This is a genomic window from Mitsuaria chitosanitabida ATCC BAA-476 = NBRC 102408 (genome assembly GCF_001598255.1).
Classification (GTDB): domain Bacteria; phylum Pseudomonadota; class Gammaproteobacteria; order Burkholderiales; family Burkholderiaceae_C; genus Roseateles; species Roseateles chitosanitabidus.
In genome coordinates this window covers 1-57,246 of record NZ_BCYP01000006.1, presented here as the reverse complement: position 1 = coordinate 57,246, position 57,246 = coordinate 1, and the positions used below count along the sequence as shown (strand labels likewise).

The 57,246-nt window shown below is 70.1% G+C and carries 48 protein-coding genes (1 of these 48 only partly in view); 20 read left to right on the top strand and 28 right to left on the bottom strand.

Features of this window, described 5'->3' with window-relative positions:
• The 5 genes from thrS to MCHT01_RS03180 form a co-directional block, all read right to left on the bottom strand.
• On the bottom strand, positions 1-419 hold the beginning of the coding sequence (gene thrS, locus MCHT01_RS03200) for a threonine--tRNA ligase (protein ID WP_067062283.1). It extends 1,507 nt beyond the left edge of the window; the window shows 419 of its 1,926 coding nt (coding positions 1-419); it begins with the start codon at positions 417-419; the stop codon falls past the left edge of the window.
• 203 nt (positions 420-622) lie between these two features.
• On the bottom strand, positions 623-1,708 hold the full coding sequence (locus MCHT01_RS03195) for a patatin-like phospholipase family protein (protein WP_067062282.1): 1,086 nt from the start codon (positions 1,706-1,708) through the stop codon (positions 623-625).
• A gap of 49 nt (positions 1,709-1,757) precedes the next feature.
• Positions 1,758-3,935: a TonB-dependent receptor plug domain-containing protein gene (locus MCHT01_RS03190; RefSeq protein ID WP_067062281.1), complete on the bottom strand. Its 2,178-nt coding sequence runs from the start codon at positions 3,933-3,935 to the stop codon at positions 1,758-1,760.
• 272 nt (positions 3,936-4,207) lie between these two features.
• Positions 4,208-6,544 carry a Tex family protein gene (locus MCHT01_RS03185; protein ID WP_067062280.1) on the bottom strand — a complete coding sequence of 779 codons (2,337 nt, stop codon included), beginning with the start codon at positions 6,542-6,544 and terminating at the stop codon, positions 4,208-4,210.
• A gap of 54 nt (positions 6,545-6,598) precedes the next feature.
• Entirely contained in the window at positions 6,599-8,305 is a 1,707-nt protein-coding gene (locus MCHT01_RS03180) for an acyl-CoA dehydrogenase family protein (RefSeq protein WP_439956149.1), read from the bottom strand.
• A gap of 424 nt (positions 8,306-8,729) precedes the next feature.
• Between MCHT01_RS03180 and MCHT01_RS03175 the strand changes: the two genes are divergently transcribed.
• The 3 genes from MCHT01_RS03175 to MCHT01_RS03165 all read left to right on the top strand — a co-directional run bounded on the left by MCHT01_RS03175 (position 8,730) and on the right by MCHT01_RS03165 (position 12,910).
• Positions 8,730-10,559 (top strand): M4 family metallopeptidase, encoded by a 1,830-nt coding sequence (locus MCHT01_RS03175; RefSeq protein WP_084451745.1) that lies wholly within the window; start codon positions 8,730-8,732, stop codon positions 10,557-10,559.
• A gap of 193 nt (positions 10,560-10,752) precedes the next feature.
• Positions 10,753-12,351 carry a M20/M25/M40 family metallo-hydrolase gene (locus MCHT01_RS03170; RefSeq protein WP_067062273.1) on the top strand — a complete coding sequence of 533 codons (1,599 nt, stop codon included), beginning with the start codon at positions 10,753-10,755 and terminating at the stop codon, positions 12,349-12,351.
• A gap of 109 nt (positions 12,352-12,460) precedes the next feature.
• Positions 12,461-12,910 (top strand): hypothetical protein, encoded by a 450-nt coding sequence (locus tag MCHT01_RS03165; protein ID WP_067062271.1) that lies wholly within the window; start codon positions 12,461-12,463, stop codon positions 12,908-12,910.
• Positions 12,911-13,000: 90 nt separating this feature from the next.
• Here MCHT01_RS03165 and MCHT01_RS03160 read toward each other — a convergent pair whose 3' ends face one another.
• The 21 genes from MCHT01_RS03160 to MCHT01_RS03060 form a co-directional block, all read right to left on the bottom strand.
• Positions 13,001-13,210: a response regulator transcription factor gene (locus tag MCHT01_RS03160; protein ID WP_067062268.1), complete on the bottom strand. Its 210-nt coding sequence runs from the start codon at positions 13,208-13,210 to the stop codon at positions 13,001-13,003.
• Positions 13,211-13,240: 30 nt separating this feature from the next.
• Positions 13,241-13,672 carry a methyltransferase gene (locus tag MCHT01_RS03155; RefSeq protein ID WP_067062266.1) on the bottom strand — a complete coding sequence of 144 codons (432 nt, stop codon included), beginning with the start codon at positions 13,670-13,672 and terminating at the stop codon, positions 13,241-13,243.
• Between the two features lie 143 nt (positions 13,673-13,815).
• A complete protein-coding gene (locus tag MCHT01_RS03150) occupies positions 13,816-15,078 on the bottom strand; it encodes a TIGR03862 family flavoprotein (protein WP_067062263.1) in 1,263 nt (420 codons plus the stop codon).
• A 177-nt stretch (positions 15,079-15,255) separates the two neighbouring features.
• Positions 15,256-16,986, bottom strand: coding sequence for a sensor histidine kinase (locus MCHT01_RS03145; RefSeq protein WP_067062255.1), 1,731 nt, complete (start codon positions 16,984-16,986; stop codon positions 15,256-15,258).
• A gap of 377 nt (positions 16,987-17,363) precedes the next feature.
• Complete coding sequence (locus MCHT01_RS03140; protein WP_067062253.1) at positions 17,364-18,260, bottom strand: SDR family oxidoreductase; 897 nt, start codon at positions 18,258-18,260, stop codon at positions 17,364-17,366.
• 120 nt (positions 18,261-18,380) lie between these two features.
• Positions 18,381-19,391 carry a glutathione S-transferase family protein gene (locus MCHT01_RS03135; RefSeq protein WP_084451738.1) on the bottom strand — a complete coding sequence of 337 codons (1,011 nt, stop codon included), beginning with the start codon at positions 19,389-19,391 and terminating at the stop codon, positions 18,381-18,383.
• Positions 19,388-19,861 (bottom strand): GNAT family N-acetyltransferase, encoded by a 474-nt coding sequence (locus MCHT01_RS03130; RefSeq protein WP_067062250.1) that lies wholly within the window; start codon positions 19,859-19,861, stop codon positions 19,388-19,390. Before MCHT01_RS03130 ends, MCHT01_RS03135 begins: the two co-directional genes overlap by 4 nt.
• Positions 19,861-20,883, bottom strand: a complete 1,023-nt coding sequence (locus MCHT01_RS03125) for an NADP-dependent oxidoreductase (RefSeq protein ID WP_067062247.1) — start codon at positions 20,881-20,883, stop codon at positions 19,861-19,863. Before MCHT01_RS03125 ends, MCHT01_RS03130 begins: the two co-directional genes overlap by 1 nt.
• 183 nt (positions 20,884-21,066) lie before the next feature.
• Positions 21,067-21,513 carry a PaaI family thioesterase gene (locus MCHT01_RS03120; RefSeq protein WP_245643144.1) on the bottom strand — a complete coding sequence of 149 codons (447 nt, stop codon included), beginning with the start codon at positions 21,511-21,513 and terminating at the stop codon, positions 21,067-21,069.
• A gap of 32 nt (positions 21,514-21,545) precedes the next feature.
• Positions 21,546-22,337 (bottom strand): SDR family oxidoreductase, encoded by a 792-nt coding sequence (locus MCHT01_RS03115; protein WP_067062246.1) that lies wholly within the window; start codon positions 22,335-22,337, stop codon positions 21,546-21,548.
• 100 nt (positions 22,338-22,437) lie between these two features.
• The gene (locus MCHT01_RS03110; RefSeq protein ID WP_067062244.1) at positions 22,438-24,255 is read right to left on the bottom strand and encodes an acyl-CoA dehydrogenase; all 1,818 of its coding nucleotides are present in this window, start codon (positions 24,253-24,255) and stop codon (positions 22,438-22,440) included.
• Positions 24,256-24,359: 104 nt separating this feature from the next.
• Positions 24,360-25,175: an SEL1-like repeat protein gene (locus tag MCHT01_RS03105; protein ID WP_067062243.1), complete on the bottom strand. Its 816-nt coding sequence runs from the start codon at positions 25,173-25,175 to the stop codon at positions 24,360-24,362.
• Between the two features lie 74 nt (positions 25,176-25,249).
• The gene (locus MCHT01_RS03100) at positions 25,250-26,425 is read right to left on the bottom strand and encodes an acetyl-CoA C-acyltransferase (RefSeq protein ID WP_067062241.1); all 1,176 of its coding nucleotides are present in this window, start codon (positions 26,423-26,425) and stop codon (positions 25,250-25,252) included.
• Positions 26,426-26,442: 17 nt separating this feature from the next.
• Positions 26,443-28,539 (bottom strand): 3-hydroxyacyl-CoA dehydrogenase NAD-binding domain-containing protein, encoded by a 2,097-nt coding sequence (locus MCHT01_RS03095; RefSeq protein WP_067062236.1) that lies wholly within the window; start codon positions 28,537-28,539, stop codon positions 26,443-26,445.
• Positions 28,540-28,751: 212 nt separating this feature from the next.
• Positions 28,752-29,189 carry a hypothetical protein gene (locus MCHT01_RS03090; protein WP_067062233.1) on the bottom strand — a complete coding sequence of 146 codons (438 nt, stop codon included), beginning with the start codon at positions 29,187-29,189 and terminating at the stop codon, positions 28,752-28,754.
• A 163-nt stretch (positions 29,190-29,352) separates the two neighbouring features.
• Positions 29,353-30,096 (bottom strand): ABC transporter ATP-binding protein, encoded by a 744-nt coding sequence (locus MCHT01_RS03085; protein WP_067063029.1) that lies wholly within the window; start codon positions 30,094-30,096, stop codon positions 29,353-29,355.
• 32 nt (positions 30,097-30,128) lie between these two features.
• The gene (locus MCHT01_RS03080) at positions 30,129-30,911 is read right to left on the bottom strand and encodes an ABC transporter ATP-binding protein (protein ID WP_067062231.1); all 783 of its coding nucleotides are present in this window, start codon (positions 30,909-30,911) and stop codon (positions 30,129-30,131) included.
• Complete coding sequence (locus MCHT01_RS03075) at positions 30,908-32,350, bottom strand: branched-chain amino acid ABC transporter permease (RefSeq protein WP_084451729.1); 1,443 nt, start codon at positions 32,348-32,350, stop codon at positions 30,908-30,910. The genes MCHT01_RS03080 and MCHT01_RS03075 overlap by 4 nt, the downstream gene beginning before the upstream one ends.
• Before the next feature lie 3 nt (positions 32,351-32,353).
• On the bottom strand, positions 32,354-33,298 hold the full coding sequence (locus tag MCHT01_RS03070) for a branched-chain amino acid ABC transporter permease (protein ID WP_245643158.1): 945 nt from the start codon (positions 33,296-33,298) through the stop codon (positions 32,354-32,356).
• Positions 33,299-33,495: 197 nt separating this feature from the next.
• Complete coding sequence (locus MCHT01_RS03065; protein WP_067063024.1) at positions 33,496-34,686, bottom strand: branched-chain amino acid ABC transporter substrate-binding protein; 1,191 nt, start codon at positions 34,684-34,686, stop codon at positions 33,496-33,498.
• 311 nt (positions 34,687-34,997) lie between these two features.
• Entirely contained in the window at positions 34,998-36,668 is a 1,671-nt protein-coding gene (locus MCHT01_RS03060; RefSeq protein WP_067062226.1) for a 3-(methylthio)propionyl-CoA ligase, read from the bottom strand.
• 374 nt (positions 36,669-37,042) lie between these two features.
• On the opposite strand from MCHT01_RS03060, the gene MCHT01_RS27280 reads away from it, so the two are divergent.
• From MCHT01_RS27280 to MCHT01_RS03025, 7 genes are all read left to right on the top strand, one after another.
• Positions 37,043-38,584, top strand: coding sequence for a methyl-accepting chemotaxis protein (locus tag MCHT01_RS27280; protein WP_067062223.1), 1,542 nt, complete (start codon positions 37,043-37,045; stop codon positions 38,582-38,584).
• Positions 38,585-38,747: 163 nt separating this feature from the next.
• Entirely contained in the window at positions 38,748-40,337 is a 1,590-nt protein-coding gene (locus MCHT01_RS03050) for a protein adenylyltransferase SelO (protein ID WP_084451727.1), read from the top strand.
• Positions 40,334-40,807, top strand: coding sequence for a peptide-methionine (R)-S-oxide reductase MsrB (msrB, locus tag MCHT01_RS03045; protein ID WP_084451718.1), 474 nt, complete (start codon positions 40,334-40,336; stop codon positions 40,805-40,807). The genes MCHT01_RS03050 and msrB overlap by 4 nt, the downstream gene beginning before the upstream one ends.
• Before the next feature lie 34 nt (positions 40,808-40,841).
• Positions 40,842-41,483 carry a septation protein A gene (locus tag MCHT01_RS03040; protein WP_067062220.1) on the top strand — a complete coding sequence of 214 codons (642 nt, stop codon included), beginning with the start codon at positions 40,842-40,844 and terminating at the stop codon, positions 41,481-41,483.
• On the top strand, positions 41,480-41,803 hold the full coding sequence (locus tag MCHT01_RS03035) for a BolA family protein (RefSeq protein WP_084451716.1): 324 nt from the start codon (positions 41,480-41,482) through the stop codon (positions 41,801-41,803). The genes MCHT01_RS03040 and MCHT01_RS03035 overlap by 4 nt, the downstream gene beginning before the upstream one ends.
• Before the next feature lie 79 nt (positions 41,804-41,882).
• Positions 41,883-42,680, top strand: coding sequence for a peptidylprolyl isomerase (locus MCHT01_RS03030; RefSeq protein ID WP_067062217.1), 798 nt, complete (start codon positions 41,883-41,885; stop codon positions 42,678-42,680).
• Between the two features lie 111 nt (positions 42,681-42,791).
• Positions 42,792-43,352 carry a DUF2062 domain-containing protein gene (locus MCHT01_RS03025; RefSeq protein ID WP_067062214.1) on the top strand — a complete coding sequence of 187 codons (561 nt, stop codon included), beginning with the start codon at positions 42,792-42,794 and terminating at the stop codon, positions 43,350-43,352.
• Positions 43,353-43,440: 88 nt separating this feature from the next.
• On the opposite strand, the gene MCHT01_RS03020 is transcribed toward MCHT01_RS03025, so the two are convergent.
• Complete coding sequence (locus MCHT01_RS03020; protein WP_067062212.1) at positions 43,441-44,136, bottom strand: ABC transporter ATP-binding protein; 696 nt, start codon at positions 44,134-44,136, stop codon at positions 43,441-43,443.
• Between MCHT01_RS03020 and MCHT01_RS03015 the strand changes: the two genes are divergently transcribed.
• From MCHT01_RS03015 to MCHT01_RS27095, 5 genes are all read left to right on the top strand, one after another.
• A complete protein-coding gene (locus MCHT01_RS03015; RefSeq protein ID WP_245643143.1) occupies positions 44,135-44,821 on the top strand; it encodes an arylesterase in 687 nt (228 codons plus the stop codon). The two genes, MCHT01_RS03020 and MCHT01_RS03015, sit on opposite strands and share 2 nt — an antisense overlap.
• Positions 44,822-45,056: 235 nt before the next feature.
• Entirely contained in the window at positions 45,057-46,688 is a 1,632-nt protein-coding gene (locus MCHT01_RS03010) for a sulfatase-like hydrolase/transferase (protein WP_067062210.1), read from the top strand.
• A 140-nt stretch (positions 46,689-46,828) separates the two neighbouring features.
• The gene (locus tag MCHT01_RS03005) at positions 46,829-47,227 is read left to right on the top strand and encodes a class IIb bacteriocin, lactobin A/cerein 7B family (protein ID WP_067062208.1); all 399 of its coding nucleotides are present in this window, start codon (positions 46,829-46,831) and stop codon (positions 47,225-47,227) included.
• Positions 47,228-47,579: 352 nt separating this feature from the next.
• Positions 47,580-48,923, top strand: a complete 1,344-nt coding sequence (locus MCHT01_RS03000) for an NRAMP family divalent metal transporter (protein WP_245643142.1) — start codon at positions 47,580-47,582, stop codon at positions 48,921-48,923.
• A gap of 161 nt (positions 48,924-49,084) precedes the next feature.
• Positions 49,085-50,194, top strand: a complete 1,110-nt coding sequence (locus tag MCHT01_RS27095; protein WP_218017851.1) for a tetratricopeptide repeat protein — start codon at positions 49,085-49,087, stop codon at positions 50,192-50,194.
• Between the two features lie 22 nt (positions 50,195-50,216).
• On the opposite strand, the gene MCHT01_RS02990 is transcribed toward MCHT01_RS27095, so the two are convergent.
• Positions 50,217-51,065 carry an IclR family transcriptional regulator gene (locus MCHT01_RS02990; RefSeq protein ID WP_067062204.1) on the bottom strand — a complete coding sequence of 283 codons (849 nt, stop codon included), beginning with the start codon at positions 51,063-51,065 and terminating at the stop codon, positions 50,217-50,219.
• A gap of 168 nt (positions 51,066-51,233) precedes the next feature.
• Between MCHT01_RS02990 and MCHT01_RS02985 the strand changes: the two genes are divergently transcribed.
• The 5 genes from MCHT01_RS02985 (at position 51,234) to fahA (ending at position 57,081) form a co-directional block, all read left to right on the top strand.
• Entirely contained in the window at positions 51,234-52,196 is a 963-nt protein-coding gene (locus MCHT01_RS02985) for an MBL fold metallo-hydrolase (protein WP_067062202.1), read from the top strand.
• A 3-nt stretch (positions 52,197-52,199) separates the two neighbouring features.
• Entirely contained in the window at positions 52,200-53,864 is a 1,665-nt protein-coding gene (locus MCHT01_RS02980) for an FAD-dependent oxidoreductase (protein WP_067062199.1), read from the top strand.
• Entirely contained in the window at positions 53,855-54,172 is a 318-nt protein-coding gene (locus MCHT01_RS27925; RefSeq protein WP_084451712.1) for a DUF2783 domain-containing protein, read from the top strand. Before MCHT01_RS02980 ends, MCHT01_RS27925 begins: the two co-directional genes overlap by 10 nt.
• A complete protein-coding gene (hmgA, locus tag MCHT01_RS02970) occupies positions 54,169-55,521 on the top strand; it encodes a homogentisate 1,2-dioxygenase (protein ID WP_067062197.1) in 1,353 nt (450 codons plus the stop codon). Before MCHT01_RS27925 ends, hmgA begins: the two co-directional genes overlap by 4 nt.
• Positions 55,522-55,758: 237 nt before the next feature.
• Positions 55,759-57,081 carry a fumarylacetoacetase gene (fahA, locus tag MCHT01_RS02965; protein ID WP_174549032.1) on the top strand — a complete coding sequence of 441 codons (1,323 nt, stop codon included), beginning with the start codon at positions 55,759-55,761 and terminating at the stop codon, positions 57,079-57,081.
• Positions 57,082-57,246 lie beyond the last annotated feature (165 nt).

Below are 57,246 nucleotides of genomic sequence, written 5' to 3'. Positions count from 1 at the left end.
ACCTTCTCGTCCTTCTTCACCAGCTCCGCCATCTTGGCCTCGATGGCGGCCAGGTCCTCGGGCGTGAAGGGGCGCTTGTAGGAGAAGTCGTAGTAGAAGCCGTTCTCGATGACCGGGCCGATCGTGACCTGGGCGTCGGGGAAGAGCTCCTTGACCGCGTAGGCCAGCAAGTGGGCCGTCGAGTGGCGGATCACCTCCAGGCCGTCGGGATCCTTGTCCGTGATGATGGCCAGTTGCGTGTCCTGGTCGATCAGGAAGCTCGTGTCGACCAGCTTGGCGTTGTCGCCCGAGCCGACGCGGCCGGCCAGCGCGGCCTTGGCCAGGCCCGTGCCGATGGAGGCGGCCACCTCGGCGACCGTCACCGCTTGCGGGAACTCGCGCTTGGAACCGTCGGGCAGTTGAATAGAGATGTTGGACATGTGCGTGTGCTCCAGAAACCAAAAAGCGCGGCCACTAGCCGCGCTTCTTCTGGGGTGCTGACTTTTTCCGGACAGCGATGAAAAGACGTGACGAGCCGCGGCCGCTCAAACCTTGCAGAGGGAGGTCGTAGTCCGCGGTGTCATAACCATTCGCCTTTCCCGGTCCTTGTTGGAAAAAGAAAAAATGAGGCGTCGAGTGTAGCTCACAGCGTTTGAACGTCCAGTGACGGCCGGGCGCAGGCCTCGCGGAACTCGTCGCGCAGCCGCTCGCCCTCCTTGACCGCGCGCAGCCAGTCGCGGGCGCGGCCGGGCACGTCGTCGACGTAGCGCTGGAAGTCGTTGCGGTCGGGCAGCTTGCCGTTGGGCAGCGTCTTCACCCACTCGGGGTTGGGTGTCAGCAGCACGACGTTGTCCAGGAAGGCGCTGGCGCGATGGCGATGCTTGAGCGCCTTGTCCAGCCAGCCCGGCACGACGCTGGCCTGGAAGTGCGGATAGAGCGCGATCCCCTCGCCCACCATGGCCGCGTAGTTCAGGTGCAGGTGGTAGTCGGTGATGCCGCCGTCCCAGTAGGCGCCGGCGGGCGCGCCCTCGATGTCGTGCACGGCCTGCAGCCAGAACGGGATGGAGCAGCTCGCCAGGATGCTGGGCTTGAGGTTGGCGGCGTCCAGCGAGACCTGCCGGCTGCGATAGTCCCCCAGCGGCATGGGCAGCGGGGAACGCTGGTCGGAGAACACCACCCGTTCCAGCCACGCGCCCATGGCCCGGCGCGACACCGCGTTGGCGGCGAAGGCGCCGAGATAGCCCAGCGGCGTGCGCAGCCGCCCTTCCCTGCCCAGCACATGCCGGCCGCGCGAGGTGAACACATGCAGCCGGAACCGCGGATGCGACAGCACCTCGGCCTCTCGGCCGCCGAAGATCTCGCCCAGCTTGCCGGAGAAGGCGCGCGACACGACCGCCGCGCTGGGACGCTTGCCGGGCTGCTCGGACTCGTAGTCCTGCCAGGCGTAGTCGTGGGCCAGGCGCTGGAACTCGGCGTCGGCCTGGGCCGCGTCGCGCGTCAGGCAGGCGGTGGCCATGCGCCAGGCGCCGATGGAGGCGCCCAGCAGGTGGACCTCGTGCCCGCCGGACGGGAGGAACTCGCCGAACAGGTGCGCGTCCAGCGCGCTGAGGATCAGCCCCTTGGGGCCGCCGGCCGCGCCGGGCACGACGCGCACGTCGGCGGCGCGCAGGCCGTGGTCGCGCAGCCGCTGGCGCGCCTTGGGTCCGGCGAGGATCTGCAGGGCCTGCATCGGCGGAACGTCCTTTCGTGGGCGTCCGCCGAGCTAGGCGCGGACGCGGTCAGAGCTTCATGTCGAGGGCCAGACCCAGTTGCGTGCGGGAGCCGCGCGCCACGTAGGTGTAGTCGCCGCTGGTCACCGAGGTCAGTCGGGTGTTGTCCAGCGGGGCCAGATTATTGGCCGAGAAGCGCAGCGACGTCTTCGGGCTGAAGGTCCATTGTGCGAAGAGGTCGAGCTGACGCGAGCGCCACTGGTCCAGCGTCTGGCGCTCCGTCTGCTGGGTGGCGTAGCCCGGCGTGTAGACCAGCGTCGAGCCCACCGTCAGCGGCAGGCCGCTGAAGCGGTAGTCGAAGCCCACGCTGCCCGTCCAGGGCGGCTGCTGGTCCAGGCGCGCGTCCGGTCCGGACAGCGCCTTCACGCGGGAGCGGTAGACGCTGAGCGCGGTGCGCAGGTTCAGCGCGGTCTTCGCGTCGAACAGCGAAGGCAGCAGCTCGCCCGCGCGGCCCTTGAGCTCCATCTCGATGCCGCTGGTGGTGGCGCGCGAGATGTTGGTCGGTCGCATCACGTAGCGCGGCACCGGCACGATCGCGGTCGGCGCGTCCAGCGTGGTGACGTTGCGGATCAGGTCGTTGATGCTGCGATGGAAGAAGCCCAGGCTGAACATGCCGCCGCCGCTCATGTAGCGCTCGTAGGCGATGTCGATGCCGGTGGCCAGCTCGGGCTTGAGCATCGGGTTGCCCACGCGGTCGGCGTTGAGCTCGTCGTTGGTCTGCTTCTCGTCCGGGTAGTTGACGTTGAGCGCGTAGCGCCCCATCAGCTGGGTGATCTCGGGCGGCTTGTAGCTGCGGGTCACGCTGGCGCGCACCATCTCGCGGCCCTTGGGATCGAGTTTCCAGTTCAGGTGCACCAGCGGGCTCAGCACGCTGAAGCTGTTGCGGGCGTCGACGCCGATGCCCGAGCTGGTGGTGGCGATGCGCTCGCTGCGCAGGCCCAGCGAGGCCGACCACAGCGGGTTGATCTCCCACTCGTCCTGGAGGAAGAAGGCGCGGCGGTCGATGTTGGCGCGGAAGGCCTCGCCGTTGACGGCCGGCAGCTGGTCGACGCCGCCGACAGTGGTCGTGCGGGTCTCGTTGCGGCGGCGCCATTCCAGGTCCCAGCCGACGCTGACGGTGTGGTCATCGCCGACCAGCTGGCTGAACTTGCCCGCCTGCGTCAGGCCGCGGTCGGTGTTGCCGCCGACGTTGTGCACCGGGCGCGGTGTGTCGATGGTCAGGTTGTTCCAGGTCGCCTTGGCGTCCTGGACGCCGGCCTTGAGCTCGATCTTCTGGTTCTCGTTCAGGCGCTTGCTCCACTGCGCGTTGGCGCGCAGCAGCTGCCAGGTGCCCTCGTTGTCGGAGCTGTCGTCGAGCTTGGGCGCGAGGTAGACCGCGTCGTTGCGCACCGTGGTCTCGTTGTTCCACCAGCCCTTCTGCGCGAAGCCCTGCAGCGACACGGTCTCGTCGTCGCTGATCTTCCAGTTCAGGCGCGGCGCGCTGTTGAAGCCGTGGCCGTGGTTGCGCGTGACGGCCTCCTGCCGGGCCTCGACGGCCTGGCCGTTCTGGTCCAGACCGGGGCGGCGGATGTCCAGGTCCTGCCGGTTCAGCCACATGAAGGCCGACAGCGGCAGCGTGAAGGACACCGGCCCCATGCGCTCGCTGAGGGTGAAGGTGCCGGAGGGCCGCGGGCTCTCCACGTTGTAGCTGGCGCCCAGGCGCAGGTCGCGCTGCGACGAGCGCGGCGGTTCCTTGAGGATCACGTTGATCGCGCCGGCGACGGACTGGGCGCTCTGGTCGGCGGTCGCGCCCTTGGAGACCTCGATGCGCTCGATCTGCGACGGGTCCAGCTGGTCCAGCTTGAATCCGGGCGGCGCGGGATCGCCGTTGATCATCACCATCGTGTAGCCGTTGCCCAGGCCGCGCATGCGCACCGCGCCGTCGACCACGCTGATGCCGGGCAGGCGCTTGAGCACGTCGGCCACGTTGGTGTCGCCGTAGCGGTCCAGTTCCTCGCGGCCGTAGACCTGCTTGGAGACCGAGGCCTTGCGGCGCAGGTCGTTGTCGGACGGACGGCCGCCGGTGATCTCGACGCGGTCCAGGCGACGCGAGCCGCCCTCCCCGGGCGGCCCTTCCTGCGCGAAGGCGATCGATGCGACGGGCAGGCAGGCCAGCAGGCAAGCCCGGGCAATGGCGTGGGTCTTCAAAGGGGACTCCCGAATCTTCGTGTCGACACCATGAAGGCAGGTGTCGACGTTTATCTGGATGTGAACGGCGCGCAGCGTAGCGGCCGTCGCAGGACATCGTCACGACGACTGCGACCAGATGCGAAATTCGAGGGGCGAAGCGCGAATGCGCGGAGCGGCCCGTGCAGGGCCCGAGCGGGCATGCCCATGAGGCCCGCATGTTCCCGGGCCGAGGAGGATGTCGGCTCGGGTGGGCGATCAGCGCGCAAGCGCCGATCGCCGGTGCGCGAGGGTCAGCGCTTGAGCTTGGCGAAGGCCGCCGCCATCGCGCCGCCCGGAGCCGGCGCGTCGCGACCGCCCGCGGGGCGCTGGCCGCCCTGGCGTTCGTTGCGGCCGGCGGGGCGGAAGCTGTTGTCCGGCTTCGAGCCGCCGCGCGGCGCCTGCGCGTCCAGCTTCATCGTCAGCGAGATGCGCTTGCGGGCCATGTCGACCTCCAGCACCTTCACCTTGACGATGTCGCCGGTCTTCACGACCTCGCGGGCGTCGTTGACGAACTTGTTGGCCAGCTGGCTGACGTGGACCAGGCCGTCCTGGTGCACGCCCAGATCGACGAAGGCGCCGAACTGCGCGACGTTGGACACCGTGCCCTCCAGCACCATGCCCTCCTTCAGGTCCTTCAGGTCCTCGACGCCCTCGTTGAAGCGCGCGACCTTGAAGTCCGGACGCGGATCGCGGCCCGGCTTCTCCAGCTCGCCCAGGATGTCCTTGACCGTGATCGCGCCGAAGCGCTCATCGGCGAAGGCCTCCGGCTTGAGCGCGCGGATCACGTCGGACTTGCCCATCACGTCCGCGATCGGGCGCGCGACCTGGGCCAGGATGCGCTCGATGACCGGGTAGGTCTCGGGGTGCACGCCGCTGACGTCCAGCGGGTTGTCGCCGTCGCGGATGCGCAGGAAGCCCGCGGCCTGCTCGAAGGTCTTGGGGCCCAGGCCCGTGACGTCCAGCAGCTGCTGACGGTTGCGAAACGCGCCGTTGGCATCGCGCCAGCGCACGATCGACGCGGCCACGCCGGCCGACAGACCGGACACGCGCGACAGCAGCGGCGCCGACGCGGTGTTCAGGTCCACGCCCACCGAGTTCACGCAGTCCTCGACGACGGCGTCCAGCGTGCGCGCCAGCTCGCTCTGGTTGACGTCGTGCTGGTACTGGCCGACGCCGATGGACTTGGGATCGATCTTGACCAGCTCGGCCAGCGGATCCTGCAGACGCCGCGCGATCGAGACCGCGCCGCGCAGCGACACGTCCAGATCGGGCAGCTCCTTCGACGCGAACTCCGACGCCGAGTACACCGAGGCGCCGGCCTCGCTGACGACGACCTTCTCGATCACCGTGTCCGGCGCGATCGACTGGATGCGCTTGATCAGGTCGGCGGCGAGCTTGTCGGTCTCGCGCGAGGCGGTGCCGTTGCCGATGGCGATCAGGTTCACGCCATGCGTCGCGCACAGGCGGCCCAGCGTGTGGAGCGAGCCTTCCCAGTCGCGCTTGGGCTCATGCGGATAGACGGTGGAGGTGTCGAGCACGCGACCGGTGTCGCTGACCACGGCGACCTTCACGCCGGTGCGGATGCCCGGGTCCAGGCCCATGACGACGCGCTTGCCGGCGGGCGCGGCCAGCAGCAGGTCGCGCAGGTTCTCGGCGAAGACCTTGGTCGCGACCTTCTCGGCCTCCTCGCGCAGCCGGGCGAACAGGTCGCGCTCCAGGCTCAGGGACAGCTTGACCTTCCAGGTCCAGGCCACGGTCTTGCGGATCAGCTCGTCCGAGGCGCGCTTGCCGTGGGTCCAGCCGAGGTGGCGCGCGATGCGGCCCTCGGCGAGCGAGGGCTGGCCGACGACGACTTCCTCGTCCAGCGCCAGCTTGGCGTCCAGGAACTCCTGCGTGCGACCGCGGAAGACGGCCAGCGCGCGGTGCGAGGGCACGGTGCGGATCGGTTCGGCGTAGTCGAAGTAGTCGCGGAACTTGGAGATGTCAGGGTTGTTCTCGTCCTTGCCGTCCATCAGTTTGGACTTGAACAGACCCTCCTCCCACAGCCATTCGCGCAGCTTGCCGATCAGCAGGGCGTCCTCGGCCCAGCGCTCGGACAGCAGGTCCCGCACGCCGTCCAGCACCGCGAAGGCGTCGGCGAAGCCGGCGTCGGGATTCAGGAAGGCCGCGGCCTCGTTCATCGGGTCCAGAGTCGGGTCGGCGAAGAGCTTGTCGGCGAGCGGCTCCAGGCCGGCCTCGCGCGCGATCAGGCCCTTGGTGCGGCGCTTCTGCTTGTAGGGGAGGTAGAGGTCCTCGAGCTCCTGCTTGGTCGGCGCGGCGGCGATGGCGGCGGCGAGCTCGGGCGTGAGCTTGCCCTGCTCCTCGATGGACTTGAGGACGGCCTCGCGGCGGTCCTCGAGCTCGCGCAGGTAGCCGAGGCGGGCTTCGAGCTCGCGGAGCTGGATGTCGTCCAGGCCGTCGGTGGCTTCCTTGCGATAGCGGGCGATGAAGGGCACGGTGGCCCCGCCGTCCAGCAGCTCGACGGCGGCGTTGACCTGGGCCGGGCGTACTTTCAGCTCGGCGGCAATCTGGAGGAGGATCTTGTCCAAAACAGCGACGGGGCCGATGGGCCCGAGAGAGCAACGAAAGCGCGCGAGTTTAGGTCACAAGGGAAACGCCCTCTGCAACAACGCGTCGACGTCCATCCCGCGGGTGTCGACGGCGCCCACCACGGTCCCCCATCGCGGGTCGAGCCGCGACGCGATGAACGCATCGGCGACGACGGCCGGCGCGTGCCGCCGCAGCAGCGCGGCCTGAGCGAGCAGCACCAGCCGGGACGCGAATCGGCGGCCGAGCGCCTCCAGTTGATCGGGAGGCGTGGCCAGCAGCGCGCGCAGGCCGTCGAGCTCGGCGCGCAGGGCGCGGTCCTCGCCGACGTCGGCCGCGATCTCGTCGAGCAGCGCCAGGAAGGCCTGCGGATCGCGGGCCACCGCGCGCATCACGTCCAGGCACATCACGTTGCCCGAGCCCTCCCAGATCGAGTTGACCGGCGCCTCGCGGTAGAGCCGCCCCATGACGCCGTCGTCGATGTAGCCGTTGCCGCCCAGCACCTCCATCGCCTCGCCGGTGAGCTCGACCGCGCGCTTGCAGACCCAGAACTTCGCGGCCGGCGTGACCAGCCGCATCCAGGTCCGTTCGCGCGGGTCGTCCTGACGCTCGAAGGCCTGGGCCAGCCGCAGGCTCAGCTGCATCGCCGCCTCGCTCTCCAGCGCCAGGTCCGTCAGCACCGCGCGCATCAGCGGCTGTTCCACCAGCCGCTTGCCGAAGACCTGGCGATGCCGCGCGTAGTGCAGCGCCTGCGTCAGCGCCTGGCGCAGCATCGCCGCGCTGCCCACCACGCAGTTGAGCCGGGTGTAGGTCGCCATCTCGATGATGGTCGGGATGCCGCGGCCCTCCTCGCCCATCAGCACGCCGTAGGCGTCCTGGAACTCGACCTCCGAGCTGCTGTTGCTGCGGTTGCCGACCTTGTCCTTGAGCCGCTGGATGTTCACGGCGTTCTTCGTGCCGTCCGGCCGCCAGCGCGGCACGAAGAAGCAGCCCGGCGCGCCGTCCGGCGTCTTGGCCACCACCAGATGCGCGTCGCACATCGGCGCCGAGAAGAACCACTTGTGCCCGGTGAGGCGGTACTCGCCGCCACGCCCGCCGGGGCCGACCGGCTCGGCGCGGGTCGTGTTGGCGCGCACGTCGGAGCCGCCCTGCTTCTCCGTCATCCCCATGCCCAACCAGATCGAGCGCTTCTGCTCGAGCGGCACATCGCGCCCGTCGTAGTCGGTGCTGAAGAGCTGATCCCGCAAGCGATCCCACAGCGCCGGCTCGCGCCGCAGCACGGGGATGCTGGCCTGCGTCATCGTCGCGGGGCACAGGGTGCCGGCCTCCACCTGCCCGTGGAGGTAGAAGCCCGCCGCCCACGCGGCCCAGCGGCCGGGGCGCTCGTCGCGGAACGGCATCGCCACGAGATCGCTCCGCCGATACATCGCCAGCAGCGCATGCCAGCCGGCGTCGAACTCGACCCGGTCGATGCGGCGGCCGCGCTTGTCGAAGCTCTCGAGCGTCGGCGTCACGCGGTTGATGCGCTCGGCGATCGCGAGGGTCTCGGGCCGGCCCAGCGCGTCCGCGTAGGCCATGAGGCCCGGCACGAAGGGCTCCGCCCCGGCGCGCGCCAAGGCCTCCAGCAGCGCGGGATCGGTGGCCAGCGGCGAATGGCCGCTCAGCTCGTCCACCTGGTTCGCGACCTCGTGCGTGCGCCAGCCCACCGAGCTTGTCGTCTCCGGCGCCACAGCGCCGGTCCGCTTTGTCTCCGTCTGTGTCATGTGTTCGTCTCCCTGGGGGATGAGCCTGCGCGACCGGAAGCCTCGCCGTGTCCCGTGGACAGGGCTAGCGGAAGTCTAGTCCAGCGCCTATCGCGCGCCGGTGCGTGCACGCAGGGCGACGGGCGTGCCCGGAACGGGCGCCGCGCGGGCACGCCGCGGGTTGTTACGGATGTCAGTCCTGACAGGTCGGGCGGATAGCGCTCAGCCCCTACATTCGCGCTGGTCGACCGGACCACCACCACATACGACCTCGGGCCCTCCGAGGCAACCGGCGACACCTCGGGACGCGGCGCCAGCCGCACCAAGCACACCCGCGACGCCCGCATCCCGGGCCGAGAGCGGGGCCGCTGGTCCCGATCCACACGAGCGAGACCGGCGATTTCTTCGGGAGATCTGAACGATCCATCACGATGAAAGAGTCGACATGACACAGGCAAACTTCCGGCGCGTGCTGCGCGCCAGCTTCATGGCCGCCGCCGCGGTCGCCACCTGCAACGCCCTGGCCGCGGATCGCGTCGTCCTGGACGACAACACCCCCGTCAACGCCCAATCGGTGATGCGCGCCGCCAGCGCCGCCCCGAACGCGGCGACGGCGCTGGGCCTGGCCCCGTCCGACCTGCAGCCGCTGCGCAGCCAGACCTACGCCAACGGCAAGGTGGTGACCCGCCACCAGCAGTACTACCAGGGCGTCCCGGTCTGGGGCGAAGGCGTGGTCGAGCACCGCGACAACAACGCCGGCACCTCGCGCTACGCCGGCACCATGCTGTCCAACATCCAGCAGGACCTGGCGACCGTCCAGCCCAGCCTGACCTCGCAGGGCGCGCTGGTCGTGGCCAAGAGCGCCGTCAACGCGACGCTGACGCAGAACGAGCAGGTCAAGCTCTACGTGCGGCTGAACGCCAGCAACCAGGCGCAGCTGTTCTACCTGGTGTCCTTCCTGCGCGAGGACACCAAGCATCCGAGCCGCCCGCACTTCATGATCGACGCCACCAGCGGCCGCATCCTGGAACGCTGGGAAGGCCTGGCGCACCGTGACGCCACCGGCCCCGGCGGCAACGCCAAGACCGGCCGCTACGAGTACGGCACCGACTATCCGGCGCTGCAGGTCACGGACTCCTGCCAGATGAGCGACGGCAACGTCATCACCGTCAACCTCAACGGCAGCACCAGCGCGAGCAACACGCCCTTCCAGTTCACCTGCCCGCGCAACGAGTACAAGCAGATCAACGGCGCCTATTCGCCGCTGAACGACGCCCACTTCTTCGGCGGCGTGATCTTCAACATGTACCGGGACTGGTTCAACCTGCGGCCCCTGACCGGCACGCTCTACATGCGCGTGCACTACGGGAGCGGCTACGAGAACGCGTTCTGGGACGGCGCCGGCATGAACTTCGGCGACGGCGCGTCGACCTTCTATCCGCTGGTGTCGCTGGACGTGTCCGCGCACGAGGTGAGCCACGGCTTCACCGAGCAGAACTCCGGCCTGACCTACTCCGGCCAGTCCGGCGGCATGAACGAGGCCTTCTCCGACATGGCCGGCGAGGCCGCCGAGTACTACCGCAACGGCGGCACCAACGACTGGCTGGTGGGCGCGCAGATCTTCAAGGGCAGCGGCGCGCTGCGCTACTTCCAGGACCCGACGCGCGACGGCTCGTCCATCGGCAACGCGGCCAACTACCGCAGCGGCATGGACGTGCACTACTCGAGCGGCGTCTACAACCGCGCGTTCTACCTGCTGGCCACCACGGCCGGCTGGAACACGCGCAAGGCCTTCGAGGTGATGGTCGACGCCAACCGCCTGTACTGGACCGCCAACAGCACCTTCAACCAGGGCGCCTGCGGCGTCGAGACGGCGGCCACCAACCGCGGCTACTCCAAGGCCGACGTCACCGCGGCCTTCGCCACGGTGGGCGTGAGCTGCAGCGGCACCACGCCGCCGCCGACCGCCACGGTGCTGACCAGCGGCGTGCCGGTGACCGGCATCTCGCTGGCCACCAACGCCACGAAGCTGTACAGCATCGCGGTGCCGGCGGGTCGCTCCAGCGTGACCTTCAAGCTGAGCGGCGGCACGGGCGACGGCGACATCTACGTGCGCCGCGGCTCCGCGCCGACCACGAGCACGTATGACCGCGCGTCCACGGGCTCGACCAACAGCGAGACCATCACGATCTCGGCACCGACGGCGGGCACCTACTACCTGCTGCTGAGCGCCTACGCGAAGGTCACCAGCACCTCGCTGGTCGCCACCTACTGATCCACGCCTGACCGGATCCCGGCGCGCCGCCACGAGCGGCGCGCCGGCTTCGCCGTTTCCGTGCCCGCCCCGTGCTCGAGCGATCGCGGCCGCCCTCGCGCATCCCGCCGCGCGTCCGGCGGCACGAAGGGCCGGGGCGCCACCAACGATTCAAGCGACGCCCCGCCACCGCGGGGCTCCAGGGAGAACCACCATGCGTCAGTTTTTCGCCCTCAGCGTGCTGTGCCTCGGGCTGGCCGCGCTCACACCGGCCGCTCAGGCCGGTGAGAAGGTCTGGATCAGCCTCGGCGACGCCGCGCTGATCCAGCTGCAGAAGAGCCAACCCTCGGCGCGCGCCGTGTCCAGCGTGCTGGCCGATCCGGCGCAGGACGCGTCGCAGGCCTTGAGCGCCGCGCGCTCCAAGGCGCCGGAGAAGATCCACCTGGTCGAGGTCGACGCCGACGCGCTGGCCTCGCTCAGCCAGTCGATCCATGAGGAGCTGCGCCGCTGCGGCGGCTACATGTTCCACGCGAGCAAGGCCGCCGGCCTGGCCTCGCTGCAGCGGCACAGCACGCCGGTGGCCGCGCAGCGCCTGGCCGCCGCGGCCGTGGCGACGCGGCCCAGCTACGTCATCGACCAGCAGAGCGTGGTGACGCCGCTGCTGGCGCAGATGCAGGCCAGCAACATCGGCCAGACCATCGTCGACCTGTCGGGCTACACCAACCGCTACTACACCAGCAGCAGCGGCGTGAACGCGTCGAACTGGCTCAAGCAGCGCTGGACCACGGTGGCCGCGGGCCGCGGCGACATCACGGTCGAGCAGTTCACCCATTCGGGCTGGGCGCAGAAGTCGGTGATCGCGACGATCCAGGGCAGCGACAACGGCACCGAGGTGGTGGTGATGGGCGCGCACCTGGATTCGATCAACCAGTCGGGCGGTTCGGCCGAGACCATGCGGGCGCCGGGCGCGGACGACGACGCGTCGGGCGTGGCCAGCCTGACCGAGGTGCTGCGCGCGCTGGTGTCGGCCAACTTCAAGCCGCGCCGCACCATCAAGCTGATGGCCTACGCCGCCGAGGAAGTGGGCCTGCGCGGCTCGCAGGACATCGCGAACGCCTTCGCCGCGGCGGGGACCAACGTGGTGGGCGTGCTGCAGCTGGACATGACCAACTACAAGGGCGCCGCGGCCGACATCTACCTGTTCAGCGACTACACGGACAGCGCGCAGAACACCTTCCTGTCCAACCTGATCTCGACCTATCTGCCGACGCTGAAGGTGGGGACGGACCGCTGCGGCTACGCCTGCTCGGACCATGCGTCCTGGAACGCGCAGGGCTATGCGGCGAGCATGCCCTTCGAGTCCAGCTTCGCCGCCGACAACCCCAACATCCACAGCGCCAACGACACCTACGCGAGCATGGGCAGCCAGGCCGACCACTCGCTGAAGTTCGCGCGCCTGGCGGCGGCCTACGCGGTGGAACTGGGCGCGGACGGTCCGGGGACGCAGCCGCCCGCCGACAAGACGGAGACCTTCAGCGGCAGCCTGACGCGCAACCAGACCAGGAGCTTCGGCCCGTTCAAGGTGGCGGCCAACGCCAGCCTGGCGGCGAGCACGACGGGCACGGGGGACATCGACCTCTACGTCCGCAAGGGCGCGGTGCCGACCACGTCGACCTACACCTGCAAGTCGGACGGGTCCACCGCGACCGAGGGCTGCTCGGTGACGACGACGACCGCCGGCGACGTGTACGTGCTGCTCAACGGCTATGCCGCGGGCAACTATCAGCTGAAGGTGACGTACAAGCCGCAGTGACGGTGAGACCCGTCTTCTTCCAGTCATGTGAAGTCCATACCGTGAGAGCCCGACAGCACGGGGACGACACATGCGGGGAAGAAGACGGGATATCGCCGGGATCGCGCTCATGGCCGCTCTCTCGCTGACCGACGCGCGCGCTGCGGACGCCGCCGCCAGCGACCCGACCTGCCCCGCGAAGGTCCTGCAGACGCAACTGGAGAAGCCACCTCTGCCGGGCAAGTCCTACAGCGTGCTGGTGGCGTTGCCTCAAGAGATCGACGGCCGTCGCCAGGCCGCGCGCATCCGGGCCGCGATCGAGGCGGATTCGATCGGGAAGAAGGAAGGACTCGACCTTCGGGGAACGATGGAGATCCGGGATGAGCGGCATGAGCCGCTCCTGCGGCACCGCTTCACCAGGGTGCGGCTCTATTCGATCTCGAGCACCACCGATTTCGAGATCCTGTCGACGGCGCTTCAAAGGTGCGCTCATGAAGTCATCGTGACCATCGACAACGGCTGCCATCTTCCGACGGGCGGCGCGTCCGCCATCGTCCAGTTCACCTATCAGGGAAAGTGAATGGGGGCCGTCCCATCACGCCTTCTGGACGACCTCCACCGTTCGCCATCACGTGATCTCAGGATCACTTGATCAGCCGTTCCCTTGAGTTCAAGCCCGCGCCAGTCCTTCCCGGATCGCATAGCGGGTCAGGTCAGCCACGCCGCGCAGGCCCAGCTTCGCGACGGCGTGCTCGCGGTGCGAGGCCACGGTCTTGTGGCTCACGTCCAGCTGCGCGGCGATCTGCTTGGTCGTCAGGCCCTCGGCCAGCAGCTGGACGATCTCCCGCTCCTTCGGCGTGAGCCGCTCGAAGGCGCTCACCTGCAGCGCCTCCGTCCAGAAACCGGTCGATCACCTCGCGCCCGGGCACCCCACCCTCGCTCCAGGGCGCAAGCGCATGCCGGGTTCGGCGCCCGCGCGCACCGGCAACTGCGGCGGGTTGAAGACGACGAGGTCGAAGGACTGGCCCCGGACGGCGTCCCAGAGATCGCCCTGCCGCACGCAGGCGCGCGGGAGGCCGAGCGTCTCGACGAGCGCGCCGGCGCGATGCACGGCGCTGGGCTCGATGTCGACGCCGACAAGGTCCTGCGCGCCGCACTCGGCCAGCGCCGCGAGCAGCACGCCGCTGCCGGTGCCCATGTCCAGCACGCGTCCGGTGAGCGGCGCCCGCAGCCGCACCTGCCGCAGCAAGGCGGCGGTGTACTCGGAGGGCAGGAAGGGATCGGCCTCGACCGGCGAAGCGGCCGCGGACGGTGGCGGTCGACAGGACTGGGGATCGCGCATGGACGGGACTCCTCGGGGACCGTCCATGCTGCCGCGCGCGGCGGCGTGCGCGCCATCGGCAAAGGGCTGAGACGCGGGGGAAAGAAGACTGATTCGGCGAGGGCGGCGGTGCGCGGCGCCGCGGCCATCGCGCCGTCTTCAGGTCACTGCTGGAGCCATTCGACCGCGCCGTCGCCCGCGATCAGGCCGCTGGCCAGGGACGCGGTGAGCAGATAGCCGCCCGTCGGCGCTTCCCAGTCCAGCATCTCGCCGGCGACGAACACCCCGGGGCGGGCCTTGAGCATCAGCTGCGCGTCCAGCGAGGCCAGCGTCACGCCGCCCGCCGTGCTGATCACCTCCGCCACCGGTCGCGCGGCCCGCAGGCGCAGCGGCAGCGCCTTGATCGTGCGCGCGAGCAGCGCGACGTCGCCGTACTGTTCCTTGGTCAGCGCCTCGTGCAGCAGGCCGGCCTTCAGGCCTTCGAGGTTCAGCCGACTCTTCAGGTGCGAGGACATCGAGCGCGACCCTCGCGGGTAGGCGACCTGCTCGTCCACCCACGACGCGTCGCGGCTCGGGAGCAGGTCCAGGTGGACCACGGCCTCGCCGTCGCGCTCGATCTTCTCGCGCAGCAGCGCCGAGGCCGCGTAGACCAGCGAGCCTTCGATGCCGGTCGCGGTGACGACGAACTCGCCCTGGCGGGAGAAGCGGCGGCCGTCGACGCCCTCGGCGGACAGCGCCACGGGCTTGACCGGCTGACCGGCGAATTTCTCGGCGAAGAACGGCGACCAGCCCGGCGCCGCGCCTTCGCGCGTGGGGCCCAGGTCGAAGCCGCAATTGGCCGGGCGCAGCGGCGAGACCTCGGCGCCGGCCTGCGCCAACAACGGGGTCCATGCGCCGTCCGAGCCGAGTTGCGGCCACGAGGCGCCGCCCAGCGCGAGCACGACGGTCCCGGCGGCGACGCTCAGTTCGCCCTCGGGGGACTGGAAGCGCAGCGCGCCGTCCTCGGCCCAGCCGAGCCAGCGGTGCTTCATGTGGAAGCGCACGCCCTGGCCCTTGAGCCGCGACAGCCAGGCGCGCAGCATCGGCGCGGCCTTCAGGTCCTTGGGGAAGACGCGGCCCGAGGTGCCGACGAAGGTCTCGACGCCCAGGCCCTGGGCCCAGGTCCGCAGCGCCTCGCCGTCGAAGCGGTCCAGCCAGGCGCCGACGTCGGCGGCGCGCTCGAAGTAGCGGCTGTCGAAATCGGGACGGGATTCGGAGTGGGTCAGGTTCAGGCCGCCCTTGCCCGCGAGCAGGAACTTGCGGCCGACGGTGGCCATCGCGTCGTACAGGTCGACGCCGACACCGGCGAGCGCGAGTCGTTCGGCGGCCATCAGGCCGGCTGGGCCGCCGCCGATGACGACGGCGCGGCGGGAGGATTCAGAGGACATGGCGGAGTGTGACTGCTGGAGTGGCGCCGGGGGTGGCGCGAACGGCCGAGTGTGCGCCGAAGGGCGCGCAGTGTGCCAGACCTTGCGACGCGGCCCGCGGCAGGGCCCGCCATCCGGCGGCCTCGGCACGCCGGCGGGGCGGCCCGCTGCCGGCGCGTGGTCGGCCGCCGGTCTGCCTCAGCCCATCGCCGGCACGGCCGGCAGTTCCAGGGTGAAGCGCGATCCCTGCCCGCTCTCGGAATCGACCAGGATGCGACCGCCCATGCGCTCCATCAGCTGCTTGCAGATGACCAGTCCGATGCCGTGCCCGGGCTGCTCCACCCGGCCCAGCCGGTTGAAGGGCTGGAAGAGCTGCGCGCGCTGCTCGGCGCTCAGCCCGATGCCGTTGTCCGCCACCTCGATGCGGAAACCGCGCGGCTCCGCCCTCGCCCGGACCTGCACCCAGCCGCCACGGCGGTTGTACTTGATGGCATTGGAGATGAGGTTGTGCAGCACCTGCTCCAGCCGGATCGGGTCGGCCTGCACCAGCGGCAGCGTCTGGTCCTCCTCCGGCGTGATGCCCAGCTCCAGCTGCACGCCGGCCGCCTCGGCCGCCGGCTGCGCCAGCTCCACGCAGCGCCGCAGCAGCGGCCCGGCCTGCAGCGGCAGCGCCTGCACCGTCAGCGTGTTCGCCTCCACGCGGGAGAGCGTCATCATGTCCTCGATCAGCACCAGCAGATGCTTGGCCGCCTCGTCGATGTGCCGGACCCGGGTCTGCTGCACCTCGTCCAGCGGCCGCTTCGGATCCTGCGCCAGCAGCTGGCTGAACCCGAGCACCGCGTTCAGCGGCGTGCGCAGCTCATGGCTGGCCTGCGACAGGAACTCGCTCTTGGTCTTGCTCGTGACCTCGGCCATCTCCCGCGCCCGGTCCACGTCCTGCAAGCGGGTGCGCTCGGCCAGCTCCCGCTGCAGCTGCTCGCCGCGCAGCCGCACCTGGCGCTGGAGCGCGCGGTTCCAGAGCAGGACCAGGCCCAGGCCCGCCAGCACCAGCACGAGCGCGATGCCGAAGCCCCACAGCGCGCGGCGCTGCCAGCGCATCAGCGAGCTGTCCTGCGTGATCCAGCGATCGGCGATGGCCTGGCGCTCGCTCTCGCCGATGCGGGTCAGCGCCTTGTCCAGGATGCGGCCCAGCATCGGCCAGTCGCGCCGATAGCCGATGCCCAGCGAATAGGCGAAGCCGATGTCGTCCACCACCCGCAGGTTGCCGATGCCCTCGTGCCGCATCAGGTAGGTCGCGCCGGCCAGGTCCATCACCGCCGCGCCGACCTCGCCGCCGGCCAGGCGCCGCAGCACCGTGCGGTCGTCGGCCTCCACCCGCACCGGATTGGTGGCGTAGCGGTCCTTCAGGAAGCTGCCCACCGCGTAGCCGCGGGCCACCGCCACCGCCTCGCCCGGCTGCAGCGGCCCGGCCGGGTCGCCGACCCGGCGCAGCAGGACGGCGGGGACGCTGATGTAGGGACGGGTGAAGCCGATGGTCGCGGTGCGCTCGGGCGTCTCGCGCAACGACATCAGCAGGTCGAGCTGGTCGTCGGAGAGCGCGGTGAGGTTCTCCGCGAAGGTCTTGGCCGGCTGGAACTCGAAGCGCAGGCCGGTGAGCTCGGACAGACGCTGAGCGTAGTCGACCGAGAGGCCGGCGGTGCGGCCTTCCTGGTCGGTGAAGGTGAAGGGACCGTAGGTGGCCGAGGCGCCGACGCGCAGCACCGGGTGCTGGGCGACCCAGGCCCGCTCCTCCGGGGTCAGCCAGTCCCGCGGATCGGCGTGGCCCTGGCCCGCCAGGGACAGCCAGGCCGCCGCCGCGATCAGGGCGATCGGGAACAGGCGGCTGAACATGCGCAGGATCCGCGCGACGGGGAGGACGGCGTTGACCACGGGCGGATTGTGATCCCGCCTCCCCCGTCCGGGATGTCCGGGGAACCCGCATCCGGGGGAGCCCGGGGTCGGAAAAAGTCACGAAGACCCTCACCCCTGCCCTCTCCCGCAAGCGGGAGAGGGAGTCATGCGGCCAGTGCGCGTACACCAGCGGGGAAATGCGGCCAGTGCGCGCGCCCCAGCGGGGGAATGCGGCCTTGCGCGCACACCAGCGAGGGAATGCGGCCAGTGCGCTCGCCCCAGCGGGGGAATGCGGCCTTGCGCGCACACCAGCGAGGGAATGCGGCCAGTGCGCGCACGCCAGAGCCTTCTTGCCCCCTCGCCCGCTTGCGGGAGAGGGCTGGGGTGAGGGTCTTCGGGCTCTCCCTCTCGTCCCCTCAAGCGCTCCGCAGCGCCTCCCGCAACCGCGCCCCGATCTCCGGCTTGTCCGCGAAGGGATCCGTCGGATTCCGCACCTGCATCACGTCCTCCAGCCTGGTCTGCACGCCCTTCAGCGCCTGCGGGTGGCTGAAGATGTAGAAGCGCTCCTCGTCCAGCGCCTCGAACACCATCCGGGCCACATCCGCCGCGGTCAGCTTGCCGGAGCTCACCGCCTTGTCCGTCATCGCCTGCGAGATCAGCTGGCTCTTCGTCGGCTTGGCGGCCCCGAGTTCCCCGGGGCGGTTGCGCTCGCTGTGCGTGATGCCGGTCGGCACGAAGTACGGGCACAACACCGACGCGCGCACCTGGTCGGTGACCAGGGCCAGGTCTTGATGGAGCGTCTCGCTGAGCGACACCACCGCGTGCTTGGACACGTTGTAGACGCCCATGTTGGGCGGATTCAGCATGCCGGCCATGGAGGCGGTGTTGACGATGTGGCCCTGCCAGGCGGGATCGGCCTTGGCGGCGGCCAGCATCAGGGGCGTGAACAGCCGCACCCCGTGGACCACGCCCATCAGGTTGGCGCCCAGCACCCATTCCCAGTCCGCAAGCGAGTTCTCCCAGATCAACCCGCCCGAGCCCACGCCCGCGTTGTTGAACACGAAGTTCGGAGCGCCGAAGCGCTCCTGCACCGCAGCGGCCAAGGCCTCCATCTGATCGGCCTTGGCCACGTCGACGCGGCGTGCCAGCACCTGATGGCCGGCGAACTCGGCCGCGGCCTTGTCCAGCGCGTCCTGCTGCACGTCGCACAGGACGAGGTTCATGCCGCGCGAGGCCGCGATGCGCGCCACTTCCAGGCCGAAGCCCGAGCCCGCGCCGGTGATCACCGCGGTCTTGCCTTGATAGTCCTTCATGCGCTTGTCTCCTTGTCGTTCGGGGTTGCGGGCGGGGCCGTCTCGCGCGGCCGCCGCAGATCGGTCGGGCCGCCGCTGTCCGGCGGCGGGCCGTGCGGCCGGGTCCTGCCCGGCGCGCGCTCAGCCCGCCTTCCGCAGCACGTAGCGGATGCGGGGGAAGTGGACGTGCACCCGGCCGGCGCGCTCGTCGTCGCGGGCCAGGGTCACGGTGTCGGCGCTCAGGCCGACCAGCGCGCCGGCGACCGCGTCGCGGGCGTAGTCGCTGGGCGCCACGGTGACCGGGTCGCCGTGCGCGAAGCCCAGGCCCTCCTCGACCAGCGCCGGCTTGGGCGTCGACGCCTTCGCCAGCGCGATCGCGGCCGCGCTGTCGAGCTTCCCCGCGCGCTCGCCGTGGCCGATCGCGGCGACACGCGCCATCCAGGCGCGCAACGCCTCGTGCGGCGTCAGGATGGCGGCCATCGGCCCGGCCTTGGCCACGAACCACAGCGGGTGATAGACGCTCAGGTCGGCGATGCTCGCCTCCGCGCCCAGCAGCCAGGGTCGGCCGTCGGCCAGCATCGCGGACAGCCATTCGAGGTACTGCGTCAGCGCCGCGGTCGCGTCGCCGCCGCGCGGTTGCGGCATGCCCTCGGTCATCGCCTTGCGGTCGGCGACGAAGGCCTGCAGCACTTCCTGCGGCGCGCCGGCGAACATCGCCGCCGCGCCCGCGGGTTGCATCGCATGCGGCAGCGCCGTCCAGAAGAGGTCGGTGCCGGCCCACTGCGCGATCAGACGCGCCTGACCCGCCACCGCGGCCGGGAACAGGCTGGGCGTGGGACGCCGGCCTTCCAGCACCCGCGCGATCAGCGCGGTGTCGCAGTAGATGTCGGCGCCGATCTGCAGGAAGGGCGTGCGGCGGTAGCCGCCGGTCAGCGCGGCCACGTCGGGCTTGGGCATCACCATCGGCACCGTCACCGAGTGCCAGGCCAGGCCCTTGAAGCCCAGCATCAGCCGCGCCTTCTCGGCGAAGGGCGAGCCGGCGTAGTGGTGCAGGACGAGGTCGTCGGCGGTCACCGGGGAGGCGCCCGCCGACGGACTCGCGGACGAGGACGCGGCCGGGGTCGAGGTCGAAGCGGAAGTCGAGGCGCTCATGGCGTGGGCTCCTTGCGCATGTCGATGTGGGGGATGCCGTCCTCGTCGTAGACGTCCGAGATCGGCGTGAAGCCGAAGCTGCCGTAGAACTCGCGCAGGTGCGCCTGCGCGCCGAGCTCGATCGGCATGCCGGGCCACAGGCGCTGGCATTCGCGCAGCGCCTGGCTCATCAGCGCGCGGCCCAGGCCGCCGCCGCGCGCGGTGGGCGCGGTGATCACCCGGCCGATGCGCGCGGCGCCGTCGCCGATCTCGGGCGGCAACAGCCGGGCGTAGGCCAGCAGCGTCTCGCCGCCATCCACGCCCTGCCCCAGCCCCTGCAGATGCCAGGCGTGCTCGTCCAGCCCGTCGGGATCCAGATAGATGCAGCGCTGCTCGATGACGAAGACCTCGGCCCGCAGCCGCATCGCGCGGTACAGGCCTCGGACGCTCAGGTCGTCGAAGCGCTGGCAGGTCCAGCGCGGGCCGGCCATCAGACCAGCTTCACCAGCTGCTTGCCGAAGTTGCGGCCCTTGAGCAGCCCCAGGAAGGCCTCGGGCGCCTGCTCCAGGCCTTGCGCCACGGTCTCGCGGTACTTGAGCTTGCCGGTGGCCACCAGCGTGCCCAGCTCCTTCAGCGCCTCGGGCCAGACCTCCATGTGCTCGGAGACGATGAAGCCCTCGACCTTCATGCGGTTGACCAGGATCAGCTGGGGCGCGCTCAGCGGGATGGGCTCGCCGTTGTAGCCGGCGATCATCCCGCACATGGCGATGCGGCTGAAGGCGTTGGCGCGCGACATGACCGCGTCCAGGATCATGCCGCCGACGTTCTCGAAGTAGCCGTCGATGCCCTTGGGGCAGTCGGCCTTGAGGGCCGCGGACAGGGACTTCGCGTCCTTGTGCTGCTTGTAGTCGATGCAGGCGTCGAAGCCCAGTTCCTCGACCACGTAGCGGCACTTGTCGGCGCCGCCGGCGATGCCCACGGCGCGCGCGCCGCGGGCCTTGGCCAGCTGGCCGACCGCGCCGCCCACCGCGCCGCTGGCCGCGCTGACGACCACGGTCTCGCCCGGCTTCGGATCGATGATCTTCACCAGCCCGTACCAGCCGGTCACGCCCGGCATGCCGACCGCGCCCAGGTAGGCCGACAGCGGCACGTGCGTGGTGTCCACCTTCTGCAGCACGCCGCGCTGGTTGGCGTCGACGAGCTGGTACTCCTGCCAGCCCCCCATGCCCACGACCTTGTCGCCGACCGCGAAGTGCGCGTTCTTCGAGGCCACCACCTCGCCGACGGTGCCGCCGATCATGACCTCGTTCAGCGGCTGCGGCGTGGCGTAGCTCTTGCCGTCGTTCATGCGGCCGCGCATGTAGGGATCCAGGCTCAGGTAGTGGTTGCGGACCAGCACCTGGCCGTCGGCCAGCGCGCTCGGGACCGCGGTCTCGACCAGCTTGAAGTTGTCAGCGCCGGGCTCGCCGGTGGGGCGGGAGGCCAGCAGGATCTGACGGTTGACTTGGCTCATCGGGGGCTCCTCGGTGGGACTCGGTGAAAGCGGCCATGGCGACGCCTGGCCGGACAGGTCGGCCGCCCGCGCGTGGCGCGGGCGATCCGTGACGGAATGCCGGCGATTCAACCATGCCCGCCCCGACCCCGACGTCCCTCGGGTGACAAAAAAGAACGAGCGTGCTTTTTGCCGATCTCAGCCTTAGGTGCGCTGCAGCGACTTGAGGCTGCGGCCGCGGCCGGGCAAGGCCTTGAGGTACTTGAAGGTGCCGGTCGCGTGCGCGCAGAGCTTGCCGTCCTCGCCGTAGACCGAGCCGTCGCAGAAGGCCATGGTCGTGGAGCGGTGCAGCAGCCGGCCCACCGCGCGCAGCGCGCCCTCGCCGGGGCGCATGAAGCTGGTCTTCATCTCCACCGTGACCACGCCGGGACCGAAGTCCGGCAGGTCGCGGTGCACGCTGCGGGCCGCGTGCGCCATGGCCACGTCCAGCAGCGTCATCAGCACGCCGCCGTGCGCCACTTCCCACGAGTTCAGATGCAGCTCGCGGATGTCCACGCGCAGCTCGGCCTCGCCCTCGTCGACGCGCACCAGCTCGAAGCCCAGCTGCTGGACGAAGGGGATGTGGACGGGGAACTTCATGGACTCGGACATGGCGCGGGGCGGACTGGGCGGTGAGAGGGGGATCAGGCGCCGTGCACGGCGGACACGCCGCCGTCGACCGCGAGGATCTGCCCGGTGATGTGCTTGCCGGCGCGGCTCGCGAAGAGCAGCGCGGCGCCCTTGAGGTCCTCATCATCGCCGATGCGCTTGAGTGGCGCGTGCTCCGCCAGCTTCTCCTCGCCGATGGCGGCCATCAGGCCCTTGGTCATCTTGCTGGGGAAGAAGCCCGGCGCCAGCGCGTTGACGGTGATGCCGTGCACGCCCCACTCCCCGGCCAGCGCGCGGGTGAAGTTCACCGCCGCGCCCTTGCTGGTGTTGTAGGCGATGGTCTTCATCACGCCGGTGTTGCCGCCCAGGCCGGCGATCGAGGCGACGTTGATGATGCGGCCCGACCGGCGCGGGATCATGCTGCGGCGCGCGACTTCCTGGCTCATCACGAACAGGCTGCGGATGTTCAGGTCCATCACCTTGTCCCAAGCCTCGACCGGGTGGTCCTCGGCGGGCGCGCCCCAGGTGGCGCCGGCGTTGTTGACCAGGATGTCGATCTGGCCCAGCTTGGCCAGCGTCTGCTCGACGATGCCGCGCGCCTGCGCCTCGTCGGAGGCGTCGGCGGCGATCCACTGGGCCTGCACGCCGCGCGTCTTCAGATGGGCGACGGCCTCCTCCAGGTCGGCCGCCTTGCGCGAGCTCAGCATGATGGTGGCGCCGGCCTCGCCCAGCGCCTCGGCGATCTGCAGGCCCAGCCCGCGGGAACCCCCGGTCACCAGGGCCACCTGGCCGGTCAGGTCGAAGAGGTCTTGCACCTTGCTGCTCATGGTCGTCTCCTTGAAGTCGTCGATCGGATCGATCGCGTTGATGTCGATGAATGGGAAGGAAGGCGGCCGCGGCGCCGGAAGGGTGGCGGCCGCCCGGGACTCAGAACCAGGCGTCCTGCATCTCGCGGGTGAGGGGCTCGCGCCGTGCGACCACGCCGAGCCAGGCGTGGATCCTGGGCAGCTCGTAAGCGAAGAAGTAGCGCTGCGCCGCGCGCTTGCCACGCGCGAAATCGTCGTCGCGATCGGCCAGCGACAGCGCGACGTCCAGCCAGATCCAGGCCAGCACCGTGTGGCCGAAGGCCTGCAGGTAGGGCGTCGCGTTGGCCAGCGCCTCCTCGGGCTGACCGGTGGACCAGGCCTTCTTGGTCGCGCCGCCGACCGCGGCCAGCGCCGCGCCCAGCTCGTTGGCGGCCTCGGCAAGACCTGGCACCTGGCCGGCGCGCTGCGCGGTGTCGCTGACCCGGGCCGCCAGCGCCATCAGCGCCTTGCCGCCGTCCATCACCACCTTGCGGCCCAGCAGGTCCAGGCCCTGGATGCCGTGCGTGCCCTCGTGGATCATGTTGAGCCGGTTGTCGCGCCAGTACTGCTCGACCGGGAAATCGCGCGTGTAGCCGTAGCCGCCCAGCACCTGGATGGCCAGCGAGTTGGCCTCCAGGCACCACTCGCTGGGCCAGCTCTTGGCGATGGGGGTCAGCACTTCCAGCAGCAGCTTGGCCGCGTCGGCGTCCTCGGCCGATCCGGTCTGCTGCTCGTCGACCAGGCGCGCGCAGAACAGTTCCAGCGCCAGCCCGCCCTCGACGAAGCTCTTCTGCGCCAGCAGCATGCGCTTCACATCGGCGTGCTCGATGATGGGCCGCTGCGGCTGCGCGGCGTCCTTGCCCGCCGCCGTGATCGGACGGCCCTGCGGGCGCTGGCGCGCGTACTCGAGGCTGGCCTCGTAGCCCGCATAGCCCAGCATCACCGCGCCCAGGCCGACGCCGATGCGGGCCTCGTTCATCATGTGGAACATGCAGCGCAGGCCGTCGCCGGGCTTGCTCACGAGATAGCCGATGGCGCCGCGCTTGCCGCCCGGCGTGTGGCGGCCCTCGCCGAAGTTGAGCAGGCAGTTGGTCGTGCCGCGATAGCCGAGCTTGTGGTTCAGGCCCGCCAGGGCCACGTCGTTGCGCTCGCCGGTGAGCCGGCCCTTCGTGTCCACCAGGTGCTTGGGCACGATGAACAGCGAGATGCCCTTGGTGCCCGGCAGCGGCTTGCCGTCGGGACCGGGGATCTTGGCCAGCACCAGGTGGACGATGTTCTCGGTGATCTCGTGCTCGCCGCCGGAGATCCACATCTTGTTGCCAGTCAGGCGATAGCGCGGGCCCAGGGGATCGGCCTCGAAGTCCTGGCCATCGGGCTCGGCGCGCGTCGCGACGTCGGACAGCGAGGAGCCCGCCTGCGGCTCGGACAGGCACATGGTGCCGAACCAGCGGCCGCTGAACTCGTTCATCGCGAAGACCTCGCGCTGCGCGTCCGTGCCGTGCGCCATCAGCAGATTGGCGTTGCCGTTGGTCAGCATGGCGTAGCCGCCCATGGCGACGCTGGCCTTGCTGAAGAAGCAGTTGGCGGCCATCTCGACCACGCAGGGCAGCTGCATGCCGCCGTGCTCGTGGTCCTGCGCCGCCGCGAGCATGCCGGAGCCGACGTAGGCGGCGAGCGCGTCATGCGTGGCTTGCGGCAGATGGACGCGCTCGCCGTCGAAGCGGGGTTCCTCGGTGTCGGCGAGGCGGTTGAAGGGCGCGAACTTCTCGCGGGCGATCTTCTCGCAGGTGTCGAGCACCGCATCGAAGGTCTCGCGCGAGTGGTCCGCGAAGCGCTCGCGGCTGCCGAGGTCCTGCACCTTCAGCCAGTCGTAGAGCAGGAAATCGAGGGTATTGCGCATGAGGCGGACCGGAACGGCGGATCGAAGAAGCCGCCATCGTCGCGCAGCCCGGGGGCGCTGGCTGTCAACTGCGCGATAGCGGCGCCCCCGCCCCGACGCCGGTCCTACCCGACGATGTGGAAGGCGAAGTCCTGCTGGAATCGCCACCCCGTCGGCACGTCGGCCGGCCTGGTGAAGCGGCGCAGCGTCCGCTGGCTGGTTTCCTCGAGCTCGCGTCGCAGCGTCTGCCGCACCAGACCGCTGTCGCGGTCGCGCACGTTGTCGCCGCTGGAGACGCCCACCATGTCCCCGAGCCGCAGTTCCTGCTCGGTCCACTCGACGGTGGCGGCCGAGGGATTGAAGCTCATGCGGTAGTTGCCGTAGATCGAGTAGGCCATGCCCATGCTGGGGTACTCGATCTCCCCAGCGATGGCCGACACCACGCCCGCGACGTAGACGCAGGCGTCGAGCCGTCCGGCCGGCCACTTGCGCAGCTGGGCCACGTAGGCATCGGGGTCGGCGCGCAGCTCGCGGCCGGCCTCGCACTCGGCGGGCAGCCGCAGGCCCGCGTCCTCCAGCGCCCAGTACATCGCCGCGGCCCGGTCACGGTTGCCCGCCGCCAGGCCCGCGACCAGCCGCAGCCGGCCTTGCGGCTCGCCCGCCGCGGTGGCCTGCTGGTACAGGGTCGCCGCGCGATCCCAGTCCGGCTTGAGGCAGACGCCCTGCTCGTACATCGTGCCCGCCAGCAGATAGGCCGACGGGTACTTGCGCTTGAGCGCCTCGTTGAGCCGGCTCGCCGCCAGCGTGCAGTCCTGCGCCCGCATCGCGTCGTGGATGGCGGCGATGGCCTGCGACTCGGGTTTGGTGGGAGGCTCCTTGCGGTTGTCGGCGGCGCCGGCCTGGGTCGCGCCCAGGGGCAGCGTCGCGCCGACGGTCAGCACGCGCGCGGCGCACCCGAGAGCGGAAAGGGCGCCTTTCGGCGCCCCTGCGGTCAGTTCAGACAGTTGAGTGGGGTTCACAGGACCTCGAAGACACCGGCGGCACCCATGCCGCCGCCAATGCACATCGTGACACAAACCCGCTTCGCCCCGCGACGCTTGCCTTCGATCAGCGCGTGGCCGGTCAGGCGCTGGCCCGACACGCCGTACGGGTGGCCGATCGCGATCGCGCCGCCGTTGACGTTCAGGCGATCCATCGGGATGCCCAGCGTGTCCGCGCAATACAGCACCTGCACCGCGAAGGCCTCGTTGAGTTCCCACAGGTCGATGTCCGAGACCTTCAGGCCCAGGCGCTTGAGCACCTTGGGCACGGCGAAGACCGGGCCGATGCCCATCTCGTCGGGCTCGCAGCCCGCGACGGCGAAGCCCAGGAAGCGGCCCAGCGGTTTCAGGCCCTTCTTCTCCGCGTAGGACTCGCTGACGATGGCGCAGGCGCCCGCGCCGTCGCTGAACTGGCTGGCGTTGCCGGCCGTCACCACGCCGCCAGGGATGGCGGTGCGGATGTCCTTGATGCTCTCGTAGGTCGTGCCCACGCGCAGACCTTCGTCCACGCTCACGGTCACTTCCCTGGTCATCATGCCGCGCACCTTGTCGGCCACGCCGGCCATCACGGTGATGGGGACGATCTCGTCGTTGAACAGGCCCTCGGCCTGCGCCGCGCAGGCCTTCTGCTGGCTGCCCGCGCCGTAGTGGTCCATGCGCTCCTTGGAGACCTTGTAGCGCTGGGCCACGTTCTCCGCCGTCTGCAGCATCGACCAGTAGATCTCCGGCTTGTGCGCCATCAGCCAGCTCTCCTGGATCATGTGGCGGTTGGCCTCGTTCTGGACGCAGGAGATGCTCTCCACGCCGCCGGCGATGTACACGTCGCCCTCGCCCGCGATGATGCGCTGCGAGGCCGTCGCGATGGTCTGCAGGCCGCTGGAGCAGAACCGGTTGACGGTCTGCCCGCCCACGGTCACGGGCAGACCCGCGCGCAGCGCGATCTGGCGCGCGATGTTGCTGCCGGTGGCGCCTTCCGGCGTCGCGCAGCCCATCAGCACGTCCTCGACGTCCGCGCCGTCGATGCCGGCGCGCTCGACCGCCGCGCGGACCACGTGGCCGCCCAGCGTCGCGCCGTGGGTCATGTTGAAGGAGCCCTTCCAGCTCTTGGCCAGCGGGGTGCGGGCCGTGGAAACGATCAGTGCCTTGCTCATGTCTTGCTCCTTCGTGCTTATTCGTTGAAGCCCTTGCCCTCGTGGGCGAGGCGGGCCAGCAGCGGCGCGGGCTCCCAGAACTTCGCGTCGTCCAGCGGGTTCTTGGCGAAACGCTTCATCGCCTGCACGACGTTGTAGAGGCCCACCGTGTCGGCGTAGCACATCGGGCCACCGCGCCACAGCGGGAAGCCGTAGCCGGTCAGGTAGACCATGTCGATGTCGGAGGCGCGCAGCGCGATGCCCTCCTCCAGGATGCGCGCGGCCTCGTTGACCAGCGCGAACACCAGGCGGTGGACGATCTCCTCGTCGCTGATCTTGCGCGGCGTGATGCCCAGCGCCGAGCGGTGCATGTCGATCATCTCCAGCACCGTCCTGGACGGGATGGCGTCGCGCTTGCCGGGCAGGTAGTCGTACCAGCCCGCGCCGGTCTTCTGGCCGAAGCGGCCCATCTCGCAGAGCAGGTCGGCGGTCTTGGAGTAGCGCAGGTCCGGCTTCTCCTGGTAGCGGCGCTTGCGGATGTACCAGCCCACGTCGTTGCCGGCCAGGTCGCCCATGCGGAACGGGCCCATCGCGAAGCCGAAGCGCTCCACGGCCTTGTCGACCTGCTGCGGCGTGCAGCCCTCCTCCAGCAGGAAGCCGGCCTGGCGGCTGTACTGCTCGATCATGCGGTTGCCGATGAAGCCGTCGCACACGCCCGAGACCACGCAGGTCTTGCGGATCTTCTTGCCCAGCGCCATGACCGTGGCCAGCACGTCCTTGGCGGTGGCCTCGCCGCGCACGACCTCCAGCAGCTTCATCACGTTGGCCGGGCTGAAGAAGTGGGTGCCGATGACGTCCTGCGGACGCTTGGTGAAGTGGGCGATCTTGTTGACGTCCAGCGTCGAGGTGTTGGAGGCCAGGATCGCGCCGGGCTTCATCACCGCGTCCAGCTGCTTGAACACCTGCTCCTTGACGCCCAGGTCCTCGAAGACGGCCTCGATGACGATGTCGGCATCGCCGATCTCGGCGTAGCTCAGGGTGGTGTGCAGCAGGCTCATGCGCTGCGTGTACTTGTCCTCCTTGAGCTTGCCCTTCTTGACCTGCGCCTCGTAGTTCTTGCGGATGGTGGCGACGCCGCGGTCCAGCGCCTCCTGCTTCATCTCCAGCATCACGACGGGGATGCCGGCGTTGAGGAAGTTCATCGCGATGCCGCCACCCATGGTGCCGGCGCCGATCACGGCGACCTTCTCGATCTTGCGCAGCGGCGTGTCCTCGGGGACGTCGGGGATCTTGGACGCGGCGCGCTCGGCGAAGAACGCGTGGCGCAGCGCCTTGGACTCGGGCGTCAGCATCAGCGCGCCGAAGGCCTCGCGCTCGGCGCGCATGCCGTCCTCGAACTTCATGCTGACCGCGTTGGCCACGGTCTCCACGCACTGCAGCGGCGCGGGGAAGTTCTTGCTCATCGCGCCCACCGTGTTGCGGGCGAACTGGAAGAAGGCCTGCGCCTCGGGGTGCTGGGCCTTGAGGTCGCGCACGCGCGGCAGCGGGCGCTTGTCGGCGATCTCCAGCGCGTACTGGACCGCGCCGTCGATGAGGTCGCCCTCGATCACCTTCTGGAACAGCACCTGGCCTGGCACCATCGCCAGCATCTCGGAGTTCACCGGCTCGCCGCTGACGATCATGTTCAGCGCGGGCTCCACGCCCAGGGCGCGCGGCAGGCGCTGCGTGCCGCCGGCGCCGGGCAGCAGGCCCAGCTTCACTTCCGGCAGCGCGATCTTGGCCCCCGGCGCGGTGACGCGGTAGTGGCAGCCCAGCGCCAGCTCCAGGCCGCCGCCCATGGCGACGCTGTGGATCGCGGCGACGACCGGCTTGGTGCAGGCCTCGACACGGTTGATCAGCGAGCCCAGGTTGGGCTCGGCCAGCGCCTTGGGCGAGCCGAACTCGCGGATGTCGGCGCCGCCGGAGAAGGCCTTGCCGGCCCCCGTCAGGACCACGGCCTTCACGGCCGGGTCGTTCTCGGCGCGCTCGATGCCCTCGGAGATGGCGAGCCGCGTGGCGTGACCCAGGCCGTTGACCGGGGGGTTGTTGAGCGTGATCACCGCGACCTGGCCGCGGACTTCGTAACTGGCACCCATGCTTGTTCCTTCCAGTGCAGGTGAGAAACCTCGCCGCCGTCGCCGTGTCTCCCCGGTCGCGCGTCAGCGAAAAGAACGATCGTTCGATTCTAGGCAGCGGCGAGCCGCGACGCTTGTCTCTGCCGTGACAAGGCGTCACCGGGGGAAGTCCGGAGGGGAATGGCGGGGCGGGCGGGCGCGGAGGAAGGCGGTCCGGCGGCGCGCCGGAGCGCTCAGAAGCGCTTCTCGATCTGCGTCGGCGCGAAACCGTGGCGGGCGGCGTCGTCGGGATCCTCGTACTGGGTCTGGGCGAAGCCGGCATCGGATTCGCCGCCTGACGGCGCGGGACGGCGCGACGCGGGCGGCGGTTCCGCGGGCAGGATGGACTCGGGGCCGTCGAGGGTCTCGGCCGGGCTGCCGGTGGTCATCGCCTTGCGGCGGAAGCGTTCCGCGATCAGCCGCAGTTCGCCCAGCTCCAGCTGCAGATGCTCGATCTGCCGCCGCGCCTGGGTGCTCTGCTGGTTCATCAGCTGGCGCGAGGCCTCGATGCGGTCGATCAGACGCCGCGCGCGTTTCAGGCGCGGCCACCACCAGGCGCTCGCGCCGATTCCGCCGGCGGCCATCCCGGCCACCACGCCCGCGACCACCATCCAGGGCTGCACCGAGTTCATGAGGAGTCCTTGTTCTTCTGTCCCGGACTCAATGTAGTGCGGCGCTCGCACGCCGGGGAGGCGCGCGCTTCCCGGGATCAGGGGACGCGGGACTGCTTGAACGCGGGGGACGGCGATGTCGGGCGTGAGGGAGATCACGCGCGCGGGGGCCGTCCGGCGGCGCTCAGACCTCCAGCCACTCCTTGCGCACGTAGGCGTTGGCGCGCAGGTCGGCGGGCGTGCCCTCGAAGACGATGCGGCCGTGGCCCATCACGTAGCAGCGCTCGGAGATCTCCAGCGCGATGGCCAGCTTCTGCTCCACCAGCAGCACGGACACGCCGCGCCGCTTGAGCTCCTTGAGGTACTCCGCGACCAGCTCGACGATCTTGGGCGCCAGGCCCTCGGTGGGCTCGTCGATCATGATCAGGTCCGGATCACCCATCAGCGTGCGGCACAGCGTGAGCATCTGCTGCTCCCCGCCGGAGAGCACGCCGGCCTCGGTGTGCTGGCGTTCCTTCAGGCGCGGGAACATCGCGTACATGTCGTCGAAGCCCCAGCGCGGTGTCTTGCCGCGCCGCCCGGACTTCTCGCCCAGCATCAGGTTCTGGTGCACCGTCAGCTTGGGGAAGATGTCCCGGTTCTCCGGCACGTAGCCGATGCCGCGATGCGCGATCTCGTAGGCCTTCTCGCCCAGCAGCGCCTGGCCGCCCCAGTCGATGCTGCCCGTCCCCTCGACCTGCCCCATGATGGTCTTGACCGTCGTCGATCGCCCCGAGCCGTTGCGGCCCAGCAGGCTGACGATCTCGCCGGGGCGGACCTCCATGGTCACGCCGTGCAGCACGTGGCTCTTGCCGTAGAAGGCGTGGACGTTGTCCAGCTTCAGTGCCCGCGCGTGCGCCGCCGACGCGCCGGCCGCGGCGGCGCGCATCGCGCCGACATTCGAATCCTTCATCTCCACGCTCATGCATGCGCTCCCGCGGCCTGCGACTCGGCCAGCACCGATCCCAGATAGGCCTCCTGGACGCGCGCGTTGGCGCGCACCGCGTCGGGCGTGTCGAAGGCGATCACCTCCCCATAGACCAGCACCGCGATCTTGTCCGCCAGGCCGAAGACCACGCCCATGTCGTGCTCCACCGTCAGCAGGGTGCGACCCTCGGTGACCTCCCGGATCAGCTGGATGAAGCGCTTGGTCTCGCTCTTGCTCATGCCGGCGGTCGGCTCGTCCAGCAGGATGACCTGCGAGCCGCCGGCGATGGTGATGCCGATCTCCAGCGCGCGCGCCTCGGCATAGGTCAGGTTGATCGCGGGGACGTCGCGCTTCTTGTCGAGGTGGATCATCTCCAGCAGCTCCTCGACCCGTTCGTTCACGTCCTCCATGCCCGCGAGGAACTTCCAGAACGCGTACTTGTGGCCCATGGACCAGAGCAGCGCGCAGCGGATGTTCTCGAAGACCGACAGCCGCGTGAACAGGTTGGACACCTGGAAGCTGCGCGACAGCCCCCGGCGGTTGATCTGGTACGGAGGCAGCTGGTCGATGCGCTCGCCGAAGAGCTTGATCTCCCCGCTGGTGGGCGCGAAGCGGCCGCTGATCAGGTTGAACAGCGTGGACTTGCCCGCGCCGTTGGGGCCGATGATGGCCACGCGCTCGCCCGGCTTCACCGCGAGCTCCGCGCCGCGGATGATCTCGCTCTTGCCGAAGCTCTTGCGGACGGACTTCAGTTCCAGTGCGTACGGCGCGCTCACAGGCTTTCCCTCCGCTTGATCTCTTTCTCGATCTCTTCCTGCGCCTGGTCCCACTCGCGGCGGAACTGGCGGCGCACGACCTCGAACAGGCCGATCCCGGTCAGCAGCACGAAGCCCGCCCCGAACCAGGAGTCCACGCTCCTGGCGTCCAGCGCCACGCCCAGGTAGTGCATCTTGGGTCCGAGCGCCTCGTTGAGCTGCAGGTGATAGAGCATTTCCACCATGGTGGAGCCGCCCACCAGCACGGTCAGCGCCGCGCCGGCCAGCCCGAGATAGGAGGGCCACAACGCGCGCAGCTTGCCGAAGGCGGCCAGACGCAGATTCATCATGATCAGCGAGGCGATGCCGCCCGGCGCGTACATGACCATGAACAGGAAGACCAGGCCGAGGTAGAGCAACCAGGCCTTGGTCAGCTCCGACAGCAGCACCAGCGCGACCACCATCAGCACGGCGCCGATGATGGGCCCGAAGAAGAAGGTCGCGCCGCCCAGGAAGGTGAACAGCAGGTACGCGCCCGAGCGCGCCGCGCCGACCACCTCGGCGGTGACGATCTCGAAGTTCAGCGCCGACAGCCCGCCCGACACCCCGGCGAAGAAGCCCGCGATCAGGAAGGCCAGGAAGCGCACCCACTGCGTGTCGTAGCCGATGAACTCGACCCGCTCCGGGTTGTCGCGCACCGCGTTGAGCATGCGGCCCAGGGGCGTGCGCGTGAACGCGTAGAGCAGCGCCGTGCAGACGAAGCAATAGACGGCGATCAGGTAGTAGACCTGGATCTGCGGGCCGAAGGTGATGCCCATCAGGCCCTTGCCCACCACGCGGTTGGACGAGATGCCGCCCTCGCCGCCGAAGAACTCCGGCAGCATCAGCGACATCGACCAGATCAGCTCGCCCAGGCCCAGCGTGATCATCGCGAAGGGCGTGCCCGACTTCTTGGTCGAGACGTAGCCGAACAGCGCCGCGAAGAACAGGCCGGCGAAGCCGCCGACCACCGGCACCAGGCTCACGGGGAGCGCCAGCTGGCCGCCCCCGACCATGTTCAGCGTGTGGATCGCCAGGTAGGCGCCCAGCCCGCTGTAGACCGCGTGGCCGAAGCTCAGCATGCCGCCCTGCCCCAGCAGCAGGTTGTAGGACAGGCAGGCGATGATCGCGATGCCCATCTGCGACAGCATGGTCTGCGCCAGGCTGCTGGTCCACATCAGCGGGGCCACGATGAGCGCGACGGCGTACAGGCTCCAGATCAGCCAGCGGCCGACGTTGTGGGGCTTGAAGTGATAGGTCTCGGCGCGCCTGGCGCGCGACGGGCGGGCGGCATTCGCGCCATTCGCGCCATTCGCGCCATTCGCGCCTTTGGCGGCGATGGCCGCGTTGACCGCGGCGGTCGTCGCGGTGACCGCGGCGGTGGCCGCCGTGGCGGTCGAGGAGGTGGGGACGGCGGACATCGTTCAGCCCTCCCGCGTGCCGAGCAGGCCCTTGGGCCGGAAGATCAGGATCAGGACCATCAGCAGATACGGAAGGATGGGCGCGACCTGCGCGAGCGTGAGCTTGAGCAGCGGGTAGCCGAAGGTGTCGGGACCGAGCTTGAAGGCCTGCGCCAGCGACACGTCGACGGTCAGCGGCAGGGTCTGCAGCAGGCCGATGACGATGGACGCGACGAAGGCCCCGGCCAGCGAGCCGATGCCGCCGACCACGACCACCACGAAGATGATGGAGCCGACGATCACCGCCATCGCGGGCTCGGTGACGAAGGTGATGCCGCCGATGACGCCTGCGAGCGCCGCCAGCGCGCAGCCGCTGCCGAAGACCAGCATCAGCACGCGCGGGACGTTGTGGCCCAGGGCCTCGACCATCTCCGGATGCGTCAGCGCCGCCTGGATGACCAGGCCGATGCGCGTGCGGGTGAGCAGCAGCCACAGCGCCAGCAGCATGCCCAGCGCGACCAGCATCATGAAGGCGCGCGTCAGCGGGAACTTGGAGCAGCTGGCCACCGCGCAGACCGCGGTGGAGGCGTCGCCCCACACCAGCTGCAGCGCCTGGCCCGGCGCATGCACCAGGGTGAAGGCCGCGCCCTGCAGCGAGGCCGGCGGCGGGAACGGGACCGCGGTGCGGCCCCAGACCAGCTGGACCAGCTCGAGCACGACGTAGGACAGGCCGAAGGTGATGAGCAGCTCCGGGACGTGGCCGAACTTGTGGACGCGCCGCAGCGCGCCCCGCTCGAACAGCGCCCCGCAGCCGCCCACCAGCAGCGGCGCGAGGATCAGCGCGGGCCAGAACCCGACCCACCCCGCCAGCGTGTACGCGAAGTACGCGCCCAGCATGTAGAAGCTCGCATGCGCGAAGTTCAGCACGCCCATCATGCTGAAGATCAGCGTCAGCCCGGAGCTGAGCATGAACAGCAGCAGGCCGGACGACAGGCCGTTCAGCAGGTTGATCAGTATCTGTTCCAAAACATCATCCTCTCTCTACACGAGCCGGGTTGGCGTGGATCCCGTCGCGAGCGGGCCGAGGTCGGGCCGAAGCGCGGAGCCGTACTCCCGTACGGCGAGCACTGCAGGCCCGAGATCGGTCTGCGCAGCAGGGAGACGCGTCAACCCGGACGCTTCATCTGGCAGCTCGTGGGCGTGCTCGAGACGTAGGCGTCATAGGTCTTCACGGGGGCGAAGTTATAGCCCGTGTTCTCGACGTTGTAGGGGTGCTTGGCGTCAACCTTCTCCCAGCGCGAGATGTAGATCGGCTGCTGCAGCTGGTGGTCGGTCTTGCGCATCTCGACGTCGCCGTTGAAGGACTTGAACTTCAGCCCTTCCAGCACCGCCGCGACCTTCACCGGATCGGTGCTCTTGGCCTTGGCCATCGCGGTGGACAGCGCGTTGTAGATGTGGATCACCGAGCCGGTGTAGAAGTCGTCGTTGAACTTGGCCTTGAACTCGTTGGCCCACTGGTCCATCTGACCGCCCATGTTGTTGTAGTTGTAGGCCGCCTGGTAGACGCGGCCGGCGCCCGCCGCGCCCATGGCCGTCGGCGTGCCGGTGACGCCGGCGTAGTAGGTGTAGAACTTGCCGTTGTAGCCGGCCTCGGAGGCCGCCTTCACCAGCAGCGCCAGGTCCGAGCCCCAGTTCCCCGTGATCACCGTGTCGGCGCCGCTGGCCTTGATCTTGGCCACGTAGGGCGCGAAATCGCGCACCTGCGCCAGCGGGTGCAGGTCCTCGCCGACGATCTGCACGTCGGGCCGCTTCTTGGCCAGGCCTTCCTTGGCGTACTTGGCGACCTGATGGCCGTGCGCGTAGTTCTGGTTGAGCAGGTAGACCTTCTTGACGTCCGGCTGGTCCTTCAGGAAGGTGGTGATCGCCTCCATCTTCATGGACGTGTCCGCGTCGAAGCGGAAGTGCCAGTAGCTGCACTTGCTGTTGGTCAGGTCCGGGTCCACGGCCGAGTGGTTCAGGTAGATCACTTCCTTGCCGGGGTTGCGCTCGTTGTGCTTGTTCACCGCGTCGATGATGGCCAGCGCCGCGCCCGAGCCGTTGCCCTGCGTCACGTAGCGCACGCCCTGGTCGATGGCCGACTTCAGCGCGTTGAGCGACTCGGCCGGGCTGAGCTTGTTGTCGATCGCGATGACCTCGAACTTCACGCCGGCCGGGTTGTTGGCGTTGAACTTCTCGGCGAAGAACTGGAAGGACTTCACCTGGTTCTGCCCCACCGGGGCCATCAGGCCGGACAGCGGATCGATCCAGGCGATCTTGACCGTCTCGCCCTTCTGCGCATACGCGCCGGTGGCCGCCATCACGGCGAACGCGGCGACGGCCAGCGGCCGGGCCAGGGAGGGAATCGAACGCGTGCTGTGCTTGCTCATGCTTGTCTCCTGATGTGGTTGTGTGTGCGATGCAAGGCGATTCAAAGCGACGTACTGCGATGGACTGCGGCGACGGACTGCGGCGATGCGCGATCAAGGGAAATCGGGGGCGGGTCTCCTGTGGGGGTGCCCGGCGCGGCGGCCTCATCGCCGCGCGGTGCACCCGGATCTCTGACGGAAGCGGTCGGCGGCGGCCGGCCGCGGCAGCGACGCGCCCGGCGCGGCCGGGCCCGTCGCCGGGCTCAGCAGCCCGGCAGCTTGTGGGACTTGAACTGCTCGCGCAGCTTGAGCTTGAGCATCTTCCCGGTGGCGGTGTGCGGAATCTCGTCGACGAAGACGACGTCGTCCGGCACCTGCCACTTGGCGATGCGGCCCTCGTAGAAACCGATCAGGTCCTCGCGGGTCAGCGCCGCGCCGGCCTCGCCGGGCTTGCGCACCACCACCAGCAGCGGGCGCTCGTCCCACTTCGGGTGCGCGACCGCGATCACCGCCGCCTCGTGCACGGCGGGGTGCGCCATGGCGATGTTCTCGAGGTCGATGGAGCTGATCCACTCGCCGCCGGACTTGATGACGTCCTTGCTGCGGTCGGTGATCTGCATGAAGCCGTCGGCGTCGATGGCGGCCACGTCCCCGGTCGGGAACCACTCGCCCATGTCGCGGCCGTCCGCGCCCGTCACCCGCATCAGCGGCGATCCGGCGTGGCCGAAGTAGCTGTTGATCACCCAGGGCCCGCGCACGACCAGGTTGCCCGAGCTCTCGCCATCCCAGGGCAGCGCGCGGCCGCTGTCGTCGACGACGGCCATGTCCACGCCGTAGATGGCCTTGCCCTGCTTCTCCAGCAGGCGGCGCTGCTGCTCGACGGGCAGCTCCAGCTGGCGGCTGCTGAGCCGCGACAGCGTGCCCAGCGGCGACATCTCGGTCATGCCCCAGGCGTGGATCACGTCCACGCCGTAGTCGTCCATCAGCGTGCGCAGCATCGCCGGCGGGCAGGCCGAGCCGCCGATCACCGTGCGCTTGAAGGTCGAGAACTTCAGCTGGTTGGCGCCGACGTAGTTCAGCAGGCCCAGCCACACGGTGGGCACGCCGGCGCTGAAGGTGACCTTCTCCGTCTCGAAGAGCTCGTAGAGCGACTTCCCGTCCAGATGCGGTCCGGGGAACACCAGCTTGCAGCCCACCAGCGCGGTGCTGTAGGGCAGGCCCCAGGCGTTGACGTGGAACATGGGGACCACGGGCAGGATCACATCGCGGCGCGAGGCCGACATCGCGTCCGGCAGCGCCGCGCCGTAGGCGTGCAGCACCGAGCTGCGGTGGCTGTACACCGCGCCCTTGGGGTGGCCGGTCGTGCCGCTGGTGTAGCAGATGGACGAGGCGGTGTTCTCGTCGAACTCGGGCCAGACGTAGTGCCCGTCCTCGGCGTCGACCAGGTCGTCGTAGCAGCGCAGGCTCGGGATGGCGGACTCGGCCGGCATGTGCGCGCGGTCCGTCATCAGGATGAAGTGCCGGATGTGCGGCAGCTGCGCGTGGATCTTCTCGACCAGCGGCAGGAAGGTCAGGTCGAAGCAGAGGGCGCGGTCCTCGGCGTCGTTGGCGATCCAGGCGATCTGCTCGGGGAACAGGCGCGGGTTGATGGTGTGGCAGACCAGTCCGGAGCCGGAGGTCCCGTAATAGATCTCCAGGTGGCGGTAGCCGTTCCAGGCCAGCGTGCCGACGCGCTCCCCGGCCGCCAGGCCCAATCGCGCGAAGGCCTGCGCCAGCTGGCGGGAGCGCTTCTCGACGGCGGCCCATGTCGTGCGGTGCAGGTCGCCCTCGACCCGCTTGCTGACGATCTCCGTATCCCCGGCGTGCCGCGCCGCGTGCGTGATCAGCGAGGAGATCAGCAGCGGCATCGACATCATCTGGCCCATCAGTGCCATTCGTGTCTCCTGGATTGGGTCCGGTGCCTCGCCGCGTCCGGTGCCGACAGATGGCGGATCCGGAAGCTCGCGGGCGCCGTGTCTCGGTCTTTCGGGGCAGTCTATCGACCGGCCCCCGCGCCTGGCGTCACCCTAGTGACGCGGCCGCGCTTCTGGCATAGGGGATTACACGGGCGGTACAACCCCAGGCTCCAGCCTGGTGCACGCGCGGCCGAAGTCACGGAATGGCCGGGATCGCGTGGCCATCGGCCCTTCCGGGGATCAACCCCGGATTGGCAAGCCGCGCGCGGGATGCGAGATTCCATGCGACCCCGGATCGGAAAACCCGAACCCACGACAACAACGCCGCGCCAGGGCGGCAAAGGAGACATCGAATGCGTTTGAAGGACCTCCCGCTCGCGAGCAAGCTCTACGGGGCCATGGGCCTGTTGATCCTCGCGATGCTGGTGATCGGCGGCGGCACGCTGGTCCGCAACGAACAGATCATCAGCCAGGCCACGGCCTCCATCAACGACGCGCAGGACATCATCCGCAAGTCCGTCCAGTGGCAGGGCATGACGCAGACCGCGGTGGCGCGCAGCATGGCCAGCGCGATCAGCTCGGACCCGGCGGTGGGTGAGCTGTTCAAGGAGAACATCGCCAACGACGCGCCCGAGGTGGCCAAGCTGCGCGAGGGCATCGCCAAGCAGGCCGAGCGGCCCGAGGACAAGGCCAAGCTCAAGGAGATCGTCGGCCTGGGCCAGACCCTGCTGGCCGCCAGCAAGAAGGCGCGCGACGCCGGCGAGGCGGGCGACTGGACCGCCACCAGCCGCATCGTCAAGAGCGAGTACGTGCCCTCGGTCAAGGCCTACCTGGACGCGATCGGCCAGTTCGTCGTGATGCAGGAGCAGCGCGCCGACGCGGCCCGCCAGGCCTCGCTGGACGCGCGCGCCGCGCTGCGCTGGCAGGCGGGCTTCGCCGCGCTGGTGATCGCCGGGCTGGGCATCGCCACCGCCTGGCTGCTCAGCCGCGCGATCGCGCTGCCGATGGCGCAGGCGGTGCAGGTGGCGGAGGCGGTCGCCGCGGGCGACCTGCGCTCCGACATCGACCAGGACGCGCGCGATGAGACCGGGCAGCTGCTGACCGCGCTCAAGCGCATGAACGAGAGCCTCATGCGCATCGTCGGCCAGGTCCGCCAGAGCAGCGACTCCATCGCCACCGGCACGGGCGAGATCGCCAGCGGCAACGCCGACCTGTCGCAGCGCACCGAGCAGCAGGCCGCCAACTTGCAGCAGACGGCCGCCTCGATGGAGGAGCTGACCGCCACCGTCAAGCAGAACGCCGACATCGCGCGCACGGCGACGCAGCTGGCGCAGTCGGCCTCGGAGGTCGCGGTCAGCGGCGGTCAGGCGGTGCAGGAGGTCGTGGCGGTGATGCGCCAGATCGACGAGAGCTCGCGCCGCATCAACGACATCATCGGCACCATCGACGGCATCGCCTTCCAGACCAACATCCTGGCGCTGAACGCGGCGGTCGAGGCCGCCCGCGCCGGCGAACAGGGGCGCGGCTTCGCGGTCGTCGCGAGCGAGGTGCGGGCGCTGGCCCAGCGCAGCGCCGCGGCGGCCAAGGAGATCAAGTCGCTGATCGGGGACAGCGGCGCCAAGGTCGAGACCGGCTCGCGCCTGGCCGGCAGCGCCGGCGAGACCATGGGGCAGATCGTCGAGCAGGTGCGGCGCGTGTCGGATCTGATCTCCGAGATCAGCGCCGCCAGCGCCGAGCAGAGCCAAGGCATCGACCAGATCGGCGACGCGATCAGCCAGCTCGACCAGGTCACGCAGCAGAACGCCGCGCTGGTCGAGGAATCGGCCGCCGCCGCCGAGAGCCTCAAGCACCAGGCCGCGCAGCTGAACCAGGCGGTGGCGGTGTTCCGGCTGTAGACCGCTTCCGGCGCGGATCGGCGAGTGGCGTCGGCGCGGCCGCGCGACGGCCGCGGCGGGCGCCCGGCGCACTCGCCAAGGACCGGCGCAGCCGTGGGCGCGCCGCGCCGCCGAGAGCCTCGGCTCCCTCCAGGGAAAAGGGGCGCTGGCTACACTGCCCGCCATGACTTTCCCCGAGACGACCGCCCTGCCCTCGCCCGTGCTGGCCGAGGGCTTCGAGGGCGCCGAGCCGGCCCGCTGGACCAACCGCTTCGCGACGCTCGGTCCCCAGTTCTTCACCGAGCTGCCCGGCACCGGCCTGCCCGAGCCGCACTGGATCGCCACCAGCCCCGACTGCGCCGCCACCCTCGGCTGGCCCGCCGACTGGTGGACCCGGCCCGGCGCGCTCGAGGTCTTCAGCGGCAACGCCCATCTGCCCGGCATGCGCCCGCTGGCCACCGTCTACAGCGGCCACCAGTTCGGCGTCTGGGCCGGTCAGCTCGGCGACGGCCGCGCGCTGATGCTCGGCGGCATCGACACGCCGGACGGCCACTTCGAGCTGCAGCTCAAGGGCGCCGGCCTGACGCCCTACTCCCGTCGCGGGGACGGCCGCGCGGTGCTGCGCTCCTCGATCCGCGAGTTCCTCTGCTCCGAGGCCATGGCGGCGCTGGGCATCCCGACCACGCGCGCGCTCGCGCTCACCGGCTCGGCCCGGCTCAAGGTCCAGCGCGAGACCGTGGAGACCGGCGCCATCGTCACGCGCGTGGCGCCCAGCTTCCTGCGCTTCGGCCACTTCGAGCACTTCACCCATCACGGCATGGAAGCGCAGACGCGGGAGCTGTTCGACCACTTCGTCCGCCACCACGCGCCCGAATGCGCCGACGCGCCGAACCCGGTGACGGCGGTGCTGGCCAAGGTCGCGGCGCAGACCGCCGACATGGTCGCGCAGTGGCAGGCCGTCGGCTTCATGCATGGCGTGATGAACACCGACAACATGTCGATGCTGGGCCTGACCATCGACTACGGCCCCTTCGGCTTCATGGACGGCTTCGACCCGGGCCATGTCTGCAACCACTCGGACCATCAGGGCCGCTACGCCTTCGCCCGCCAGCCGCAGGTGGCGTTCTGGAACCTGCACGCGCTGGCGCAGGCGCTGCTGCCGCTGATGCCCGGCGTCGAGGACGACCAGGACGCCGCCGGCGATGAACTGATCGCCGCGCTGGACATCTACCGCGAGCGCTTCGGCAACGCGCTGCTGGGCGCCATGCGCGCCAAGCTGGGCCTGAGCGCCGAGGTCGACGAGCGCGGCGAGGACGGTCCGCTGATCGACGACTGGCTGCGGCTGCTCGCCGCGCACCACACCGACTACACGATCGCGCACCGCCGCCTGGCGGCCTTCGACGAGTCGCGCGCGCCCGACGCCGCGGACGCGCCCGGCAACGCCGCGCTGCGGGACCTGTTCCTGGACCGGGCCGCCTTCGACGCCTGGGCGCTGCGCTACGCCGCGCGCTTGAAGCTGGAGCCGGCGGCCGCATCTGCGAGCCCTTCGACACCGTCGACCCGCGCCGAGCGGATGAACGCGGTCAATCCGGCGGTGGTGCTGCGCAACCACCTCGCCGAGACCGCCATCCGCCAGGCCGAGGCCGGCGACTTCAGCGAAGTGCGCCGGCTGCTGGAGGTGCTGCGCCGTCCCTACGACGCGCCCGCGCAGGCGTCCGACGCCGGCTTCCCGCCCGACTGGGCCAACGACCTGGAGGTTTCCTGTTCATCATGAGCCGCTACGACAAGTTCATCCAAGACGCCACCGACCAGGACCGCGATCGCGACACCGAGTACCCGGTCAAGAAGACCGACGCCCAGTGGCGTGAGCAGCTGGATCCGATGCAGTACCAGGTCGCCCGCCACGCCGCCACCGAGCGCGCCTTCACCGGCAAGTACTGGGACCACTGGGAAGCCGGGCGCTACAACTGCGTCGGCTGCGGCACGCCGCTGTTCCAGGCCGACACCAAGTTCGACGCCGGCTGCGGCTGGCCCAGCTACTACGAGCCGATCAACGCCGAGGTGGTGGAGCGCGTCGTCGACTCGACCCACGGCATGGTGCGGGTCGAGGTGCGCTGCAACAACTGCGGCACCCACCTGGGCCACGTCTTTCCCGACGGCCCGGACCCGACGGGCGAGCGCTTCTGCATCAATTCGGCCGCGATAGACTTCGAGCCCTCCTCCTCAAAGTCCCAGAAGCCCTGAGCGCCACGAGCGCCTCGGGCGCTCGTCCCCCCGCATGAAGCTGTTGCTCGACTTTCTCCCGCTCCTCCTGTTCTTCGTCACGTTCAAGTACGCGGACGGACAACCCGAGGCGGCGGCGGTCTTCGCCACCGAGCATCTGGGCTTCCTGGTCTCCGGCGGCAAGGTCGGCCCGACCGAGGCGCCCGTGCTCCTGGCCACGGTCACGGTGATGCTGGTCACCATCGCCCAGGTGCTGTTCCTGAAGCTGCGCGGCCGCAAGGTCGACCTGATGCTGTGGGTCAGCCTGGCGCTGATCGTGGTGCTGGGCGGCGCGACCGTCTACTTCCACAGCGAGACCTTCATCAAGTGGAAGCCGACGATGCTCTACTGGGCGTTCTCGGCGGCCTTCCTCGTCAGCCACCTCCTGCGCCGCAACCTGCTGCGCCAGGTGCTGAAGAACGAGGTGGACCTGCCCGATCCGGTCTGGGCGCGGCTGAACTGGGCCTGGACCCTGTTCTTCGCGGCGATGGGGTTTGCCAATCTTTACGTCGCTTACTCGTACAGCACCGAGGCCTGGGCCAACTTCAAGGTCTTCGGGTCGACCGGCCTGATGGTCCTGTTCACGCTCGGCCAAGGGGTTTACATGAGCCGCCACCTCCCTCAGGAGGAGGCCCCCGCCGAGGAACGCAAGCCATGAGCGACACCCCGAACGCCACGCCCAAGCCGGCCGCGAAACTGAATCCCGCGGCGACGCCGTCGGTCGAGATCGAGGCCCGTCTGCGGGCCGCGCTTGCCCCGGTGTCGTTAAGCCTGCGTGACGACAGCGCGCACCATGCGGGCCATTCCGGCGCCCGCGAGGGGGGGCACTATTACCTCGAAATCGTGAGCTCGCGCTTTGCCGGTTTACCCAGGGTTTCGCGGCATCGGCTCGTATATGATGCCCTCGCCGATCTGATGCAGAAGGGCATTCACGCGCTGGCCATCGATGCTCGCGCGCCCGACGAACAGCAGAAATAAGGTTCAAGCAGCGCCGTCCATCGGCGCTTTGTTTTGGAGCGTACGACGCTCGCCCGGGAGTCTGAAAGGCCCTTTATCCATGAAGAAGTTTGTGCTCGCCGCCACCGTGGCGGCCATCGGCGCCCTGTCGCTGCCGGCCATGGCCCAGAACATCGCCATCGTGAACGGCAAGCCGGTTCCGAAGGCGCGCGCCGACGTGCTGATCGCCCAGATCACCAAGCAAGGCCAGCCTCGCAGCCCCGAGATGGAAGCCAAGGTCAAGGATGAAGTCGTCCTGCGCGAGATCTTCCTGCAGGAAGCCGAGAAGCGCGGCCTGAACAAGACCGACGACTACAAGAACCAGATGGAACTGGCCCGCCAGTCCCTGCTGATCCGCGAGCTCTTCGCCGACTACGTCAAGAAGAACCCGGTCACCGAAGCCGAAGCCAAGGCCGAGTACGACAAGTTCAAGGCGCAAGCCAGCGGCACCGAGTACCACGCGCGTCACATCCTGGTCGAGAAGGAAGACGACGCCAAGGCGCTGATCAAGCAGCTGAACGGCGGCGCGAAGTTCGAGGACGTCGCGACGAAGAACTCCAAGGACACCGGTTCCGCCCAGAACGGCGGCGACCTGGGCTGGTCCGGTCCGGACGCCTACGTGCCCGAGTTCAGCGCCGCGATGGCCAAGCTCAAGGCCGGCGAGATGACGCAGGAGCCGGTGAAGTCGCAGTTCGGCTATCACATCATCAAGCTGGAAGAGACGCGTCAGGCGCAGTTCCCGGCCTTCGACGACGTGAAGGCGCAGATCATGCAGCGCCTGGGCCAGCAGAAGGTCGGCGAGTTCCAGGAGGAACTGCGCACCAAGGCCAAGACCGACTACAAGTTCTCCGCGAACTGATCGTCTGAACGTCCTGAACAGCTCTTCGGTTTTTCAGGATCTCCCAGGCCCGCGCCGCTGGAAACAGCCGCGCGGGCTTGTCGTTTCTGCCTCCGTGCCCAGATTGGACCCATGACGGCTTCCCGAATCGCCCGCCGCCTGCTGCCCTCGCCCGAGACGCTGGAACAGACCCGCGGTCTGAAGTGGCTGGGCCAGTACCTGCGCGACCGCCCCTGGCTGTGGGTGGCGCACCGCCGTCGCGTCGCGCTGGGCGCGGCACTGGGCCTGGCGGTGGGCGTGATCCCGCTGCCCACGCAGATGCTGATGGCCGCGGCGGTGGCGATCCTGTTCCGCGCCAACGTGGCCGCGGCGATCGCGGCGACCTGGCTGACCAATCCGCTGACGCTGGTCCCGATCTGGGGGCTGGCGATCTTCCTGGGCCGTCAGGTGCTGGGCGTGCACGGGCCGATCTCGGCCCCGAAGGAACTGGCCCTGGACTGGGCCGATCCCGGCATCTGGTGGCACGCGATCAGCCAATGGCTGTCGGAGCTGGGAACGCCGCTGCTGGTGGGCCTGCCCTGCGCGGGCGTGGTGCTGGGCGCGACGCTCTACGTCGTCGTCTACGTCGGCTGGTGGGGCGTGATCCGCTACGAGCGTCGACGCCGTCTGCGCGAGCGCGAGCTGCGCGTCTGAGGACGCGGGGGCGACGCGCCTCCCGCGCCGGCCACGGCCGTGGCCACGCCTCGATGCCAAGCCAGCGTGGCGCCGGCGCTGGTCGGACTCAGGCCGGCAGATCCGCCATCGTGATGTCCTGCAGATGGCCGGCCGAGATCTTCAGCTGGCGCTCGCAGCGGGCCGCGATGGTGTTGTCGTGGGTGACCATGACCAGCGTGGTCCCGAGCTCCCGGTTGAGCTCGAACATCAGACCCATCACCTGCTCCCCGGTCGCGTAATCGAGCGATCCGGTGGGCTCGTCCGCCAGCAGCAGCGCGGGCTGCTGCACGAAGGCGCGGGCCAGCGCGACGCGCTGCTGCTCGCCGCCGCTGAGCACGCGCGGGTAATGCGACAGCCGCTGCCCCAGTCCGACCCGCTCCAGCATCTGCTTGGCCTGCGCGCGGGCGTCGCGCTCGCCGCGCAGCTCCAGCGGCAGCATGACGTTCTCGAGCGCGGTCAGGTGCGCGAGCAGCTGGAAGCTCTGGAAGACGAAGCCCAGGTGCTCGCCGCGCAGCGCGGCGCGGCCGTCCTCGTCGAGCGCGAACATGTCCTGGCCGCGCAGCCGCACGGTGCCTTGCGAGGGCGTGTCCAGGCCCGCGAGGATGGAGAGCAGCGTGCTCTTGCCCGAGCCCGAGGCGCCGACGATGGCGACGGACTCCCTGGCCTGCAGCTGGAAATTGATGTCATGCAGAATGGTCAGCAGCCCGTCGGCGTCCTGCACCGACTTGCTCACATGATCGACTTCGAGGATGTTCTGAACCATGAATCAACCGCAGATGCGCCGCCGTGAATGGATGCTGCACTGTAGCGCCTGTGCCTTGGCCCTCGGGGTGGCGGGAGTCACGACGGCACCTGTCGCGGCGCAAGGCCGCACCGAAGCGAAGACCGCCGGCGCGCGCCGCATCCTGGTGCTGGGCGACAGCCTCTCGGCCGAGTACGGCCTGGCCCGCGGCAGCGGCTGGGTGGCGCTGATGGACGAGCGGCTCAAGGCGCAGAAGCTGGGCGCCGAGGTGATCAACGCCAGCATCAGCGGCGACACGACCTCGGGCGGCCGCTCGCGCCTGCCCGCGCTGCTCCAGCAGCATCGCCCGACCCACCTGATCATCGAGCTCGGCGGCAACGACGCGCTGCGCGGCCTGCCGCTGAAGATGACGCGGGAGAACCTCAAGGCCATGGTGCAGGCGGGCAAGGACGCCGGCGCCAAGGTGATGCTGGTGGGCATGCAGATCCCGCCCAACATGGGCGCGGCCTACGGGCGCGATTTCGAGGGCAGCTTCAAGACGGTCGCGCAGGAGGAGAAGGTGCCGCTGCAGCCCTTCCTGCTCGCGGGCGTGGCGGACCGGCCGGACGCGGCCGACTGGTTCCAGGGCGACCGCATCCACCCGCTGGCCAAGGCGCACCCGCTGATGCTGGACAACGTGTGGAAGGTGCTGCGGCCGATGCTGTGATCGGCAACGGCGCCGGCGGCCGTGGGCGACCCGCCCCGTCGCCGGCACGACGGTCGACCGGCCGGGCCGATGGCCCCTCGCGCCGGCATCGAGCCGGCCCTGCCATCGGAAAACCTGAAGCGGCGCGCTGGCGTTTGCGACGCCCGCGATCGCGACGGCTCCCTAGACTCGCGCATCCCGAACCGGGCGCGCGCGGCATCGCCGGCGCCCGCCGCTCCGACCGCCGCGACCGCCGATGTCCCCTTCTCTTCTCCTGCGCCGGGCCTTGCCGCCCTGGCTCGCGTTCGCGCTGCTGGCCACCGCCTGCGTGACGGCGGTGATCCTCGGTCACGACGGCCGCCGCGCGGCCCAGGTCGCGATGCTCGCCCTGCCCCTGCTGCTCTGGCTGTGCTGGCCCGTCGAGCGCCCCCGCTGGCGGCGCGTGCGCGCCGTCGCGGTGTCGGCCGGGATCGCGCTCTTCCTGGTCGACGGCGCGGTGCGGGCGTGGCTCGCCTCGCAGTACCAGGCGACGCCGGACAGCTCGCTGGTCCTCGCCGCCGCGGCCAACACCACCTCGCGCGAGATCGCCGAGTACCTCTCCTCGCAGGCGCCCGCGATGGCGCTGGCACTGGGGCTGCTGCTCGCCGGCCTGACGCTGACGGTCCTCGCGGTGCACGCGGCCACGCGCGGATCGGCGACCTTGTCCCGCCCGGGGCGCATCGCCATCGTGGCCTTGCTCGCGCTGTGCGCCGTCGGCTACCTGAGCAAGCCCTGGCGGCGTCATCACCCGCTGGTCTTCTGGCCCGCCTGGACGCAGGAGGTCGCCGAGCTGCGCCACGCCTGGTCCGACCAGCAGGGCCAGCGCGACCAGCTGATGCGCAACGCCCGCGCCGCGTCCCCGACGGTGACCGCGGCGGGCCCGTCGACGGTCGTGCTCGTGCTGACCGACAGCGTCAACCGCGACAACATGAGCCTCTACGGCTACACGCGCTCGACGACACCGCAGCTCGCGGCGCTCGCGCGCGAGGAGTCGGGCCGGCTGCTCACGCTGCGCCACGCGTGGTCGGTGGAGGCGGGCACGCTGGCCTCGCTCAGCGGTCTGTTCAGCTTCGGCGAGCGCGACGAGGACGATCCCGCCGGCCGCGCGCAGCACCTGCTCGCGCTCGCCCGCAGTGCCGGCTACAGGATCTGGTGGATGAGCAACCACGACGACGTCGCGGTCGACCAGCAGCACGCGCGCCTGGCCGACGAGGTCGAGATGATCAACCGGCAGCCGGGTCGCTCGTCGGCCTCGCTGGACGGGGAACTGCTGGACTGCCTGGAGGAGGCGCTGGTCGATCCCGCGCCACGCAAGCTGGTGGTGGTGCACCTGCTGGGCGCGCATCCGCATTACCGGCTGCGCATGCCGGCCGGCGACAACCCGTTCGACGACGATTCCGACGCGGTCGACAAGGGCATGATCCGCGCCGGCCATCCGCTGTGGCTGCGCGAATCCCGCCAGGACTACGACGCGGCGATCCGCTATCACGACGGCGTCGTCGCCGAGACGCTGCGGCTCACCCGCCAGCACGCGCCGGACGGGGGGCGCGGCGCGTGGATGTTCCTTTCCGATCACGGCCAGGAGGTCGGCCACAGCATCGCGCACGCGGGGCACAGCCCGGGCACGGCCGCGGGCTACCGCATCCCGACACTGATGTGGCGCACGGGCGCGGCCTTCGACGCGACGACGGCCCAGCGGCCCTTCCGCGCCGACTGGGCCGCCTGGACGCTCGCCGACCTGCTCCAGCTGCGCTGGACCGGCATGCACGACGAGCGCAATGTGCTCGATCCCCGCTATGCCTGGGAAGCCCCGCGGCTGAAGGCGCCGGTGGCGAGGTTCGATCAGTAGGGGCTGCTCGCGCTGCGGTCAAGGGCCACCCGGCCGTCGACGTCTGACTGCTACGTGTATTTGCGCCTCAGTTTCCAGTCACCCTTGACGTTGCTCTGCGCAAACTTTGGGAATGGTTGCCGCCTTCGAGCTTGAAGACGATGGGCACCTCCGAATTCACCAGCGAGCTGGCCACGCCCCGTATGCCTCGTGACCACGGAGGTCCCTTCATCCACTTCATTCCAAAGGTGAATCACATGATGCAAACGCTGACGACGCAGGAGATTGAACAGGTCCAGGGAGGCTTCGGCCCCGTCACCGCGATCGCGGGCGGAGTGCTCGGGGCAGCGAGCGCCGGTGCCGGCGCCTGGGCCACGGGTCAGAGCACGGGTCAGATCATCAGTGCCACCCTTGTCGGGGGGCTCCTGGGTGGCTTCATGGGTGCAACGCGGGGCATGGTGGGCATCGCCGGCATCGTGCGCGGCATCCACGTCGGCGCGATCACGGCGGCCGCGTCCATGGCAGGCGGCATCCCGCGCCGAACCCACGTCCAGCAGTGACTTGCCCCGCATTCGATGAAGCCCTCATCCTGGTCGTGGATGCTTGGTCTCACCATGGGACTGAACGCCGCCTTAACCCGATGGCTGTGGCCAGAACCCGAAAAGTGTCTGTTCCTGAATGTCCTGCAGGGCCTCGGGAGCTCGGCACTCATCCTAGGCTGCAGTGGGTTGGTCTTCGGGGTGCTTGAGCGCTGTGCCTCGCGCGGGGAAGCGCGAAGGTTGCGGGACTGAACACCCGACGACGGAACGCCCGCTCACGCGGGCGTTCCCGCTTCGATGCAGTTTCAGGCACCGCGCTTGCCCTCCCCATCACCAACGACGCGATCAGGGCATGACGGGATCCTCACCTCGCTTGAACACCCTCGACACGACCGATGCGCCGGGCGACGCCCGCGATGCCGACGGTCACCGCCCGGCCCATGAGGACGGGGATCGCCTCGCCGACCGCTGGTGGACAAAGCTCGGCCCCGGACTGATCACCGGCGCGGCCGACGACGATCCCAGCGGCATCGCGACCTACTCGCAGGCCGGCGCGCAGTACGGCTACGCCGTCGGCTGGACCCTCCTCGTCACCTTCCCGCTGATGGTCGGCATCCAGCTCGCCAGCGCGCGCATCGGTCGCATCACCGGCAAGGGCCTCACCGAGACCTTCGCCAAACTCTGCCCGCGCTGGCTGGTCATCGGCTTGGTCGCGCTGCTGGTCGTTGCCAACGTGATCAACCTGGGCGCCGACCTCAGCGCCATGGGTGACGCGATGCGACTGGTCTTCGGCGGCCACGCGGGCCTCTACCTCGTCGCGATGGCGGGCGTCTCCCTGCTGCTCCAGATCTGGCTGCCCTACGCGAGCTACGTGCGCGTGCTCAAGTGGCTGACGTTGACGCTGCTCGCCTACGTCGGCGTGGGTTTCGCCGCGCGGGCGGACTGGGCGCTCGCGCTCAGGTCGCTGGTGCTGCCGTCCATGCGCTGGGACCGCGAGTACGCGACGACCGTGGTCGCGATCCTCGGCACGACCATCAGTCCCTACCTCTTCTTCTGGCAGGCCAACCAGGAGGCCGAGGAGATCCGCCGCATCGCCGCGGACAAGCCGCTGGCCTGCGCCCCCGAGCAGGCCGCGGCGCAGTTCCGGCGTCTGCGCGCCGACACGCTGATCGGCATGGGCTTCTCCAACACCATCGCGTTCTTCATGATCGTGGCGACCGCCGCCGCGCTGCACGCGCATGGGGTGCGCGACATCGAGACCACTGCCCAGGCCGCCCAGGCGCTGCGGCCGATCGCGGGCGACCTCGCGTTCGCGCTCTTCGCCGCGGGCATCGTCGGGACGGGCCTGCTCGCCTTGCCGGTGCTGGCGGGGTCGGCCGCCTACGCGGTCGCCACGCTGGCGGGGGTGCGACGCGGCCTCGACCGACCGCCGCAGGGCGCCAAGGCCTTCTACGCGATCCTCAGCGGCGCCATGCTCATCGGGTTGGCGCTCAGCCTGTCGGGCTTCAACCCGATCAAGGCGCTGTACTGGTCGGCCGTGGTGAACGCCGTCATCTCGGTGCCGATCATGGTCGCCGTGATGATCGCGGCCTCGCATCCCAGGATCGTCGGCGAGCTGCGCATGCCGGCGATCTGGCGCGGACTCGGCTGGCTGGCCACCGCCGCGATGGCGTTCGCGACGATCGTGATGCTCGCGCTGCAGGTCCTCCACCGTTGATGCACCGTTGACGCACCGGTGACGCGCCGGGCGCGTCCGCCCCTCGCCGGAACCCCTCACGCCCGCCGCCGCCGAGGCGCCCATCCCGCCCCTCCGTCCCGAGGGACATCCACTCGCCCATCCCCTTCGGCACGACGGGCGCGCCTCGATAGACTGGCCCGATGACCACCGCCAAGCCCCCCCTGCCCGCGCCGCTGCACGATGCCTGGACCTTGCGCGTCGACGAAGTGTGGCGCCGCGCCGCCGACCTCGCCGGCGAGCAGCTCGTCGCCGAGATCGACGCCCTCGCCGCCGAGCGCCCCGCCACGGACGCGCGCGCGCTGTTCGAGCGCGCGTGCGCCCGCGACACCGCCGGTCTCGAATCCGACGCCGAACCGCTCTATCGCGCCGCGCTGGAGAGCGGCCGGCTCGATCCCTACCGCCGCACGCGGGCGGTGATCCAGCTGGGCAGCACGCTGCGCTGGCTGGACCGGCTGGACGAGAGCGAGGCCCTGCTGGTGGGCGAGCTCGCCCACCACGTGCAGCCGGGCAACGACCGCCCCTTGCACGACGAGGCCCGCGCGATCCTGGCGCTGACCTATGCCGCGCAGGGCCGCGAGCGGGAAGCCGCCGGCCTGGCGCTCGCGACGCTGGCTCCGCGGCTGTCGCGCTACAACCGGTCGATGCTGGCCTGCGCGAAGCAGCTGGCGGACGAGGTGTGGGAGCTGGACGCGCCCCCGCGTCCGAGCTTCCAACCGCTGTACGAAGGGGATTTCGTCTTCCGCCCCTATCGAGCCGAGGACCTGCCCGAGTTCGTCGAAGCGGCCCGAGAGTCAGCCGACACGGTCGGGCGATGGCTGGGCTTCGCGCACCCGGCCTATTCCCTCGAGGAAGGCGCCGAGTGGTTCGCGCGCACCGCGCAGAACCTGGCCGCGGGCACGGCCTATGAGCTTGGGATCTTCGAGCGCGACACCGGCCGCTTCGTCGGTGGCTGCGGGCTGAACCACTTCAACGTCGTGCACCCGCTGTGCAACCTGGGCTACTGGGTCCGGCGGTCCTGCGAGGGCCGCGGCATCGCCTCGGCGGCCGTGCGGGCGCTGAGCCGCTATGCCTTCGGCACGCTGCAGATCCAGCGCGTGGAGATCCTGGTGTCGGTCGGCAACGACCCCAGCCAGGCGGTCGCCCGCCGCGTCGGCGCGCTGTACGAAGGCGTGCTGCGCAACCGTCTGCGCGTCAACGGCCAGGTGGGCGACGCGCACATGTTCTCGCTGGTGCCGGAGAACGCGGGCTGAGCGGACCCGCTCGCGGCGGCCCTCAGGTCGGCACGACCCCGCCGATCTCCCGCATCAGCGCGGAAGCCGCGGTGGTCAGCGCGCGCGACACCTCGCCCTCCCATGACGCGTCGAACGCGCCCGACGGACCGATCGCCGTCAGCGCGAGCACCATCTGCCCTTCGCTGTCGAAAACGGGAACGGCGAAGGCGCTGACGCCTTCGACGATGCCGCCGACCGAGCGGTGCAGCGCGCGCCCGCGGATCTCCGCCAGGGTGCGCGAGAACGCCGTCCACGCCGGCACGGTCTGCGGCTTGTCGTGCTTGCCGACCCGTGCGAGGTCCAGCGGACCGTGCTGGCGCGCATCGGCCAGCATCGCCTTGATCTCGGCCACCGGACGATAGGCCGCGAACAGCGGGCCGGAGGCCGTGTCCGACAGCGACACCACGGTGCCGTGCCGCATCGTCACGTGGACCGCCGCCGGCGACGCGGCCGTGCGGACGATGGTCGCGCCCTGCGAGCCCCACACCGCGATCGCCACGGTGTGGCCGATCTCCTGCGCCAGGTCCTCCAGCCGCGCCGTCGCCAGCCGGATCGGATCGATCTGCCGCATGCCGATCAGACCCATCTCCATCGCCAAGGGCCCCAGCCCGTAATAGCCGGTCGCGGGGTCCTGGCTCATCAGGCCGAGCTTGCAGAAGCTCACGAGGTAGGGATGCGCCCTGGCGGGCGTCATGTCCGCGGCTTGCGACAGCGTCTTCAAGGGCATCGGCTGCCCCCGCGCGGCCGCGGCCTTGAGCAGCCGGCCGCCCACCTCGATGCTCTGGATGCCGCGGCGCTCGTCGGCGTCGTCGCGGTCATCTCGGTCGGCGGTGGTGTCTTCGGCGCTCATGGTTGTTGCGGTGTCGTGGGGGGCGCAGTATCGGCGGGACGGAAGACCCTCACCCCCGCCGACACGAATTCGTCATTGTTGAACAGATTCGTCGACCCGGCTATATTCGCGATCAACAAACGCATTCCGCTTTGCTGAATGCACGACAACACCCCGCCAGGAGACACGATGACCCAGCCGACCAAGCAGTTCGCCAGCCATGCCGACGTCGAGGAGAAGCAAGTCTCCTTCGTCAAGCTCAGCGACAACGCCTACGCCTACACCGCCGAGGGCGACCCCAACACCGGCATCGTCATCGGCGACGACGCGGTCATGGTCATCGACACCCAGGCCACGCCCGTGATGGCGCAGGACGTGATCCGCCGCATCCGCGAGGTCACCGACAAGCCCATCAAGTACGTCGTGCTGAGCCACTACCACGCGGTCCGCGTGCTGGGCGCCTCGGCCTACCAGCCCGAGCACGTCATCGCCAGCCGCGACACCTACGACCTGATCGTCGAGCGCGGCGAGCAGGACAAGGCCAGCGAGATCGGCCGCTTCCCGCGCCTGTTCCGCAACGTCGAGTCGGTGCCCGCCGGTCTGACCTGGCCCACCCTCACCTTCCAGGGATCGATGAGCCTGTGGCTGGGCCAGCTGGAAGTGCAGCTGATCCAGCTGGGCCGCGGCCACACCAAGGGCGACACCGTTGTCTGGCTGCCGGAGCAGAAGATCCTCTTCTCCGGCGACCTGGTCGAGTTCGACGCCACGCCCTATGCGGGCGACGCCTACTTCACCGACTGGCCGCAGACGCTGGACAACATCGCCGCGCTGAAGCCGGCCGCGCTGGTCCCCGGCCGCGGCGCCGCGCTGACCACGCCCGAGTCCGTCGCCCAGGGCCTGGCGGGCACGCGTTCGTTCATCGCCGACCTGCACGCCTCGGTGAAGGCCGGCGTCGCCGCGGGCAAGGACCTGAACGCCGTCTACAAGGACACCTTCGCGACGATGAAGCAGAAGTACGGGCACTGGGTCATCTTCGACCACTGCATGCCCTTCGACGTGACCCGCTGCTACGACGAGGTCACGCAATTCCGCGACCCGCGCATCTGGACGGCGGAGCGCGATCAGGAGATGTGGAACACGCTCGAGGGCTGAGCCATGGCCGACGTCGACTATCAGCGCGTCGTCTATCCCCATCGCCGCAGCACCGATCAGGACGCCCATGCGCGCGGCGAGACCGCGCGTCATCCGGTGGTCGTCGTCGGCGCAGGCCCGGTGGGACTGTGCGCCGCCATCGACCTCGCGCTGCAGGGCGTGCCCGTCGTGCTGCTGAACGACGACGGCCGGCTCTCGGTGGGATCGCGCGCGCTGTGCTTCTCCAAGCGCACGCTGGAGATCCTCGATCGACTGGGCTGCGGGCAGCGGCTGGTCGACAAGGGCGTGTCCTGGGGCGTGGGCCGCGTGTTCTTCCGCGACGAGCAGGTCTACCAGTTCGACCTGCTCGGCGAGACCGGCCATCAGCGCCCGGCCTTCGTCAACCTGCAGCAGTACTACGTCGAGGGCTTCCTCGTCGAACGTGCGCTCGAGCTGCCGCTCGTCGACCTGCGCTGGCATCAGCGCGTGATCGGCCTCGCGCAGCGGGGCGATCACGTCGCGCTCGAGATCGAGACGCCGGACGGCCCCTACACCCTGCTCGCCGATCACGTCGTCGCCTGCGACGGTTCGCGATCGACGCTGCGCCGGCTGGTCGGGCAGGAGAGCCACGGGCGGACCTTCAAGGATCGCTTCCTCATCGCCGACGTGCGCATGAGCGCGCCCTTCCCCGCCGAGCGCTGGTTCTGGTTCGACCCGCCCTTCCACCCGGGCCAGAGCGTGCTGCTGCATCGCCAGCCCGACGGCGTCTGGCGCATCGACTTCCAGCTCGGCTGGGACGCCGATCCCGAGCTCGAGAAGCAACCCGACCGCATCCTGCCGCGCGTGCGCACGCTGATGCGCGAGGCCTCGATCGCCGCCGGCGGCGACGGTGCCGTGCCCGACATCGAGCTGGTCTGGGCCAGCGTCTACACCTTCGCCTGCATGCGCATGGACAGCTTCCGCCACGGGCGGGTGCTCTTCGCGGGCGACGCGGCGCATGGCGTGTCCCCGTTCGGTGCGCGCGGGGCCAACTCGGGCATCCAGGACGCGGACAACCTGGCGTGGAAGCTCGCAGCGGTCGTGCAGGGCCGCGCGCCGGACGCGCTGCTCGACAGCTACGCGCGCGAGCGCGAGATCGCCGCGGACGAGAACATCCTGAACTCCACGCGCTCGACCGACTTCATCACGCCCAAGAGCGAGATCAGCCGCGTCTTCCGCGACGCGACGCTGACGCTCGCCCGGGACTTCGACTTCGCGCGGCGGCTGGTCAACAGCGGCCGGCTGTCGGTGCCGACGACGAAGTACGGCGCCGTCGCGAGCGACGCGCCGCTGCGCATCGACGGACGCGACGACTGGCTGCTGCGGCAGATGCGGCCGGGCCGCTTCACGGCCCTGGTCTTTGGCGATGGCGAAGCAGCTGTCGGTGCTGGTTCCGGTGCTGACGCGGGTGCCGGCATCGCGCACGACATCCTGGCCTCCAGCGACGAGCTGAAGGTCCTCGTCATCGACGAGGCCAGCGATCCGCAGGGACTCGCACGGCGGCGCTACGACGCGATGCCCGGCACGGTGGTCCTCCTGCGCCCCGACCAGCACGTCTGCGCCCGCTGGTCCCACGGGCCGGCGGCGGGTGAACTCGCCGCCGCCATGCGACGCGCCCTGAACCATGAGGAGGCCATCGCATGCCCCTGATCACCGCACCGAATCTCGACGCCGGTGACGACTTCTACGAAGCGCTGCTGGCCGCGCATCACGGCCTGGACGCCGACGCCAGCGCCGCCTTCAACGCGCGGCTCATCCTGCTGATGGCCAATCACATCGGCCGGCAGGACGTGCTGCTGGACGCGCTGGCCGCCGCGTCGCGCGCCAGTCCCGGCGCCCATCGGATCACGCAGCCGGACGCGGCGCCGGACGCCGGCGCCGCGGCGCTCGCCGGCGCGGACCTGTCCCTTTCCATCGCCCCGACCCCGGGCTCCGCTTCCCCACGAGGACAAGCATGAACGCTCCAGACATCCACCACGCGCCCGACGCGACCGCCGGCGCCACCTCGCCCTCGGCGCTCCGCTACCAGAGCGGCTTCGGCAACCAGTTCGAGACCGAGGCTGTCCCCGGCGCGTTGCCGCAGGGCCGCAACAGCCCACAGCGCGCGCCGATGGACCTCTACCCGGAGCTGCTCTCCGGCAGCGCCTTCACCGCGCCGCGCGTCGAGAACCGCCGTACCTGGCTGTACCGCCGCCAGCCCTCGGTGGTGACCGGCGCCTTCCACGCCTACGAGCAGCCCTACTGGACCAGCGGCGCCGCCGGCGGTGTCGCGGCACCGCCCGACCCGCTGCGCTGGCATCCCTTCCCGATGGCCGACGAGGCGCGCCCGCTGGACTTCGTCGACAGCCTCAAGACGCTGGTCAGCAACGGCGATCCCGACGCGCAGACCGGCATGGCCTCGCTGGTCTACGCCTTCAACCGCCCGATGACCCGCCGCGCGCTGATGAACGCCGACGGCGAGATGCTGCTGGTGCCGCAGCAGGGCGGCCTGCGCGTCACCACCGAGATGGGCCAGCTCGACGTCGTCCCCGGCGAGATCGCGCTGATCCCGCGCGGCGTCACCTTCCGCGTCGACGCCCACGACGGCGCCGCGCGCGGCTATGTCTGCGAGAACTACGGTGCCGCCTTCCGCCTGCCGGAGCTGGGCCCGATCGGCTCCAACGGCCTGGCCAATCCGCGCGACTTCCTCGCCCCGGTCGCCGCGCACGAACCCGACGGCGCCCCTTACGAGCTCATCCGCAAGACCGGCGGCGCGCTGTGGCGCAACGAGCAGGCGGTCACGCCCTTCAACGTCGTGGCCTGGCACGGCAACCTGACGCCGCTGAAGTACGACACCAAGCACTTCATGACGATCGGCTCGATCAGCTTCGACCATCCGGATCCGTCGATCTTCACCGTGCTGACCTCGCCCAGCGACACGCCCGGGACGGCCAACTGCGACTTCGTGATCTTCCCGCCGCGCTGGCTGGTGCAGGAGGACACCTTCCGTCCGCCCTGGTACCACCGCAACGTGATGAGCGAATTCATGGGCCTGATCTACGGCCAGTACGACGCCAAGCCCGAGGGCTTCCGTCCCGGCGGCGCCAGCCTGCACAACTGCCTGGTGCCGCACGGCCCCGACGCCGACGCCTTCGAGGCCGCCAGCAGCCGCGCGCTGACGCCGCAGAAGCTGGACCACACGCTGGCCTTCATGTTCGAGAGCCGCTGGCGCTTCCGCCCCTCCGAGTGGGCGCTGCGCGGTGGCGCGCTGGACACGAACTACGCCGCCTGCTGGGGGGCGCTGAAGGACAAGTTCAAGCCGGCCTGATTCCCCTTCCCGACCTCGCGGGCGCCACCGCCACGGAGCAACGCCAGAACGCGCGAGCCGCACGGCCGCACCTCTGGCGCTCACACGGCGCTCGCACGATCCACGACACTCGTCCCACCTCGACCGCGGGCGCCACCGTACGCTCCCTCGACCGGCAGCCGTGGCGGCCCCTCACCGGGCCGTTTCCCGGAGCGCCGATCGCCGCCCGCCGTCCTCATCGCCACGATGGACACCACCATGACCGACCTCGATCACACCCACGACCCGGCGCTGCGCAGCTGGGTGGACTCCGCCAACACGCCGGAGACCGACTTCCCGATCCAGAACCTGCCGCTGGGCATGTTCCGGCGCGCCGGCTCGACCGGCGCCTTCCGCCCCGGCACGGCCATCGGCGACCAGGTCCTGGACCTGATCGCGGCCGCCGAGCTGGGCGTGCTGTCCGAGGGCCTGGGCGCGGTGCTGCGCACCTGCGAGGGCCTGGGGCTGAACCCGCTGATGGCCGTCGGTCCGGCGCTGCGCCAGCAGCTGCGCCATGAGCTGGTCGCGGCGCTGAACGCCGACGCCGGCCCCGTGCAGTCGAAGACGCTGGCCGACGCGCTGGTGCCGGCCGCGGACGTCGAGCTCACCCTGCCCTGCCGCATCGGCGACTACACCGACTTCTACGCCGGCATCCATCACGCGACGACGGTGGGCAAGCTGTTCCGCCCGGACAACCCGCTGCTGCCCAACTACAAGTGGGTGCCCATCGGCTATCACGGCCGCGTGTCCTCGATCGGCGTGAGCGGCCAGACCTTCCGCCGCCCGGTCGGCCAGACCAAGGCGCCGGACGCCGAGGTGCCGAGCGTCGGCCCGATCAAGCGCCTGGACTACGAGCTGGAGGTCGGCGCGCTGGTCGGCACCGGCAACGAGCAGGGCCATCCGATCGCGATCGCGGAGGCCGAGCGGCACCTGTTCGGACTCGTGCTGCTGAACGACTGGTCGGCGCGCGACATCCAGGCCTGGGAGTACCAGCCGCTGGGACCCTTCCTGTCCAAGAGCTTCGCGACGACGCTGTCGCCGTGGGTGGTCACGATGGAAGCGCTGGCGCCCTTCCGCCGCGCGTTCACGCGGCCCGAGGGCGACCCGCAGCCGCTGCCCTATCTGGACGGCGCGGCCAATCGCGAGCGCGGCGCCTTCGGCATCCGATTGGAGGTCCACCTGCAGACGCGCGCGATGCGCGATGCGGGCGTGGCGCCGGTCAAGCTGATGGAGTCGGAGTTCGCCGATGCCTACTGGACGGTGGCGCAGATGCTCACGCACCACGCGAGCAACGGCTGCAACCTGCAACCGGGCGACCTGTTCGGCTCGGGCACCATGTCCGGCCGCGAAGCGTCGCAAGGGGGCTCGCTGCTGGAGCTGACGCAAGGCGGCAAGCAGCCGATCACCCTGCCCAACGGAGAGCAGCGCACCTTCCTGCAGGACGGCGACAGCGTCGCGCTGGTCGGCCGCTGCGAGACGGCGGGCCGCCGCGCGATCGGCTTCGGCGCCTGCATCGGCACGGTGCTGCCCGCGGTCGCCTGACCGTCCCGCCCCTCCGCGGACGGACTCCCTCTCCCGCTTACGGTCGAGAGCCGGAGTAAAGGTCGTTGAAGTCAGCGAGCCTGGATTCCCCCTCTCCCGCTTGCGGGAGAGGGCTGGGGTGAGGGTCTTCGGGCTCGTCCGATTGCCGCTCCCGGCCTGCCACGG

What these genes read in the sequence shown, in the direction of transcription:
- MCHT01_RS03065 (WP_067063024.1), bottom strand. Translation starts at nt 34,686, where the DNA reads ATGGCGGCCACCGGCGCGTATGCGCAGAAGGGCGAGACGGTCAAGATC.
- MCHT01_RS03090 (WP_067062233.1), bottom strand. Translation starts at nt 29,189, where the DNA reads ATGAACTCGGTGCAGCCCTGGATGGTGGTCGCGGGCGTGGTGGCCGGG.
- MCHT01_RS27280 (WP_067062223.1), top strand. Translation starts at nt 37,043, where the DNA reads ATGCGTTTGAAGGACCTCCCGCTCGCGAGCAAGCTCTACGGGGCCATG.
- MCHT01_RS03095 (WP_067062236.1), bottom strand. Translation starts at nt 28,539, where the DNA reads ATGGGTGCCAGTTACGAAGTCCGCGGCCAGGTCGCGGTGATCACGCTC.
- MCHT01_RS03155 (WP_067062266.1), bottom strand. Translation starts at nt 13,672, where the DNA reads ATGCGCGATCCCCAGTCCTGTCGACCGCCACCGTCCGCGGCCGCTTCG.
- MCHT01_RS03135 (WP_084451738.1), bottom strand. Translation starts at nt 19,391, where the DNA reads ATGAGCGCCTCGACTTCCGCTTCGACCTCGACCCCGGCCGCGTCCTCG.
- MCHT01_RS02990 (WP_067062204.1), bottom strand. Translation starts at nt 51,065, where the DNA reads ATGAGCGCCGAAGACACCACCGCCGACCGAGATGACCGCGACGACGCC.
- MCHT01_RS03035 (WP_084451716.1), top strand. Translation starts at nt 41,480, where the DNA reads ATGAGCGACACCCCGAACGCCACGCCCAAGCCGGCCGCGAAACTGAAT.
- MCHT01_RS03130 (WP_067062250.1), bottom strand. Translation starts at nt 19,861, where the DNA reads ATGGCCGGCCCGCGCTGGACCTGCCAGCGCTTCGACGACCTGAGCGTC.
- MCHT01_RS03025 (WP_067062214.1), top strand. Translation starts at nt 42,792, where the DNA reads ATGACGGCTTCCCGAATCGCCCGCCGCCTGCTGCCCTCGCCCGAGACG.
- MCHT01_RS03060 (WP_067062226.1), bottom strand. Translation starts at nt 36,668, where the DNA reads ATGGCACTGATGGGCCAGATGATGTCGATGCCGCTGCTGATCTCCTCG.
- MCHT01_RS03125 (WP_067062247.1), bottom strand. Translation starts at nt 20,883, where the DNA reads ATGAGCCAAGTCAACCGTCAGATCCTGCTGGCCTCCCGCCCCACCGGC.
- MCHT01_RS03050 (WP_084451727.1), top strand. Translation starts at nt 38,748, where the DNA reads ATGACTTTCCCCGAGACGACCGCCCTGCCCTCGCCCGTGCTGGCCGAG.
- MCHT01_RS02985 (WP_067062202.1), top strand. Translation starts at nt 51,234, where the DNA reads ATGACCCAGCCGACCAAGCAGTTCGCCAGCCATGCCGACGTCGAGGAG.
- MCHT01_RS03030 (WP_067062217.1), top strand. Translation starts at nt 41,883, where the DNA reads ATGAAGAAGTTTGTGCTCGCCGCCACCGTGGCGGCCATCGGCGCCCTG.
- MCHT01_RS03140 (WP_067062253.1), bottom strand. Translation starts at nt 18,260, where the DNA reads ATGAAGGACTATCAAGGCAAGACCGCGGTGATCACCGGCGCGGGCTCG.
- MCHT01_RS03120 (WP_245643144.1), bottom strand. Translation starts at nt 21,513, where the DNA reads ATGTCCGAGTCCATGAAGTTCCCCGTCCACATCCCCTTCGTCCAGCAG.
- MCHT01_RS03005 (WP_067062208.1), top strand. Translation starts at nt 46,829, where the DNA reads ATGGGCACCTCCGAATTCACCAGCGAGCTGGCCACGCCCCGTATGCCT.
- MCHT01_RS03180 (WP_439956149.1), bottom strand. Translation starts at nt 8,305, where the DNA reads ATGACACAGACGGAGACAAAGCGGACCGGCGCTGTGGCGCCGGAGACG.
- MCHT01_RS02980 (WP_067062199.1), top strand. Translation starts at nt 52,200, where the DNA reads ATGGCCGACGTCGACTATCAGCGCGTCGTCTATCCCCATCGCCGCAGC.
- MCHT01_RS03010 (WP_067062210.1), top strand. Translation starts at nt 45,057, where the DNA reads ATGTCCCCTTCTCTTCTCCTGCGCCGGGCCTTGCCGCCCTGGCTCGCG.
- MCHT01_RS03110 (WP_067062244.1), bottom strand. Translation starts at nt 24,255, where the DNA reads ATGCGCAATACCCTCGATTTCCTGCTCTACGACTGGCTGAAGGTGCAG.
- MCHT01_RS03150 (WP_067062263.1), bottom strand. Translation starts at nt 15,078, where the DNA reads ATGTCCTCTGAATCCTCCCGCCGCGCCGTCGTCATCGGCGGCGGCCCA.
- MCHT01_RS03175 (WP_084451745.1), top strand. Translation starts at nt 8,730, where the DNA reads ATGACACAGGCAAACTTCCGGCGCGTGCTGCGCGCCAGCTTCATGGCC.
- fahA (WP_174549032.1), top strand. Translation starts at nt 55,759, where the DNA reads ATGACCGACCTCGATCACACCCACGACCCGGCGCTGCGCAGCTGGGTG.
- MCHT01_RS03170 (WP_067062273.1), top strand. Translation starts at nt 10,753, where the DNA reads ATGCGTCAGTTTTTCGCCCTCAGCGTGCTGTGCCTCGGGCTGGCCGCG.
- MCHT01_RS03195 (WP_067062282.1), bottom strand. Translation starts at nt 1,708, where the DNA reads ATGCAGGCCCTGCAGATCCTCGCCGGACCCAAGGCGCGCCAGCGGCTG.
- MCHT01_RS03075 (WP_084451729.1), bottom strand. Translation starts at nt 32,350, where the DNA reads ATGTCCGCCGTCCCCACCTCCTCGACCGCCACGGCGGCCACCGCCGCG.
- msrB (WP_084451718.1), top strand. Translation starts at nt 40,334, where the DNA reads ATGAGCCGCTACGACAAGTTCATCCAAGACGCCACCGACCAGGACCGC.
- hmgA (WP_067062197.1), top strand. Translation starts at nt 54,169, where the DNA reads ATGAACGCTCCAGACATCCACCACGCGCCCGACGCGACCGCCGGCGCC.
- MCHT01_RS03020 (WP_067062212.1), bottom strand. Translation starts at nt 44,136, where the DNA reads ATGGTTCAGAACATCCTCGAAGTCGATCATGTGAGCAAGTCGGTGCAG.
- MCHT01_RS03085 (WP_067063029.1), bottom strand. Translation starts at nt 30,096, where the DNA reads ATGCGCGCCGCCGCGGCCGGCGCGTCGGCGGCGCACGCGCGGGCACTG.
- MCHT01_RS27095 (WP_218017851.1), top strand. Translation starts at nt 49,085, where the DNA reads ATGACCACCGCCAAGCCCCCCCTGCCCGCGCCGCTGCACGATGCCTGG.
- MCHT01_RS03115 (WP_067062246.1), bottom strand. Translation starts at nt 22,337, where the DNA reads ATGAGCAGCAAGGTGCAAGACCTCTTCGACCTGACCGGCCAGGTGGCC.
- MCHT01_RS03100 (WP_067062241.1), bottom strand. Translation starts at nt 26,425, where the DNA reads ATGAGCAAGGCACTGATCGTTTCCACGGCCCGCACCCCGCTGGCCAAG.
- MCHT01_RS03165 (WP_067062271.1), top strand. Translation starts at nt 12,461, where the DNA reads ATGGCCGCTCTCTCGCTGACCGACGCGCGCGCTGCGGACGCCGCCGCC.
- MCHT01_RS03040 (WP_067062220.1), top strand. Translation starts at nt 40,842, where the DNA reads ATGAAGCTGTTGCTCGACTTTCTCCCGCTCCTCCTGTTCTTCGTCACG.
- MCHT01_RS03070 (WP_245643158.1), bottom strand. Translation starts at nt 33,298, where the DNA reads ATGCTCAGCTCCGGGCTGACGCTGATCTTCAGCATGATGGGCGTGCTG.
- MCHT01_RS27925 (WP_084451712.1), top strand. Translation starts at nt 53,855, where the DNA reads ATGCCCCTGATCACCGCACCGAATCTCGACGCCGGTGACGACTTCTAC.
- MCHT01_RS03015 (WP_245643143.1), top strand. Translation starts at nt 44,135, where the DNA reads ATGAATCAACCGCAGATGCGCCGCCGTGAATGGATGCTGCACTGTAGC.